Here is a 57,671-nt window from a genome sequence, read left to right on the forward strand (position 1 = left end):
ACGAGGAGTCGCCCCGGCGGGGCGGGATAGGCGCCTGGGCGCGCAGACTCGCGGGCAACAAGGGCGAGCCGGTCCATGAGGCGACACCCGACGGGACGGGGGAGACCGGGCCGCCGTACCCGTCCGACGGCCCCATGACGCCCCCGGGGTCCGCCGCGTCGAGCAGCTGGCCCGACCCCGCGGCCGTGCTGCTGACCGCGCTCGGCCCCGGCCCCCGGCTCTGGGAGCGCGGCACCGCGCACCCGGAGGCGCTCGTGGTGCGCCTGGGCACGACGGACCGCGCCGAGCTGCCCGCCGTGCCGGTGACCGTGGGGCTGCGGGAGGCCGGTTCCCTCGGGCTCGCCGGGCCGCGTACGCGGCTGGCCGGACTCGCCCGTTCGACGGTGGCGCAGCTCGCCGCGCTGCACTCCCCCGCCGACCTGGAGATCGTGCTGATCAGCACGGACCGCGCGCGCGGCACGGACGAGCGCAGGCGCGAGTGGGCCTGGCTCGGCTGGCTGCCCCATCTGCGGCCGATGCACGGCCAGGACTGCCGACTGCTCCTCGCGTACGACCGCGAGCAGGCCGTCGCCCGTACGACGGAGCTGGTGCGCCGGCTTGACGAGGGGCCGCTCGGGCCCGGCTGGGCGAGTCTGGACCGGAGCACGGTCGCCGAGGCCGCCGAGCGGTACACCGGTTCCTACACCGTGGTGATCGTCGACGGCGACCCCGGTTCGGCGGCGCTGCGCGAGACCACCGCCCGGCTGGCCGCCGCGGGCTCGGCCGCCGGAATCCATCTGATCTGTCTGGCGGAGACCCCGGCCGCCACGCCCACCTCACCGGTCGCGGCGACGTACGAGGCCGCCTGCCACGCCTCGATCGCGTTCCGCGAATGCGGGGCGGTGGCGATGCTGAGCGGCGATGTGGCGACGGCCCTGCGACTGCTGCGCACCGCGGACGGCCGGGCCGCGGGCCGTGGCACCGTCGCCGCGGTGGACGCGGTGTCGGCGCACTGGGCCGATCGGTTCGGCCGGGCGCTGGCCCCGCTGCGCACGGAGGGTTCGGCCACGGCCCACGGCCGGCCCGCGTCGGTCGCGCTCCCGCCGACCGCCCGGCTGCTGGACGAGCTCGGCCTGGCGCGCGCCACCCCGGCCTCTCTGATGGCCCGCTGGGCCTCCACCGCGGACGACCAGCCCGGCGCCACGGTCCGTGGCTCGGGCCGCTGGACGGGCGGGCCGGGAGGTGCGGCCGGCGGCGGTACGGACGCGGACGCCCGCGGTTCGGGCCGTACGGAACACCCGCGCGGCGCGACCCCCCGCGTGGGCGCCCAGCGCTCGGCACCGGACGGCGTGGGCGGATACGTCCCCGGTTCGGGCCGCACCCTGTATCCCGGCAGCGAGACCGCCACGCACGTCGGCACCCCGGTCCACGGCCTCGCGCGCGACGACGCCCACGACACCCGTGGCTCCGGGCGCACCCCGTACCCCGGCGCCGCCGCCCCCCGGGTCGGCGGGCACTACGGCGGCTCGCCCGGAGACACCCCGGGCTCCCGCACCGTTCCCGGGTCGGAGTTCCGGGGCGGTGGCGATGTCCAGGGGGCCGACGGTCTCCCTTCCGCCGGGTCCGGGCGCACCCCGAACCGGGTGAGCGGACCGCGCGGCGGCGACACGCCCCGGATCGCGGCGCGGAGCGCCGAGGGCGCGGCGGCGACCGGACGTGCCGCCGTGGCCGCGGACACCGGCACGGGCACGCCCGCCGCCGCCCCCGCCGAGGGCACCGCCGCCGTGGCCGCCGGGCGACCTGTCGTGGTGCTCGGGGCCGGGCCCCGGGGCCCGGTCAGTGTGGACCTGGCGGAGGAGGGCCCCCATCTCCTCATCGAGGGGCCGCCCGGCAGCGGACGTACGGAGCTGTTGCGGGCCGTCGCCGCCTCACTGGCCGCGGCCGCCCGACCCGACCTGCTGGGCATACTGCTGGTCGACGGCGCCGGGGGCGAGCGCGGCGAGAGCCTCGGCCCGTGCGCCGAACTCCCGCACGCGTTCGCGCACCTCGTGGCGTCCGATCCGGTGCGGATGCGCGAGTTCGCGCAGGCGCTGGCCGGTGAGCTGAAGCGGCGGGCCGAACTGCTCGGCTCGTCCGACTTCACCGAGTGGCACCACCGCAACGAGGGGGCGCAGCGGATGGCCGGTCAGCGTCCGCCGACGGCCGCGGAGCAGCGGGGCGACGTGGACTCGCCGATGAGCGGGACGCTCCGGCTGCGGCCCGCGGCGGCGCGGTCCGTGGGCCCCGGGCCTTCCCCGCTGCCCCGGCTCGTCGTCCTGGTCGACGACTTCGACGCGCTGGTCGCCCCGGCGCTCGGCAGCCCCGGCCGGCCGGCCGCCGGTTCGATCGTGCGGGCCCTGGAGGCCGTGGCCCGGGAGGGCGGCCGGCTCGGCGTCCACCTGGTCGCGACATCCGCCCGCCCGGACCGTACGGAGGACACGGACCTGGCCCACGGGGCCCGGCTGCGCATCGTGCTGGACACGCCGGTCGTCCCGCCCTCGCCGGAGGACCCGGCGCCCGGCCGTGGCCGGCTCGGCCATCCGGACGGGCGGGTGACGCCGTTCCAGGGCGGCAGGGTGACGGGACGCATTCCGCGTACGGCGACGCTGCGCCCCACCGTCGTGCCGCTGGAGTGGGAACGGATGGGCGATCCGCCCACCCGGCGTCCGGTCCGGGAGCTGGGCAACGGCCCGACGGACCTGGCACTGCTCGCCAGTGCGCTGGAGCGGGCGGCCCGGTCCGTCGAAGCGGAGCCGATAGCCCCGTTCGGGCCCGTCCGCTCCTGAGGTATGCCTGGTCCGTACATGCACTGACATCACGTCACGAGCCCATTACGATCAAGGAGTTGACGCAGGAAACGGTATTGCGGCGCCCGTGCACCGGGCGTAGGACTGTGCGCACACGACGATGTGAGAGACGGGGAAGCTATGCGCACAACCCTTCGGATCAGCAGGGCGGCCGTGGTGTTCAGCGCCATCGGCGCATTGGCCCTCACCGGTTGCAGTGACGACGGCGGCAGTGGAAAGGGCAAGCCGGAAAAGAGCTCCGGGAACGGCAAGGGGAGCCCGTCGGGCGTCGCCCTGCCGAAGCTGGACGGCGAGAAGCTCTCGGTCGCGGCGGTCTGGACCGGAGCCGAACAGGCCAACTTCGTCAAGGTCCTCAAGGAGTTCGAGAAGCGCACGGGGGCGACGGTCACCTTCGTCCCGGCGCAGGACCCGATCGTCAACTTCCTCGGTACGAAGATCGCGGGAGGTCAGCCGCCGGACGTCGCGATGATCCCGCAGGTCGGCGCGATCCAGCAGGCCGCGCAGAAGAAGTGGGCCAAGCCGGTCGGCCCCGAGGCCAAGGCCCAGCTGACCAAGAACTACTCGCAGGTCTGGCAGGACCTCGGCGCGGTGGACGGCACCCAGTACGGCGTCTACTTCAAGGCCGCCAACAAGTCCCTGATCTGGTACAACGCCAAGGCGTTCGAGAACGCGGGCGCGTCCGAGCCGAAGACCTGGAAGGACTTCCTGGCGACGGCGGAGACGGTCTCCGCCTCGGGTGTCACCCCGGTCTCGGTCGGCGGTGCGGACGGCTGGACCCTCACCGACTGGTTCGAGAACATCTATCTCTCCCAGGCGGGCCCGGAGAAGTACGACCAGCTGGCCCAGCACAAGATCAAGTGGACGGACCCGTCCGTCAAGGACGCGCTGACCACGCTCGCGCAGCTCTTCGGCAAGCCGTCACTGATCGCGGGCGGCGCCGACGGCGCGCTGCAGACGGAGTTCCCGGCATCGGTCACCCAGACCTTCACCGGCGGTGACCAGCCCAAGGCCGCGATGGTCTACGAGGGAGACTTCGTGGCCGTCAACATCGCACAGACGAAGGCGAAGATCGGGACGGACGCCAAGGTGTTCCCGTTCCCGGCGGTCGGCGCCGAGTCCCCCGTCGTGACGGGCGGCGACGCGGCGGTGGCCCTGAAGGACGGCAAGGGCGCGCAGGCCCTGCTGACCTGGCTGGCCTCGACCGACGCCGCGAAGATCATGGCCGAGCAGGGCGGCTTCATCTCGCCCAACAAGGCCCTGGACGATGCCGCGTACCCGAACGAGGTGCAGCGCACCATGGCGAAGGCACTGGTGGCGGCGGGTGACGCGGTCCGGTTCGACATGTCCGACCAGGCTCCGCAGTCGTTCGGCGGAACGCCCGGGAAGGGCGAGTGGAAGACCCTCCAGGACTTCCTGAAGAACCCGAAGGACATCGCCGGGACTCAAGCGAAGCTGGAGTCCGACGCGGCCAAGGCGTACAAGAGCTGACGGGATGACGACAGCCGCAGCGGGGGGCGCCGACGCGGTGCCCCCCGCCGACACGCATCCGTCCGGACAGCCGTCGGTACCCGCGCCCAGGAAGCCGTCCGATGCCCCGGCCGGTGGCCCGGGGCGCGGACTCAGGAGTGTGACCGGCACCCGCCGGATCATCGCCGCGCTCTTCCTGGCGCCCGCGCTGGTGCTGCTCGGCGCGCTCGTGGTCTATCCGATCGTGTACTCCGTGTACCGGTCGTTCTTCGACCAGGCCGGTACGGGCTTCGCCGGACTCGACAACTACAAGGCGCTGTTCACGGACGACACCATCCGCACGGCGATCAAGAACAACGCGATCTGGGTCGTGTTCGCCCCGACGGTCTCCACCGCCCTCGGGCTGATCTTCGCGGTGCTGACGGAACGGATCCGCTGGGGTACGGCGTTCAAACTGATCGTCTTCATGCCGATGGCGATCTCCATGCTCGCCGCCGGCATCATCTTCCGGCTGGTGTACGACCAGGCCCCGGAGCGCGGGGTCGCCAACGCCGTATGGGTGGGTGTGCACGACACCTTCACCGAGTCGGCGAGCTATCCGAAGGCGCATCCGCTGCCCGTCCATCCGCTCAAGGCGGGCGGCGGCGGCTCGTTCGTCACCAAGGCGCCGGTGCGGGCCGGACAGCCGGTCCAACTGCCGCTGGTCGGTGTGGCGCCGGCGAAGATGCCGACGGACGCGAAGCCGGCGAAGGCCGCCGCGGCGGCGTCCGGGAAGATCACCGGTACCGCGTGGCTGGACTTCACCAAGGGCGGCGGCGGCAGGCCGAATGTCATCGATGCCAAGGAACTGGGGCTCAAGGGCATCAAGGTCGAGGCGGTCAAGGACGGCAAGGTGGTCGCCTCGGCGACCGCGGGCGCGGACGGTACGTTCACCCTGCCCGCCTCGGCCGACGGTGCCGAACTCCGGCTCCCCGCATCGAACTTCGCGGAGCCGTACAACGGGGTCGAGTGGCTCGGCCCGACGCTGGTCACACCGGCGATCATCGGCTCCTACGTCTGGATGTGGGCCGGGTTCGCGATGGTGCTGATCGCCGCGGGCCTGGCCGGTCTGCCGCGTGAACTCCTCGAAGCGGCCCGGGTGGACGGTGCGAACGAGTGGCAGGTGTTCCGCCGGATCACGGTGCCGATGCTCGCGCCCGTTCTCTCGGTGGTGCTGGTCACGCTGATGATCAACGTCCTGAAGGTCTTCGACCTGGTCTTCATCATCTCGCCCGGCTCCTCGCTGGCCGACGCGAACGTGCTGGCGCTCCAGCTCTACCGCTCCTCGTTCGGCACGGACGCCGACCTCGGGATCGGCAGCGCCATCGCCGTACTCCTGCTGCTACTGGTACTCCCGGTGATGTACGTCAACATCCGCCGGATCCGGAAGGAGGGGCGCCGATGACGACAGCCTCGCCCACGACCGCGAGCACGACGGCCGGTACCGCACCGGTGAAGGCCGAGCGGTCCCTCGGAGCACGCATCGCCGCCCGCGCCGGCGGCGGCGTGATGCGGGTCTTCCTCATCCTGGTGGGCCTGTTCTGGCTGATGCCGACCGTCGGGCTGCTGCTCTCCTCGCTGCGCGGCGCGGACGACATCGCGTCGAGCGGCTGGTGGAAGATCTTCACAGCCCCCTCCCAGCTCTCCTTCGACAACTACTCCCGGCTGCTGGACAATTCGACCATCACCCACTCCCTGCTCAGCACGGTCGTGATCACCGTCCCGGCGACCGTCCTGGTCGTCGTGATCGGTTCACTGGCCGGATACGCCTTCGCCTGGATGGACTTCCCCGGCCGCGACTGGTGGTTCCTGCTGGTCGTGGGGCTGTTGGTGGTGCCGGTCCAGGTGGCTCTGGTCCCGGTGTCCAAGCTCTTCGGCGCCATCGGGATCTTCGAGACGACCTTCGGCGTGGTCATCTTCCACACGGCCTTCGGTCTGCCCTTCGCGATCTTCCTGCTACGGAACTTCTTCGCGGAGATCCCGAGGGAACTGCTGGAGGCGGCCCGGCTCGACGGGGCCGGCGAGATCCGGCTCTTCACCCGGGTCGTGATGCCGCTCGGCGGCCCGGCGATCGCCTCGCTGGGCATCTTCCAGTTCCTCTGGGTGTGGAACGACATGCTGGTCGCGCTGATCTTCGCGGACTCCGGCTCCCCGCCGATCACCGTGGCCCTGCAGCAGCAGGTACGGCAGTTCGGCAACAACATCGATGTGCTGGCGCCCGGCGCCTTCGTGTCGATGGTGATTCCGCTGGCGGTCTTCTTCGCCTTCCAGCGCCAGTTCGTCTCCGGCGTGATGGCGGGCGCGGTGAAGTAGTACGCCGCACAGCCGTACGTCAACACGGGGTGGTCCTGTTCACCGCAACAGGGCCACCCCACCTGCTGTTTCACGGGTTTGCCACGTTTTGACGTAACTCCGTCACTCCATCGGCCGTTTGCGGACCGCCCGCCCGCGCTGCGAACGACCCATGGATGTGTTGTGCCCCGGTTCAGTGTCATCGTGCCCGCGTACCGGGTTCAGGCATATCTGCACGAGAGCCTGGACTCGGTGCTGACCCAGTCGTTCGAGGACTTCGAGCTCATCGCGGTGGACGACTGCTCACCCGATGCCTGCGGCGCCGTCATCGACGAGTTCGCCGCCCGCGACGGCCGGGTGCGGGCCCTGCATCTGCCGGAGAACGTGGGCCTGGGCCGGGCCCGGAACGCCGGGATGGCGCAGGCCACCGGCGACTACCTGATCTTTCTGGACAGCGACGACACCCTCGCCCCCGGCGCCCTGCGGGCCGTTGCCGACCGGATCGAGGAGACCGCGGAACCCGACGTGCTGGTCTACGACTACGCCCGTACGTACTGGACGGGCGAGAGCGTGCGCAACACCTTCGCCGAGCACCTCGCCCAGACCGGCCCCGCCACCTTCACGCTCGCCGACCGGCCGGGGCTGCTGAAGGTCCTGATGGTCGTCTGGAACAAGGCGTACCGCCGCGAGTTCGTCGAGGCCGAGGAGTTCGCCTTCCCGTCCGGTTACTACGAGGACACGCCCTGGACCTACCCGGTGCTGATGGCCGCCCGCTCGATCGCGGTGCTCGACCGGGTGTGCGTCGGCTACCGGCAGCGGCGCCAGGGCAACATCCTGGCCACCACCAGCCGCAAGCACTTCGACATCTTCGAACAGTACGACCGGGTCTTCGCGTTCATCGACTCCCGACCCCGGTTCGCGCCCTGGCGGCCGGTGATCCACCGCAGGATGCTCGACCACTTCTGCACGCTGTTCACCACCCGGGGCAGGCTGCCGCGCGGCAGCCACGCCGAATTCTTCCGCCGCGCCCGCGCCCACTGCGCCCGCTACCGCACCCCCGGCGCCCCCGCCACGCGCCGCGCCCGGCTGCGCCACGGCCTGATCCGGCTGGGCGCGCGCCGTACCTACCGCGCGCTGTGGGCCGCGCAGCTGCTGTACAGACGGCTGCGAAGGGCCACCGCGGCCGTCCGCCGGGTCCTGCGGGCCGCCGCCCTCCAGGCCTACTACCGCGTCCAGTTGCGGCTGCCCGTCCAGACGGACCGGGCGGTGTTCGCCGCGTACTGGCACCGCGGCTACGCCTGCAGCCCGGCGGCGATCGAGGCGAAGGCCCGCGAACTGGTCCCCGGGCTGCGGACCGCCTGGATCTGCCGCCCCGAGCACACGCACACCGTGCCCACCGAGACGCACGGCATCACCCCCGGGACGTACGGCTACTGGCGGGCACTGGCCCGCTCCGGCTATCTGGTGAACAACGTCAACTTCGACCGACGGCTGGTCAAGCGGCGCGGCCAGGTGCTGCTCCAGACCCACCACGGCACTCCGCTCAAGACCATGGGCCTGGACCTTCAGGACCGGCCGGCGGCGGCCCGCGGGACGGATTTCGGGCAGCTGCTCGCCAACGTCGACAAGTGGGACTACTCCCTGTCCGCGAACCGGCACTCCACCCTCGTCTGGGAGAAGGCCTATCCGTCGGCCTCCGCGAGCTGCGCGACACTGGAGTACGGCTCTCCGCGCAATGACATCTACCAGCGGGCCACCGCCGACGACGTGGCGCGGCTGCGCGAGTCGGTCGGCGTCCCCGAGGGCGCCCTGGCCCTGCTGTACGCGCCCACGCACCGCGACTACCGGCGCGACCAGCACTCCGTGCTCGACCTGGCACGCGTGGCGCGGGACCTCGGTCCGGGCTTCGTGATCCTGGCCCGCGCCCACTACTCGTACGGGGGCCAGCCGGTCCGCGAGCCGCATCCGCGGGTCGTCGACGTCAGTGGCCACCCGTCCGTCGAGGCCCTCGCGCTCGCCTCCGACGCGCTGATCACGGACTACTCGTCGCTGATGTTCGACTACGCAAATCTGGACCGGCCCGTCGTCATCCACTGCGGCGACCGCGAGGCGTACGAAGCGGCCCGCGGCACCTACTTCGACCTGCACTCCTGCCCGCCCGGCGCGATCGCGTACAGCGAGGCCGAGCTGCTGGACATCTTCGCGACCGGTCACTGGTGCGGCGCCCGCTCCGCCCGGCAGCGCGAGGCGTTCCGGGAGCGCTTCTGTCCGTACGACGACGGGCACGCGGCGGAGCGGGTGGTGCGCCGGGTCTTCCTGGGCGAGACGGCCGTACGTCCGCCGGTGATCCCTCCGGCGCTGCGGCGGCCCGCACCGGCGGCGGGCGACCCGGCACGGGTCGCGGTCCCCGCCCCCGCCGCGCTCCCCGGGGACCGGCAGGCTTCCACGGATCTCGGTCTCGCCGGGGCGGGCCCCACCAACCTCCCCTGACCGCGCCTTCCCCGTGCCCCCGACCGCCCCCGAGAACCGAGTCCGAGGAAGAGCCCGTATGACCCGGCTGAGTGTCATCATCCCCGTCCGCCGCGCCCGAGGGCAGCTGCGCGAGTGCCTGGAGTCGGTGCTCACCCAGTCGTTCACGGACATCGAGGTGATCGGGGTCGACGACGGAGCGCCGGACGGATCGGGGCTGCTGTTCGACGAGTTCGCCGTACGGGACCGCCGGGTGCAGGCCGTCCATCTGCCACCGGGGGCCGGCCAGGACGGCCGGCGCAACGCCGGGGCCGAGCGGGCCGTCGGCGACTATCTCCTCTTCCTGGAGGGCAACTTCGTCCTGCTGCCGGGCGCGCTGCGGGCCGTCGCCGACCGGCTGGAGGCCTGTGGTGACCCCGAACTCCTGCTGTTCGGCCATCACCGGCGGCCGTTCCGGGGCCGCCCCCGGCCGACCCGGTCACTGGAGCTGCTCCGCGCGCTGCCCGAGGACCGGCTCACCCTCGCCGGGCATCCCGTACTCCTGGATATCGCACCGGTCTCCTGGAACCGCGCCGTGCGCCGCTCCCTTCACGAGGGCGAGAAGCTGGTGTTCGGACCCGGACAGCACGGGGAGCGGATGTACGCGCTCCAGACCCTCGCCGCGGCCGGATCCGTCGCCGTGCTCCCCACCGCGTGCGTCGAGCACCGCGGCGGGCGCGGTCTGCCCGTCGAGGCCGACGGGCCCGAACCGGCGGACGGCTCCGCACCCCACCGGCTCGTCGACGCGTACGCCGGACTGATGGAGTTCGTCCGGGACCGGCCGCCCCTGCGTCCCGTACGGGCACCGCTCTTCTGCCGGGCGGCCTGGGAACTCCTCGCCGGGTACCCGGCGGTGACCCGGCGACGCAGGCGCTACGTACGGTCCGTGGCGGCCTTCCACCGGGCGCACCGGCCCGAGGAACACCGCTTCCCGACCGGCGCCAAGGGGCTGCGGCCGAGACTGATGAGCGACGGCCGGTACGTCGCGCTCGCGGCCCTCGACACGGTCCTGGCCCTGCGCCGGAACCTGCGGGCGGCGCCCGGCGCGGTCCGGGCGCGGGCCGGACGCGCCCTGTCCACGCGTTACTACTGGTGGCAGCGGAGGCTTCCGCTGGACCCCGGGCTCGCCGTCTACGCCGCGTACTGGAACCGCGGGGTGAGCTGCAATCCGGAGGCCGTCTTCCGCAAGGCCCGGGAGCTGGCCCCGCAGGTGCGCGGGGTATGGGTGGTGGCGAGGAACCAGGCGGACACGGTGCCCGAGGGCATCGACCACGTGGTGCCGGGAACCCGCCGCTACTGGCAGGTGCTGGCCCGTGCCACGTACTTCTTCAACAACGTCAACTTCCCCGATCACCTGGTCAAGCGGCCCGGCCAGATCCATGTGATGACCCATCACGGCACTCCGCTGAAGATCATGGGGCTCGATCAGCAGGACTATCCGGCGGCGGCCCAGGGGCTGAGCTTCGACCGGCTGCTCCAGCGCGTCGACCGGTGGGACTGGAGCGTCTCGGCCAATCCGCACTCCACCGAGGTGTGGGCCCGCGCCTACCCGGGCGCCGCGCGCTCCCTCGAAGCGGGCTATCCGCGCAATGACGTCTTCGCGACGGCGACGGACGAGCGGATCGCGGAGATCCGCGCGGGGCTCGGCATCCGTCCCGGTCAGCGGGCCGTGCTGTACGCCCCGACGCACCGCGACTACGAGGCGGCGTTCACCAGCCGGCTGGATCTGGTCCGGCTCTGCGAGGCGCTCGGCCCGGACACCGTGGTGATGGTCCGCGCCCACTACTTCTACGAGGGTGCCGGACTGCCGGCGCACCCCTCGCTCCTCGATGTCTGCGACCATCCGCGGATCGAGGAGCTGTGCCTGGCGGCGGACGCGCTGGTGACGGACTACTCGTCGGTCATGTTCGACTACGCCCATCTGGACCGTCCGATCGTGGTGCACGCCCCCGACTGGGAGACGTACCGCACGGTCCGGGGGGTCTGCTTCGATCTGCTGTCCGGAAAGCCCGGCGACACCCCGGGGGCGGTCTCCACCGGCACGGAGGAGCTGGCCCGGATCCTCCTCGACGGCAGCTGGCGGAGCCCGGCGAACGAGGCGCTGCGGGCCGCGTTCCGGGCCCGGTTCTGCCCGTACGACGACGGGCGCGCCGCGGAACGGGTGGTGCGGCAGGTGCTGCTGGGGGAGGCGGCGCCGGTCGGCGGACGGGCCTGAGGACGAGGTCCGTCCGCCGACGCGGTCTCAGCGTTGCTGGCCCGCCATCACCGTGACGAGCCCGACGACCACGAGCAGCGAGCCGCCCCAGGTCCACATCGAGGTCCGCTCGTGCAGCACGGTCGCGCCGGCCAGCACGATCAGCAGATACCCGAGAGCGTTGAACGGGTAGGCGATGGACAGCGGCACCTTGGCCAGGGTGGTCATCCAGGCGAGGGCCGACACCGCGAAGACCACCAGGCCGAGGACGACCCAGGGGCTGGTCGCGGCGCGCAGGGCGATGGATCCACCGCCCTGTGCGGCGGCGGCCGCGGCACCCTTCATCCCGTGCTTGAGCATGATCTGGCCGCCCGCCGACGAGAACACGGCGAACAGCAGCAGCATCAGACTGGGAAGGGTCAAGGCCTTGCTCCTGACTGCGACGACCGGGGCTGCGGACAACAGTGCGGGGGTGGAACGGGGGACGGCGGCCTCAGACGCCGACCCGGTCGGCAGAGGCGTGCTGTCGGTTGAGGATGTCCTGTACATCGACGTGCTCTCCAGCGATGATCGTCTCGGCCGCGTGCGGGGTGAGCAGCGCGACGTGCTGATAGCCGAACAGCGTCGGCCGGATCCGGGTGAACAGTTTCGACACTCCGCCGAGGACCGCGGGAAGCGGCCCACCGCCGAGCAGCGCCCAGAACGGGGCCCCGGTGGAGGCGATGTGGAGGACGTCGTATCCGGCGTCCCTGACCGTGCGGCGCAGGCTGGCCCGGGTGAAGAAGCGCAGATGCGTTTCGTCGAGGATGCCGCGCCGGTCGTAGTCGAAGACCCCGAGCGCGACCCGCAGCCTTGAGTACCAGTGGCTGAAGTTCGGTACGGAGAGCAGCACATGGCCGCCGGGCCGCAGCACGCCGGCGACCTCGGCGAGCACCCGCTCGGGGCGGGAGAGGTGCTCGATGACGTCGCCGGCGACCACGTAGTCGAAGCCGGCGCCGATCCCCGCGGGCAGGCCCTCCTCCAGATCGGCGAGGTGGAAGTGGGTGCATTTCTCGCGTACGCCGGGGACCTCGACGTAGTCCACACCCGTCACCTCGTGGCCGAGGGCTTCGAGGCGCTGTGCGAACAGGCCGCCGGAGCAGCCGAGATCGAGGACCCTGCCGGGCGGGAGGCTGCGCATCTTCTCCAGGATCACGGCGTGCGAGGAACCGTCACCCTCCTTGAACGCGTACTCGACGGGCTTGGGGATCCAGGCGCAGGTGCCGAATCCCTTGACGGCGAGCCGGTATTCGAGGACGTCCTTGACGACGTCCTTCGCGTACTTCATACCGTTGACGTAGCAGATCTCGTCGCCGTAGTAGGTGGGGACGGGGATCTCCTTGATCCGCATTCCCTCGTTGAGCAGCTGGACGATGATCTGGGTGTCGAAGTCGAAGGCGTCGGTGTTCCGGTGGATCGGCAGCTTCTTGAGCGCCGCGACGCTGTAGGCGCGATACCCGGAGTGGAATTCGGTGAGCTGCGAGCCGAGGAGGGCGTTCTCCAGGCGGGTGAGAATGCGGTTGCCGAGCCATTTGTACATCGGCATGCCGCCCTTGAGAGCGGATCCGGATTTCATCATCCGGGATCCGAACACGGCTTCGCATTCGCCGCGCTCGATGGGCGCGACCATGTCGGGCAGGAATTCGGGGGCGTACTGCCCGTCGCCGTGCAGCAGCACGATGATGTCGAGCCCGTGTTCGGCAGCCAGCGCGTATCCGGCCTTCTGGTTTCCGCCGTATCCGAGATTCTTGGTGTGCCGCATCACCACGGTCCGCGGCATTCCCTCCGTCTGCGACCAGCGGCAGCCCGCGGTGAAGGTCGCGTCATGGCTCGCGTCGTCGAGGATGAGGACCTCGGCGACCTTGGACCGGAAGTCCTCCGGAATGCGGTCGAGGGTCCTCTCCAGCGTCGTCTCGGCGTTGTACGCGACCACCAGGATGCCGATCCTGGGGCTCGGGCTTTCCTTCACGGGGCGTTCTCCAGTTGTGCTCGGTGCTCGGTGCTCGGGGGTGAGGCAGTCAGTTGACGGTGGAACCGGTGGGCCGTGAGGGGCGGGGCGCCATGACCGAGGCCCGCCCGGCGGTGGGCGGCGCGGGCTGGGCCGGCGGTGCGGCGAGGATCTTGCGGATTCCGCTGACAAGGCCGACGGCGAGGACGAACCAGCCGGCCTCGCCGAAGTGCAGCACCGTTTCGCTCCAGCGCACGGCGGAGCGTCCCTGGTAGCCGAGGACCGCGGTCAGGCCGAGCAGACAGTTGTAGGCGGCGCCCTCCCAGAACCCGACGACGAACAGTCCGGCGGCGGCCCAGGTCAGGTACTGCAGGGCCGAGGCGGTGGAGAGCAGCAGCAGGAGGCCCATCGTGACGCCGACGACCACGGGCAGTTGCGCGGGACGCAGTCGGGCGAGCCACACCCCGGCCGCCACACAGACCAGCACGAAGAGGAAGTGGCCCTCGCCCTGGACGAAGGTGATGAACGACTGGGGCAGTCCGAGCACGTCGGCGAACCGGACGAGGCCCCAGAGGCGGTAGCTGCCGCCCGCGTACTCCAGGACGTTCTCCTTGAGGTTCTCCGGCACGGTCAGCAGGACCGGCCCCCAGACCAGGGCGATCAGGGCGGTGAACCCGGCGGTGAAACGGATGAGCGCCGGCCGGCCGGCCCGCAGCGCGACGACGAACAGCGCCGGGATCACCACCACCGGGACGAACTTCACGCTGATCGAGAGCGCGGCGCACACCCCGGCGGCCAGCGGGGACTTCCGGTCCACGAGCAGATGGGCGGCGGTCAGGGCGAAGGTGATGGCCACCGCGTCGGTGTTGCCGTGATAGCCGGAGGTGGCGATCAGTACAGGGCTGAGGGCGACGCCCACCCCGCAGGCGACCGCCAGGCCGACGGAGCCACGGCGGCGCGTGATTTCGAACACGACGAGCGCGCAGAAGAAATCGGCGATCGAGGCAGGTGATCTGATCAGCGTTCCGAACGGGATTCCGAGTTCGGAGAGGTCGTTCAGGCCGAGAAGCATCCAGCCGGCCAGTGGCGGATGATTGTAGACGGGCAGTCCCGGCAGCGGCTGTTCATAAATCCGAATGGGGCCGTACCGCACGACGGCCTTGGCGAAACCGTGAAAGATTCGCACGTCGGCCGGGCCCGGCATGTTCGCCGCGATCAGCATTCGGGTGAGGAGACCGACGGCGGCGGCGATGAGCACCACCGCTCTTGCCCGCCGCACGTCCCAGGTTTCGCACCGCATTCGGATACCCATGAAAGCAGAACGTAGCAACCCGAAGGCGCTGGACAGTGCACCGATAACCACACTTATATGGAACACGACTTCAATCCCCTGCGTATCTGCACAAACGTCCGAATTCCTGAATCACTCGAACGGTTCAGGCGAGGCGTGGTGGCGTCGGCCGGCCGCTGCCGGAACGGCCGGTCCGCGCGGACCGGGGCCCGGCGGACCGGGGGCCCGGCGGACCGGCCGGACCAGGGCCGGATCAAGGCTGGATCAGGGCCGGACCGGGTCCTGGAACATCCGGTCGACCACCCCCGCCGCCGCGTGTCCGTCGTCCAGGTCGCAGAAGTCGCGGCGAAACGCCTCGTACGCCTGCGCGTGTCCCCTGGTGGCCCGCTCCGGGTCGCGCAGCGCCTCGACGAGTCCGGCGGAGCCGGGGATCAGGGGGCCGGGGGCGCGGGTCTCGAAGTCGAAGCAGAAGCCCCGCAGGGTGTCGCGGTAGTGCGCCAGGTCGTAGGTGTGGAAGAGCATCGGGCGGCCGGTCTGGGCGAAGTCGAACATCAACGAGGAGTAGTCGGTGACCAGTGCGTCGCTGATCAGCATCAGCTCGCCGACGTCCCCGTAGCGCGAGACGTCGCGGACGAAGCCGCTGCCGCTGTCCGGCAGACGGTCGGTCACCAGATAGTGCCGACGCACCAACAGCACGGTGTCCGCGCCGAGTTCGCGCTCGGCCACGGACAGGTCGAGCCGCAGGTCGAGGGCGTACCGGCCACCGCCCTGCGGCCGGTCCTCGCGCCAGGTCGGCGCGTAGAGCACGACCCGCCTGCCCCCGGGGATGCCGAGCCTCTCGCGCACCGCCGAGGCGACCTTGGTCCGGTCCGTGGCATGGAACAGGTCGTTGCGGGGGTAGCCGCACTCCAGGACCTCGCCCCGGTAGCCGAACGAGCGCCGCAGGACGGGGGTGGAGAAGCGGTTCGGGGAGACCAGGACGCTCCACTGGCGGGCGCGCTGCTCGATGGTGGCGAGGTAGGCGGCGTTGGCCCGCTCGGTACCCGCGAGGTCGAGACCGATGCGCTTGAGGGGGGTGCCGTGCCAGGTCTGGACGACGCACTGGCCCTCACGCCGCTCGAACCACTCCGGCAGCTGGGTGTTGGTGACGATGTGACGGCTGCTCGCCAGCGCCTCGTGCCAGGCGGCGGAGCCGTGCTCGACGGCCGCGGCACCCTCCGGGATGCGGGCCTGCTGGTCGCGCACCACCCACAGCTGCTCCAGCCCGCCGCCCCGCCGGGCCACTTCCTCATGGATCGCGCGCGGCGAGTCGGAGTACTGGCGGCCGTCGAAACTGCTGTACAGCACGGTGTCGCGCAACGGTGCGGACCGCCGGCCCCGGTACGCCTCGCGCAGCAGCCGCTTGCCGCGCGGACCGCGTTCCGCGGCGGTGAGGACCGATGCGCAGTCGATCAGCAACTGGTCGTGGAAGCGCCGTTCGATGATGTACTTCCGGCCCGCGAGGATGCGGGCCGCGGGCAGGGTGCGGTGGGCGGCGGCCGGGATGCGCAGCGGGGTGTCGCCGGTGCCGTCCCGCGCGCCCTTCGCGCGGAGGAAGAGGTACCAGTGGCCCTCGCCCAGCGGCAGCTCCCCGCCGGGCATCTCGACGGCGTCCGGCCGGAGCACCGCCCCGAACCGGCGTGATCCGGCGGCACCGGAGAGGGCCAGGGGGAAGACGGCCTCCTCGCCGTGCCCGCTGTGCCGGGCCACCAGTTCGACGGGCCGGTCCGGGTCGCCGGGGAACGTGCCCTCCAGGAGGAGCTGTCCGTTCTCCGTCCAGGTCGCCAGGTCGACGGCCGGCTGTACGGTGCGGTCGCTGATCAGCAGGTTGCCCCGGGAGCCGGCGGTGAGGCCGAGTTCGCGCCGCTCGTCGCCGTGCCCGCCCAGCGGGTAGCGGCCCGGCAGTACGGGCCCCGGCACATCGATCGGTGTCCGGCGGCCGTCCGGGCCGACGAGATGCAGGCTGTACGGGACCTGCGCGGGCACCGCCCCCTCTCCCGTTCCCGGCCGGGCGTCGGCGAAGGCGTCGAGCGGGACGTCCGCGGTGAAGCGCCGCCAGCCCGCCGCCGAGGGCACGGCCCCCTCGTGCACGGTCACCGGACGGTCGAAGGAGGTTCCGGAGGCCCGGTGGGTGAACGCGAGGCGCAGCGGCCCCGCGCCGAGGCGGTCGCGGATCATCCCGTCGATCACCACGGTGGCATCGCCCTCGCCCGTGTCGCCCGCGCGGTGCGTCTCGAAGCGGGCGTCGATCCGCTCGGCGTGCAGCACCAGCCTGCCGCCGTCGAAGGCGGGCACGATCCGGTGGTCGCCGTCGGGCCGGTGAACGGGCGGTGGCGCGGCCGCCTCGTTCGTCGAGAGGCCGGAGCGGCGCAGCATGCCGTGCCCGGCGATGCCGATCTCCAGGCGCCAGGTGAGCCGTTCGAGGCTGCCGCCCGCGTCGATGCGGAGCCTGGCCGGGTCGATGACGGTCTCGAAGCCGGACCGGTCGTAGTCGTGCAGGCTCTGCCGGGACCGGGCGGTGGCCTCGGGATCGACGACCGTGCGCAGCCGGAGCGGTACCACGTGCCGCCGTCCCGCCCGCAGCCACCCGGCCCGGAACTCGCTGCCGCGCGAGGTGGCCGGCAGGTTGCGGATGTACGCGTACCCCTTGAGGTGCAGCCTGCCGTCCCGCCAGTGGGCGTCCCGCAGCCGGGCGGTGAGCGGCAGGTCCCGGTCGGTGACCCGCAGCACCGGGCGCGGCACCGGCCGGGTGAGGGCCGGGAAGGAGGCGCTGCGACGCCGCGCGCCCCGTACCGCGAACGCCCCCGGCTCGGCCTTGTCGAAGGCGAGCAGCGCCAGCAGTTCGTCGGTCCGGCGCTCGCGCACGAGGTGCCACATGAGCCGCAGCCGCAGCGGGAGCGCCTCCAGGACGGCCGGGTCGACCTGGTCGGTGAACTCGTTGGCGTAGGTGAGAAAGGCGCGCCGGTACTCCTCGTCGCCGTCGGGCAGCGCCTCCATGAAGTACCAGAGGTCATGGGCGAGGACGTGCGCCTCGTACTGCCGTTTGTCGGCGGCGCCGCGGTGCTCGTCGAGGAAGGTGGAGACGCCCAGTACGTGCGAGGCCCTGTCCTGGACGCCTCGGACGACGGCGCGACGGGTGGTGATCGAGCCCGCCCGGTCGCGCCAGTGGTAGACGGCGTCCTTCAGCACGTCCACGGAGCGGGCCAGGAAGTGGGCGGGCAGGACGACCGGGATGTCCTCGTACAGGGCGCCGACCGGGAAGGCGAAGGCGTGTTCGTCCCAGAAGGACCGGCGGAACACCTTGTTGCAGGCGATCCGGTCGGCCGCGAGGTCCCAGTCGCGCGAGATGTGGGTGCGCAGCCGGGTCGTCGCCATCGGCTTGCGGAAGTTGGGCGACTGCTGGAGCTTGCCGGAGGCCCGCAGCCGCAGCACGTTGCCGGACGCGAAGTCCGAGCCCGTCTCGTCCAGGGCGCCGACGAGAAGTTCGTACGCGCGGGGCGGGAGCACGTCGTCGCTGTCGACGAAGGCGAGGTGAAGGGCGCCCGGATCGCAGTTGCGGACCCCGGTGTTGCGGGCGTGCCCGAGTCCGCCGTTCTCCTGGCTCACCAGCCGGAACCGGCCGTCCTGCGCGGCGAACGCGGCGGCCAGGGCCGCGCTGTTGTCGGTGGACCCGTCGTCGACCATCACCACTTCGAGATCGGCCATGGTCTGCTCCGCGAGGGACTTCAGGCAGTCCGTCAGATAGAGCTCGACGTTGTGGACGGGTACGACGACACTGAGCCGTGGCGGCATGTTGGGCACGTCCGTTCATCGGGGCCTGGTTGTCCGTACGGCTCAACCCCGGGGACGGCCGGGGGTCACCGGTTGCGGTCTCTCCCGAACGGGTGACATCGGTCGCGCCGCGTTGCCGGTCGGGTCTACCTCGCGCCGCTCAGGAACAGCCGCCGCACCACACGCTCGGCCGCGTGCCCGTCGTCGTACGGGCAGAAGCGCCGGCGGAACGCGGCCCGCAGTTCCGCCGTCCGCGCCGAGCACCACTCGCCCGTTGTGAACAGGTCCAGGAGTTCGTCCTCGGTGGTGGAGACCGCGCCCGGGGTGTCGCCGGGGCGTCCCGAGAGCAGATCGAAGTAGGTGCCGCGCGAGGCCCGGTAGGCGGCCCAGTCCGGGGCGTGGCTGATGATCGGGCGGTCCAGGCAGGCGTAGTCGAACATCAGCGACGAGTAGTCGGTGATCAACGCGTCGGAGACCAGGCAGAGTTCCTCGACGGACGGATGTCCGGTCACGTCCACCACCCGGGCGCTCTCCAGCCGCGCCGAGCGGCCGTAGAAGTAGTGCGCGCGGACCAGCACCACGTACTGCGGCCCGAGTTCGCGGGCCAGCCGGTCCAGGTCGAGGTGGGGGACGAAGCCCTTGCGGTAGTCGCGGTGGGTGGGCGCGTAGAGCAGCACGATCCGGTCCGGAGGGAGGCCGAGGCGCCGGCGGATCGCGGCGGTCTGCTCCGCGGTGGCGGTGAAGAAGATGTCGTTGCGCGGGTAGCCGAGGTTCAGGTGCTCGTAGCCGGACGGGTAGACCCGGTCCCAGATCTCGGTGGTGTGCGGATTGGCCGAGAGGGAGAAGTCCCACTGGTCGGCGTGGGCGACGATCTTCTCGAAGCTGATGCCGTGGGTGAGGGCCGGGTAGGGGCGCTGGTCCAGGCCCATGGTCTTCAGCGGGGTGCCGTGGTGGGTCTGGAGGTAGCGCTGACCGGGGCGTTTGGTGAACCCGCCCGGGAAGCTGGAGTTGTTGATCAGATACGTGGCGGTGGCCATGGCCCGCCAGTAGGCGCGGGAACCCTCGATGACGTAGGGCATGCCGGGCGGCACCCGGTCGCGGTGACGGGACGAGACGGCCCAGACGCCCCGGATGTGCGGGACCAGTTCGAGGGCCTTGGCGTGGATCGCGGCCGGGTTGCAGGCGACGCCCCGGTTCCAGTAGGCCCCGTACACCGCGAGGCGGGGGTCCAGGGGACGGTGCAGGTCGGTGCGGTAGGCGACGCGCATGACGCGGGCCCGGAGCGTCTTCTTGCGGCGGCGCAGCACGGCCCGGGTGCGGGTGCGGCCGGTGCGGGCGGCCTCCCGGGCACGGTCGACGGCGTAGCTGCCGGGGAGGCCGGCGGCGCGGTGGAAGGCGGCGCGGTCCTCGGGGGCGATCCGGCCGGGGTCGGCGAGGACGGCACGCAGATGACGGGTGCGGGCCGCCCGGACGCGCGGGTCGTGGCCGGTCTCGGCGAGCAGCCGGCCGTACGCGTCGAGGATCGCGAAGTGGTGGCGCCCCGGAGTGGTGGCGAAGGTGCCGGTGCGGCGGACGCGGTGGCGGACACAGATCCGGTCGAGGGTGGCGAGCGTGCCGGCGTCGGAGGCGAGGAGGGCGGCACGGAGGACGGGGAGGACGTCCTCGTACGGGCCGTCGGTGAAGCGGAGGCCGTGTGCGCTCCAGAAGGCGCGGCGGAAGAGGCGCGGGGTGGCGGTGGAGAAGGCGTCGGGCACGGGCTCCGGGGACGGGACGTCGCCCCACCAGTCGACGCGGTCGTGTCCGAGGAGGAGCACGTCCGGTTCGCTCCCGACCGGGAGGGCGGTGATCGCTTCCAGGGCGCCCGGCCGCAGCAGGTCGTCACCGTCGAGGAAGAGCAGATACCGGCCGCGCGCCTCGGCCGCCCCGGCGTTGCGCGCCGGGCCCGCGCCGCGGTGCCCGGGGAGGGTGAGCACCCTGACCCTCGGGTCGCGCGCCGCGAACTCGGCGGCGATGCGGGCGCTGCCGTCCCGGGACCCGTCGTCGACGACGAGCAGTTCCGGTTCGCCGCCGGTCCGGCCGAGCACGGACTCCAGGGTGGCCCGGAGATATCCCTGAGCGCGGTGGACGGGCACGACGACACTGAGGAGCATGGCAGCCGAGCGTAATCGCGCAGTCACCGCGCGCCGAATCGCGTGTTCACCCGTTCGGGGCAGTGCCGGTGACCGGGGGCGTCCGCCCCGGTTGAGCGGACATGAAGCCGCGCCTCAGTGTCGTCGTCCCCGTCCACAACGTCGAGGACTGTCTGGAGGACTGCCTGCGGTCGGTGGCCGAGCAGTCGGTCACCGACATCGAGGTGGTCCTCGTCGACGACGGTTCGACGGACGGCAGCACCGCCGTCGCCGAGGCCTTCGCCGCCCGCGACCGCCGCTTCCGCTATGTCCGCCGGCCCAACGCGGGGCTGAGCGCGGCCCGTAACACGGGTGTACGGCACACCACGGCGGACGTGCCGTACCTGGCGTTCGTCGACAGCGACGACGTCGTGGTCCACGACGCCTACGAACGGATGCTGGCCTCGCTGGAGTCGACCGGATCCGACCTCGCGACCGGCAATGTGTGGCGGCTGAACGAGCAGGGGCGGCAGCAGGCCTGGCAGTACCGCTGGCTGACCGCCACCCGGACACGCACCCACATCAGCCGTGATCCGCGGCTGCTCGCCGACCGGGTCGCCTGGAACAAGGTGTTCCGGCGCTCCTTCTGGGACCGGCACGCCTTCGCCTTCCCGGAGGGGAAGCTCTACGAGGACACCCCGGTGATGATCCCGGCGCACTTCCTGGCGGGCTCGGTCGACGTGCTGCACGAGCACGTCTACTACTGGCGGGTGCGGGAGGGTTCGATCACCCGGCGGCGTACGGATGTCCGGGGCGTACGGGACCGGATCTCGGCGTGCGAGCAGGTCAGCGCGTTCCTGGCGGGCCGGGGCGGGATGGCCAACGGCGCTGCGCGGCGTCGCTACGACCTCTCGTGCCTGCGCGACGACTTCGTGTACTTCCTGGAGGGGCTCGCGATGGGCGGGCCCGAGTACCGGGACGCGTTCATGGCGGACGCGGGGGCGTTCCTGGACCGGATGGAGCGGATGGACGGGCCGGCCAGATCGGGCCGGGCCGTGGCGCACGAGCTGCCGGCGGAGCTGCGGATCAAGTGGCGGCTGGTGAAGGAGCGCAGGCTCGCGGAGCTGCTGTCCGTGCTCGCCTTCGAACGGGCCAACGGCGCCGGAACGTTCATGGTCGGCGGCGTGCCGGGGCGGCGGCAGGCCGGTTTCCCCGGCGTCCCGGTCAGCACCCGGCCGGCCCGTACCGATCTCCCGGCCGTGGCCCGGCTGCTGGAGGCGCGGTGGGACGACGACGGGAAGCTGCGGCTGCGCGGTTACGCGTACATCCGCAATCTGCCGGCCTCGTCGTCGCGCCAGTCGCTGAAGGTGGGCATGGTCCGCTCGGCCCGCGGCCAGCAGGTGCGGACGGTGCCGGTACGGAACGTCCCCTCGCCCGAGGCGACCGTCAACTCCGGTCAGCAGCTGCACAGTTACGACCACTCCGGCTTCGAGCTCACACTCGACCCGCGCCGGCTGCGGCCCGGCGGCTGGCTGGTGGGCATGATGGTGGCCGCTCATGGCACGGTCCGCCGCGTGGCCGTGCGCGCGGTGGAGGCGGGGGCCGTCCAGCCGCTGGTCCATGACCTGGGCGACGGCCGGCGGGCGGTGCTCGACTACCTGGGCGGTCGGCTCCGGCTGACGTCGGCCCAGCTGCCGGCCCGGTGCGAGGACCGCCGGATCGGCGAGGACCTGGAGCTGACCGGCCGGCTGTACGGGGGCGCCCGGCCGAAGGCGCTGGTGCTGACCTGCGAAGGGGTGAGGGACCAGGAGTTCGGCCATCCGGTCGAGTGCCGGGCGGACGGTCGTTTCACGGTACGGATTCCGCTCGCCGACCTCACCGGGATGGCGGCCGCCTCACCGGCACCGCACCGGGCGCCGCGCGAGGTCGAGCCGGAGCCGGGCGGGCGGTGGCGGGCCCGGCTGGTGCTGGCGGACGGGTCGCGGGTACCGCTGGCCGCGGCCCCGGAGCTGGCGCCGCCGGTCGTGGCCGACGCGGCGGGCGAACTGGTGCTGGACCTGAGCGGGCAGCCGTTCGTGGACGGGGCCTCGTGGACGGCGGAGGGGGCGCTGCGGATGGAGGGGGTGACCGGGGCCGGGGCGGGCGTGCGGCAGGACGACCGACCGGACCGGCTCGTACTGCGGCACGAGGCGCTGCGCGTGACGGTGACGGTCCCCGTCACGCACGAGGAACCGCGCGCGGGGGCGTACGGCACGGCCGCCACCGGGACGTGCGAGGGGGAGTCCGAAGGGGGACCCGAAGGGGCTTGCGAGCGGGCTCACGAGGGGTGCCGCTTCACCGCGTTCCTGGCGCCCTCGGTGGCCGCGGGGCTGCACGAGGGCCGCTGGGACGCGTATCTGGGCGGCCGACCGGTCCGGGTGCTGACCGCACTCGGCACCCGGCTGCCGCTCCACCGCACCGGCACGGACAGGACGGCCCCCGCGCCCCGCCGGGAGTTCGCCCTGGACCGCAGGTTCGGCGACCGGCTGACCGTGCTGGCCGGGCCGGTGCTCGCGGTCTCCGAGCGGGGCGCGTACCGCGGGGCCGCACTGCGCGGCACGTACTATCCGGCCCGGCGCGCGCTGCCGCTGCGGGACGCCGTGCTCTACACGGGCGGCGACTCGCCGCGTGCCGTCCACGCCGAACTCGTGCGCCGGGGAGTGGAGTCGGAGCACCTCTGGGTCACCGACGGGCTGCACGGACCCACCCCGCCCGGCGCGGTCCCGGTCGTCGAGCACAGCGCCGCCTGGTACGAGGCGCTCGCGCGGTCCCGCCGGATCGTCACCGCCGACCAGCTGCCCGAGTGGTTCGAGCGACGGCCCGGCCAGACCGTCGTGCAGACCTGGCACGGCACCCCGCTCGGCCGCTTCGGCACGGACCTGGGCGGCACCCTGTACGCCGACCACCACCAGCTCGCCTCGCTGCCGCACCGGGCGGCCCAGTGGTCCGTCCTGGTCTCCCCCAGCCGCCGCTCCACCCCGCTGCTGCGCCGCGCGCTCGCCTACGCGGGCGAGGTCCTGGAGGCGGGCTCCCCGGCCAACGATCTGCTCTTCTCGACCGATCGGGCCAAGACCGCCGAGCGGGTACGGCGCAGGCTCGGCATCCCGGACGGCCGCCGGGTCGTGCTGTACGCGCCGACCTACCGGGACCAGCTGGCCCACCCGCCCGGCACCGCGGGCGAGCGGCTCCGCTACCGCTGGGACCCGGCGCTCGACCTGGCCGCCCTGGCACGGTCCCTCGGCGACAGCCACACCCTGCTGGTGCGGCGCCATCCGAGGGTGACCGGGAGCGTGCCCGAGGGGCACGGCGTCCGTGACGTGTCGGCGCACCCCGGCACCGCGGAGCTGCTGCTGATCGCCGACGTGCTGGTCACGGACTACGCCGGGCTGATGTTCGACTACGCGCACACGGGCCGCCCGATGCTCTTCCACACCTACGACCTGGAGCACTACCGCGACACGGTGCGCGGATTCTGTCTGGACTTCGAGACGCGGGCACCGGGTCCGCTGCTCCTCGGCACGGACGAGATCGGCGCCTTCCTGCGCGACACCGGCACCCTGACCGCGTCGGCGGCCCGGCACGCGGAGGCGTACGAGAGCTTCCGCCGGGACTTCTGCGACCTGGACGACGGCGGGGCGGCGGCGCGGGTCGCGGACCGGCTGCTCGCCGAGGCGTAGTTCCCGGCCGACCCGGGTTCCTGGCGGGCCCGGGTTCCCGGCCGGCCCGGGTTCCCGACCGATCCCGGTCCCGGCCGGCCTGGGTTCTCAGCCGGTGCGGTTCTCAGCGGGTGCGGTTCTTGAGCGCGGCGACCGCGGATGCCGCCAGGTCGTCGAGGTAGCCCTTGGGCAGCGGGGAACGGACGACGGCGAGCCGCCAGTAGAGCGGGCCGACGATCAGGTCCAGGGCGCGGTCCGGATCGCTGTCCTCGGGCAGTTCGCCGCGCGCCACGGCGTCCCGCACGACGACGGCGGCGATGCCCTGCTGCGGGTCCAGCAGGGCGGCCTTGATCGTGTCGGAGATCTCCGGGCTGCGGGCCGCCTCGACCAGCAGGTCCGGGATGACCTGCGAGGCGACGGGGTGGCGCAGGGCGTAGGCGGCGAGCTCCAGTACGGCGCGGACGTCCCCGTACAGCGAACCGGTGGCCGGGGCCGGCATGCCCTGGACGGCGACGGCGGAGACCAGGTCGAGCACCAGGGCCAGCTTGGACTTCCAGCGACGGTAGACGGCGGTCTTGCCGACGCCCGCGCGCCGGGCGATGCCCTCGATCGACATCCGGGCGAAGCCCACCGCGGCCAGCTCCTCGAAGACGGCGCCGCGAATCGCATCGGTGACGTCCTCGCGCAGCACGGCGGCTCCGGCGGGGACGCGGCGGCGGGTTCCCGGGTCGGTGGTCATGGCCCGAATCATAGTCCGTAACGACGAAACGGTTGCGTTGCAACGCACATGCGTCCTACCCTCGGCGTTGCGACGATACGGTCCCGTCCCGTCGATCGTCGCATTCCCGCCCTCCCGTCGAAAGCGATCGTGGTGAGCCAGACAACAACCCCAGCGGCCCCGGCCGAGACCCCCGCCGGTGCGCTCCTCCCGGTGTACGCGCCGGGCGAGCTCGCCGCGCTCGCCGCCCGGCACGGACTGACCATGAGCGGGGCCCGGCCCTCCCTGGGCGCGTACATCCGGCAGCTCTGGGGACGGCGGCACTTCATCACGGCGTTCGCCACCGCCAAGCTCACCGCCCAGTACAGCCAGGCGAAGCTCGGCCAGATCTGGCAGATCATGACCCCGCTGCTGAACGCGACGGTCTACTACTTCATCTTCGGCGTCCTGATGAACACGAAGCGCAACATCGAGGACTTCATCCCGTTCCTCGTCACAGGCGTGTTCATCTGGACCTTCACCAGCAGCTCGATCACCGCGGGCACCCGCGCGATCAGCGGCAACCTGGGTCTCGTACGGGCCCTGCACTTCCCGCGCGCCTCGCTGCCGATCGCACTCGCCCTCCAGCAGCTCCAGCAGCTGCTGTTCTCGCTGGGCGCGCTGGTGCTGATCCTGGTGGGGTTCGGGCAGTTCCCCAAGCCGTCCTGGCTGCTGGCGGTTCCGGCGCTGTTCCTGCAGGCCGTGTTCAACACCGGCGTCTCCATGGTGGTGGCGCGGCTGGCCGCCCGGACGCCGGACATCGCCCAGCTGATGCCGTTCATCCTGCGCACCTGGATGTACGCCTCCGGCGTCATGTGGAGCGTGGACAGGATGCTCTCGGGAGACCGGGTTCCGCACTATGTGATGGTGATGCTGGAGTGCAATCCGGCCGCCGTCTTCATCGACCTGATGCGGTACGCGCTCATCGACAGTTTCGGCGCGTCCCATCTGCCGCCGCATGTGTGGGCGATCGCCGCGGGCTGGGCGCTCGTGTGCGGGGTGGGCGGATTCGTGTACTTCTGGCAGGCCGAGGAGCGGTACGGACGTGGCTGACGACAACGAGCGGGTACCGACCGTCGTCGTGGACGACGTCCACATCACGTACAAGGTCAACGGCGCCCGTACCGGAAAGGGCAGCGCCACCTCGGCGCTCAGCCGCATCGTCTCGCGGCGGCAGGCCCCGGGGGTCCGCGAGGTGCACGCCGTGAAGGGGGTGAGCTTCGCCGCGTACAAGGGCGAGGCGATCGGTCTGATCGGTTCCAACGGCTCGGGCAAGTCGACGCTGCTGAAGGCGATCGCCGGCCTGCTGCCCGCGACGAAAGGCCGGGTGCACACCCAGGGCCAGCCCTCGCTGCTCGGGGTCAACGCGGCGCTGATGAGCGATCTGACCGGCGAACGCAATGTCGTCCTCGGCGGCCTCGCAATGGGCATGACGCGGGCCGAGATCCGCGAGCGCTACCAGGGCATCGTCGACTTCTCCGGCATCAACGAGAAGGGCGACTTCATCACCCTGCCGATGCGGACGTACTCCTCCGGCATGGGCGCCCGGCTGCGGTTCTCGATCGCGGCCGCCAAGAGCCATGACGTCCTCCTGATCGACGAGGCGCTGTCCACCGGCGACGCCAGGTTCCAGCGACGCAGCAAGGAACGGATCATCGAACTGCGCAAGGAGGCGGGCACGGTCTTCCTGGTCAGCCACAGCAACAAGTCGATCACCGAGACCTGCGACCGGGCGATCTGGCTGGAGGCGGGGACGCTGCGGATGGACGGCCCGGCGGACGAGGTCGTGGCCGCGTACGAGAGGTTCACCGGCAAGAAGTAGCGGCCGGAGCGCACGGGGTGCCGGACCGCGCGGACGGTCGCGGAGAACGGGGACGCGGGCGGCCGGAGAGGACCGCCGGGGCCGCCACCGGGCAGCATCCGTACGGACGCGGCCACGGTCTCGCCGTCGCCGCGTCCGTACGGATGCGCCACGGTCTCGTCGTCGCCGCGCGGATCGCCGGCACACCGACCGTGAACCCCCGAGCCTCGACCACCCGCCGCGCCTCCTCGCCAAAGCGGCCGAACCACCGGACCGGTGTCACGAATTGACGGCCGGACACCTGTCGTAGGCTCTCGTCCGTCCACATTCGGCAGTGAGAGCGGGGGAGGCTCCCATCAGTACCGGCATCGGCGACATGCTCACACCTCTGGGCCCGGACGACCCGCACGAGACCGCCGGATACCGGTTGCTCGCCCGCGTCGGCGAGGGCGGCATGGGCACCGTCTATCTTTCGCACACCCGCGGCGGCCAGGCCATCGCGCTGAAGCTGATCCGCCGCGAGTTCGGCGACGACCCCGAGTTCCGCCTCCGGTTCGAGCAGGAGGTACAGGCGGCCCGGCGGGTGCAGGGCTATCACCTGGTGCCGGTGGTCGACCACGACACATCCGGTCAACAGCCTTGGCTGGCGTCGGTGTTCGTACCCGGCGTGTCGCTCCATTCGGCGCTGGACGCGTACGGACCGCTGCCGCTGCCCACGGTCTTCTGGCTCACCGGCTGTGCGGCCCAGGCGCTCGGCGCCATCCACACGGCCGGGGTGGTCCACCGCGATCTGAAGCCGGGCAACATCCTGCTCGGGGCGAGTGGCCCGTACGTCATCGACTTCGGGATCGCCCGCGCCGCCGACGCCACCCAACTCACCCGCAGCGGCGGACTGATCGGGACCCCGCAGTTCATGTCGCCCGAGCACGCGCTCGGCGAGCAGGTCGGACCGGCCACCGATGTCTTCTCGCTCGGCCTGATCGCGGCCCTCGCGGCAACCGGCCGCCACCCGTACGGAACAGGCGGGGCGATGACCGTCGCCGCCCAGATCGCCAACACCGAACACCGGCCGCCCCGGCTGGACGGCTACCCGCAGGAACTGCGCCCGCTGCTGGAACGCTGCCTGGCCGCCGATCCGCAGGCGCGTATCACCCCCGCCGAACTCGCCGCCCTGTGCGAGCGGTCGGCGGGCCGCCCGCTGCTGGAGTCCGACGGCCGGCTGCCGGAGCCGCTCGCCGCGGAGATCGAGCGCCGTGAACGCGCCGTGCGGCAGCCTCCGCAGCCCACCGGCGCGGCCACGGTGCCTCCGTACCCGCCGCGCACAGGTCCGTCGCCGACCGGCCCCACGCTCCCCTCCGACCCGATTCCCCCGGGCGCTCCGGCCGGACAGGCGACGACTCGGCCGCCGGACGCGCCGACCCAGCCGCCCGTGACCGGGCCGACCGTCCCCCACGGCCCGCCGCCGTACGCCCCGAACCACCCCTCCGCCACCCCGTCCGCGTATCCGCCCCGGCCCCCGGCGCCGGCCAAGCGCCCCCACACCGCGCTGCTCATCGCAGGAGCGGCGGTCGCCGTGGTCGTGGCCGTGGTCGTGACCTGGTCGATCACCTCCCCCGGCGGCTCGAAGGGCGACGACAGGGCGACGGACCAGCCCTCGTCCCCGTCCGCATCCCCGGCGTCCTCGTCCTCACCTTCCGCGCCCTCCTCGCCGAGGACCACGTACACCCCGGTCTTCAAGGACAAGCCGCTCATCATCCGGGCACCGGGTTGGCAGCAGACCACGATGATGGACCTCGACAAGCCGAAGCTGAACCCGCACGGCGGCTCGTACGAGGAGGACAAGAAGGACCAGGAGATCAGGTACTTCAACGGGGTCTCGGTGATGGAGTTCATCACCCCGACGGGCAAGTCGACCGCCCCCACCCCCGAGGCCTGCCGCGACGCCGTGGACACCAATGTCATGCAGGACCTCGACGAGGACCAGCTGGAGGACGGCAAGACCCTCGCCAAGGGCACCCTGTTGTGCACGGTGACGTCCGACAACAACCTGGCCATGTTGAAGATCGTCGACTCGCACCTCGTACCCGGCGACTTCACGGTGCCGGGTTTCGACACCGAGCTGACCCTCTGGAAGATCAACGAGTGATCAGCCGGCGGCCGACCGCGCCCACAGCCGCAGCAGCACCCGCTCCTCCGGCCCCCCGCGCGCCAGCAGCGCCGCCGCCCGGGGCCAGGACGCCGCGGGCAGTCCGTAACCGGTGATCAGCCGGTGAAGTACGGCACAGGGCCCCGGCAGCATCAGCAGTTCGCCGAGCAACCGGGCGTCGGCGGGCGGTGCGTCGGTGGCCAGGACCAGGGCGAGCGCGTCCGAACCGAAGCGCTCGACAAGCGCGAGCCCGTCCTCGCCCGCCGCCAGCAGCCACGGGGTGAGCCGCCCGCTCTGTTCGCCGTGCCGCTCCCGCTGTTCCACCAGCAGTCGCAGCACCCGCTCCCCCGCCGGGCCCGCGAGCAGCGGCAGCCAGCGCGGGCCCCAGGCCGTGAGGGCGTCCGCGGCGCCCGGCAGCCTCTGTTCGACGACCGCCGCGGTGACGGCGACGCGCGGACCGAAGCGGACGCCGACCGTCAGTACGGCCTCCAGCGAGGGCGGGACCAGCACCTCGGTGAGCGGGGCGAGTTCGGCGAGGACGCGGCGCTGTTCGGGGCTGATCCGCAGCCGCTCGGCGAGCTGCTGGGCGATCACCCCGAGCCCCTCGCGCAGCAGGACCCGCAGGGCCTGGACCGGGTCGGGAGCGGCGAGGAGCAGCGGCAGTTCCCGGCGGGCGCGCGGGTCGAGTACGGCCTCGGGCTCGGCGGCGTACAGGTCGAGGAGCGCGGTGCGCTGCCGGTGGCTGCCGAGTCCGGCGAGGAGGGGCAGCAGGGCGGGGGCGGCCAGCAGAGACTCCGGTACGGGTGCGGCGGCGCCGGACCCTCCGCCCGCCGCGGCGGCCGCTTCCGGCGACCCCAGCACCGCCTCGGTGACGCGGCGCGTCAGCCCCCTGCCGTCCACCGCCCAGTCGCGGATCCTGCCGGGGCGCTCCACCACATTGCCGACGATCCAGCCGAGTGCCTTGCCCCGGCCCCGCTGCATACGCGACCACTCGACGGCCGCGGCGGTGGCGAACGGGGCCGCCTGCTCGCTCTCGTAGCCCCGCTCCCGGAAGGCGACGAGCACCTCGTCGAGCGGGCGGCCCAGACCGTCCGCGTAACCGCCGAGCACGCTCATCGCCCGCTGGTCCAGCCCGAGTTCATGGGCGTGCCGCAGACCCTCGGTGCCGAGGGCGGCGAGGGCGGTCTCCGGGTCGGGGAAGGCGGCGACGATCTCGGCGATGTCGAGGTCGCCCTGTTCGGCGAGCCAGCGGGCGGCGAGCAGCGGGTGGGCACAGACGGTGGACCAGTGCTCCGGGCCGGTGCCGAGCAGGGCGCGTACCGCGTCGGGACCGGGGACCTCGGCGTCGGCGGCGATCCGCAGCAGCACGCGCGCGTCGACGGTGCCGTCCGGGTCCTGGACGGCGATCTGCACCCAGCCCAGGCCGAGGGAGCCGAGGTGTTCGGGCTGGCGCAGCCCGTCGAGGAGCATCCGCCACATCTGCGGGGTGTAGCGGGCGAGAAGGTCGAGGTCGTCGCCCTGGAGGTGCGGGCGCAACAGGTCCAGCAGTTCGGGGTCCTCCAGCCGTCCGGCGAGGAACTGCAGGCTGGGCGCCGGGATTTCGGAGAGTACGCCGACGAGGGTGTCGTCCATCGAGGCGACGGCCGCGGCGAGCCGGGCGGGGTCGACCTCGGTGACGGCGGTGCACAGCCTCCCGTAGAGACCGACCCGGCGGATGCCCGGCCGTTCCCGCAGCGCGTCCTCCATGGGCAGCGCACCGGCGCCGACGGCGCGGTCGGGATCGAAGACCGACGCGAGCCGGGTGGCGACGGGGAGCAGCCGGCGGGCGGCCTCGTCATAGAGGTCCTCGGCGGCGGGGCCCAGGAGCGCGGACATCAGACAGTCGCGGAAGACCGAGCCGGGGACGCCGGACAGGGCGGCGACCAGGCGCCGCATCCGGGCCTCGTCGAGGAGCCTGTTCTGCTTGCGCATGCCGGGGGCGTTCTGCCGGGCGCGCACGGCGACGAGCAGTTCGGTGTTGGTGCCGAAGCAGTCGGTCATCTGGTCGAGCAGTTTGCCGCGCTGGCGGGGCGGCAGCTGGTCGGTCCCGCCGAGGGCGAGGGTCCAGCCCGCGGCGAAGGTCCGCCGCCGCATCGCCTGACCGCCGACCCCGCCGAGGAGTTCGGCGGAGTAGGCGTCCATGTCGCGGTCGGTGAGATACGGCAGCTGGTCGGCGGGGCGGCCCGCGATGCGCGGTACGGAGCCCGCGAGGTCGTCCGGGTCGACGCGCTGGGCACGCCCGCCGCGCACCGCCTCGATCCGCCGCAGGTCCTCGCCGCCGATCCGGCCCGCGACGACGAGCCTGGCCCGGGGCGCCGCGCCCGCGGCGCGGCAGACCTGGGCAATGAAGTCCTTCGGGGGCAGCAGCACCCAGCCGGCGCCGGAGAGCAGGGTGGCGGTACGGGTGCCCAGCCGCCGCTGTTCGAACGCGGCCAGCGCGATCACCTTGGGCCCGTGGTCGTGCAGCAGGCCGAGGCGCAGCACCTCGGGGTTGATGGGGAGACGGTCCCCGCCGCCGGAGTTCTGTGCGGCGTCGTCGTACACGAGCAGCGCCTCGGCCTCGGCGAAGTCCCGCAGGGCGCGGGCCTCCTCCTCGTGCCGGGCGGCGCGGGCCAGGGTGTCGGCGAGCTGTCCGGGGCGCAGCGCGGGCACCCGCTGGAAGCCGGCGGCCTCCAGGTAGCCGCCGAGGTCGGCGGGGCCGTGCACCGGACCCCAGGCGGCGGGCGGCAGCCCGCAGGCCATCCAGCCGGCCAGCCGGGTCAGGGCGCGCAGCTGGACCTCCCGCCAGCGCACCGCGGTGTCCCGGCCGGTGGCGGTGGCGGGCGGCAGGTCCTCGCCGAGGAGCAGTGCGCTGGGCAGCGACATGCCCTGGGGTCCGGGCATCCGGCCCTCGGCCGGGACGTAGCCGTGCCGGCCGAGGCCGACGAGCGCAAGGGAGCCGGAGTTGAGAACGAGATGGTCCGGGGAGAGTTCCAGCGGAGTGAATCCGGCGTGCGCCATGTCGTCCAGGGCGCGGCCCAGCGGTACGAGGGTGTGCAGCGCTCCGGCGGGGGTCCAGCGGTGGCCCGCGGCGAGCATCGAGTCGAGGTCGTCGCGTTCGCGCAGCGCGTGCAGCGGTACGGAGGAGGCGCCGGGCGACCACGCGGTGACGAGGGCGGGCGGCAGTCCCGGGTGGTCGACGATGTCCAGGAGGGCGGGGGTGACGGGGCTGCCGGCCGCGAGGAGGGCGGCGGCTCTGCCGCGCTGTTTGCGGTCGGTGAAGACCCGCAGCGCCCCGTACGCGTCGGCGTCCTCGTCCTTCACGAGGCGGGTGGCGCGGATGGTGGCGCCCGAGGAGCGCAGATGACCGGGGCGCAGCTGGACGGTGTGCGGCTCCCAGGCGCGGCCGGAGCGGCCGGGGATGCGCGGGAGTCCGGCGGGCGTGGCGCCCGTTCCGGATCGGCGGGTCATCGGGGCTCTCCCAGCGTGCGGAGTGCGGACTGCAGGGCGGTGGCGCTGCGGGCGCGGGCGAGGTCGGTCCTGACCCGGTCGACGGTGGCCAGCCGGAACTTCCTCGCCGACAGGCAGGTGGTGAGGGCGTTGGTGAGGATGGGGCCGTAGCGCAGATTGGCGATGAAGCGCCGGGCCGGGGCGCTGACGTCGAAGTCCTCCGCATACAGCTCGCGGGCCTGCCGGTCGGTGAGCCGGCGCAGCGCGGCGGCGTGCGCGAGGGTGGCACCGAGCATGTAGATGTCGAACCGCTCGGAGGCCGGGGCGAGTTCGGAGGGTTCGTCGGCGCCTTCGGCGGACGGCGGGGCGTAGGCGCTGGTGGTGGTGCGGATGCGGTCGCCGATCTGCACGGCGGCGTCGTAGTCGATGAGCACGTAGCGGGCGGGCGGCCCGAGGACGAGGATGTTCTCCGGCTTGATGTCGGCGTGGATCCAGCCCTTGGAGTGCTCGTCGCCGTGATGCCGGTCGGCGTGGAGCGCGGCGAGAGTGTTGCACAACTGCTCGGCCAGATCGAGGAGTTGATCGGGCTTGAAGCGGCGGTGGGAGTCGGCCCGCTCGTCGATCTCCTCCTGGAGGGTGCGCGAGACGCCGCCGTGGTGCCCGATGAACTGCTGCACGAGGAAGCTCTCGTACGGTACGTCGGTGGCGGCGGCGCCCTGCCCTCCCCGGTGCGCGCCTCCGCTCGCCAGCAGGGACGGCGACGGCTGGGACTCGACGCTGATGACGACCGGGCACTGCTGGGTGAGCTGCGCGGCCTGTCGGGCGGCCCGCAGTCCCTGGTCGCGCTGTTTGCGCTGCTCGGCCAGCGCACCGTGGACAGTGCGCGGGTCGTCCAGGACGGACTGCGACCACCACATGCCCTTGATCACCACGTCACCGCCGGACCAGCGGTCCTCGGCGAGTACGGCGTATCCCTGCCCGGCACCGGCGAGGAGTCGCCGGGTGCGGAACCGGCCGTCCTCGCCGTAGGTCTCGGGCAGCCAGGCCAGCCGGGGTGAGCCGAGGGCGTCGGGGTGCTCGGCGTGCACCCAGCCGGGCTCGAACGGGGTCATCCGGCGTGCCCGCTTCCGGAGTCGTGGCCCTGCTCGCTGCCGTCGCTGATGCGCAGGCGTACGGTGCCGGGCCCCAGGTGGAGTTCGTCGCCGTCCTCCAGCGCGTACGGCGTCCCGGCGGCCAGCCGGGCGGTGCGGGGCAGCCCGGTGAAGTCCAGTTCCGGATTGAGGAACGAGGCGTTGTTCTCGGGCAGGTGCTCGGCGAGCGGCCTGCCGTCGTCGTCGAGGAAGATCCGCAGATGGGCCCGGCTGATCTCGGCCGCCCGGTCGGCGCCGAGTCCTTCGGTGACGTCGGTGGTGCCGGGGCGGCTGCGGGAGGCCCGCCCGAGCGTCAGTCCCTCGGGCGGTACCGTCACCGTCGTCCGGATCGAGTAGCCGTGCTGCACGGTGACCAGGACGGGCCCCGGGTCCGGCCCCTCGGGCACCGATGGTTCGACGACGACCTCGACCGCCTCGTAGCCGCAGGAGCGGCAGAACCAGCGCTTGCCGTCCTTGTTGACCTGCCGCGGCAGCAGCACCGTGCCGCCGCGCAGGCAGGTGGCCGCCGGGGAGGTGCAGCGGAAGCGCTCCTCGGCGTCCTCGCGCAGCAGCCCCGCCTTGTCGAGCTTGTGCAGCCGGTCGCGCTCGATCTCCTCGTCGGTGGCGACCCCGAGGTGGCGCGGGCTGAACATGACCCGGCCGTGCACCCTGCGCACCGACCAGACCCGGGAGTTGTTGCCCTGCAGCCAGGTGTGCTCGCGGCGGGCGAAGCGGAAGTTGTCGCTGGAGACGATGGCGGCGCCGAACTGTGCGGCGAGCGCCAGGATCCGGTCGTCCGCGTCCCCCTGGTGGACTTCGAGCCACTGCTCGCGTTCGGCCTGCTTCACCAGGTGCTGTTCGTCGAGGAACGGGCGGACGGTGGCGTCGAGCACGGCGATCGCGGTGGTGCCCGGGTGATCACGCAGCCAGGCGTCCCGCACCCCGACGACCCGGGAGAAGGGCCAGGGCCGCTTCTTGGTGGCGGCGACGTTGGAGGCGTCGATGATGACGTCGGGCACGCTCATCGCGGGTCCCGGCCGGGAGGCGGTCCGGTGGGGGCGTCGGGCAAAAGGGTGGGCGGGGCGCCGTACGTACCACTGCCACCGCCGTACGCACCACTGCCGTACGTGCCGCTTCCACCGCCGCTCCCGTACGCACCACTGCCGTAGGTGCTGCTGCCGTACGCGCCGCTGTCCCCGCCGTACGCGCCGTCGTCGTCATCGTCGTCGTCATCGAGACTCGGCCGGCGGCGCCGGGCCCGGATCTCGTCCGGCGTCTCGACCGGGATCTGCTGGAACCATTCCCGCTTGGACTTGGTGGAGCTGCGGCTCGACGCCGCACGGGCCTCGTTCGCCACGTCCTTGGGGTCGAGTCCGTCCCTCAGGCCGCCGCTCGCCCGCTGGTAGGCGGCGGCCAGATCGGGGTCCGGAATGCGCCGGGCGCGCTCGACGCCCTCCTGATAGATCCGCTCCCGCTCGTCCTTCGAGGCCGCTGCCGCGATCCGGCCGCTGATCTCCCGGTCCAGTTCGACGGCGGCGATCTGCCGCTCAAGATCGGGCTGCAGGATCGGCGACATGGGATTGTCGACCGTGCGCAGCGCGATCTGGGCGGGTGCGAGCTGCCGCGCGTCCCGTCCGGCGCCGAGGGAGCCGGTCGCCTTCAGCACGGGCATCGGACCGGCGCTGATCCGTTCCGGCGCGCGCAGTTTCAGCGCGTACAGCGGCTGCCCCTCCTCGCCCGCGCCGATCGCGCCGAGCTTCAGCCGCACCCGGCTGGGCCGCCGTCCGCCGCCGTCCGCGAGCGCGCCGTCGATCCGGCGACGGGTCGGATCGAGCTGGTAGACGCCGAGCACCGGGAAGTTCGGGTTGATCTCCAGGGAGATTTCGCCGCCGCCCGCGACGACGTCCCTGCCGTACGCCGCGAACCTGGCGGTGATCTGCCTCATCGCCTCGGCCGCGCCCGACCGGGAGGCGACGTGCTCCGGCAGTCCGGTCGGCGCGAGGCGTTCGAGCAGCCCGAAGTCGGCGCCCGCGCCGATACCGATGACATCGGTGTGCAGTTCGCGATCGGCCGCGCCATGGGCGAGGGCGGCGAGCCGGGCGGGGTCGGTCTCACCGAAGTTCGGGATGCCGTCGCTGAACAGCACCACGCGGCGCGAGGCGGCCCGCTGCTGGTCGAGCTGCTGGTACGCGCGGTGCAGGGCGCCCTCGATGTTGGTCCAGCGGCGCTCGTCCTCGATATTGCCGTTCCACCGGCCGCGGCGCTGGAGCTCCCCCGCGGTGCCGGAGAACCGCAGCCCGGTGTTCTGCGCGAAGGTCAGCACATCGACGTGGGCGCCGCGCGGCAGTGCGGCGACCAACTCCCGCACCCCGGCCTCGGCGACCTGCTTGCGGCTCGGGTCGTCGGGATGGTTCGGGTCGGCGAACTCGTCGGTGCTCGAATCGGCCCTGATCTCCATGGAGTAGCTGTCGTCGATGGCGATGACATACGCGACGCCCTCGCCGACCCGGTCGCCGCGGCCCAGCTCGCGCGGGGCGATCAGGACGGTGAACTCCTCACCGAGATGCACCTCCTGCCGGTCCGCCGTGATCTTGATGTCCTCGGTCATCAGTCCTTCGCCTCCCCCACCGCGCAGACCAGCGCGGTCGCGTTGTCCCAGCCGCCCAGAGCCTCGGCCCGCTGCACCAGCGCGGCGGCGAGCGCGGGGGCGGTCGGCCTTCCGGACGCGTCGAGCTGCGCGGTCAGTTCCGCGAGCACGGCGCCGAACCACCGGTCCCGTTCCGGTTCGGTCGCCCCGTCCGAGGCGAGCAGCAGCAGATCCCCGGGGGCGACCCGGAACGTCCGGTGGGCCCAGCGGGCCGTACCGCCGCCGAGGAAGGAGACGAGCTGCGACTCCTCGCCCTCGGCGTCGGCGGTGACCCGGAGCCGCTCGGCGAAACCGGTATGAGCGGGCGTCAGCTTCCACGCGGTGTACGGGATCTCACCCGGCGGCACCCGCAATGGCCGGATCAGCCACGCCTCGGCGTCGCCCACCGACACGACGGAGGCGGCGCCGTCCGGCCGCACGGTCGCGAGGACGGCGGCGGCGCTGCCGTCGGCGGTGGCCCGCCCGACGGCGGCGTCCAGCTCGGCGATCAGCTCGCCGGGGCGGGGGACGGGCGGTACGGCACCGGCGTGGGGCGTCCCGGACGCCTCTGCGGCCTCCTCCTCCAGCCGCCACCTCCGCACCGCCTGGTCCAGGGCCGCACGCGCGGCCGTGCCGCCCGAACCGTCGCCGTCACCGGTCACCCCGTCGAAGACCGCGCACCGCAGCACCCCGCTCGATCCGGTCGACGCGCCGGCGGTGTCCTCGTTGTCGGTGGCCGGATCCCCCTTGGCCTTGCGCGAGCCGACCGCGCTCTCCCGGTAGCAGAGCGTGGACACCCCACCCGGCGCACGGCGCTCCAGCGCCTCGTGCAGCGGGGCGAGCCCGGAGGCGATTCCCTGGCGCAGTTCGTGCCCGAGGAGCCTGCGACAGACCGCGTCCAGTCCGGGCGGAAAGGTTCCCGCGAACACGTCGAGCATCTGCAGGGCGTCCCGCAGATCCAGGCAGAGCCGTTCGGCGACGGCTCCCACCAGTGCCCTGACCAGCGTCCGCCGGTCCCTGAGCTGCGGCGCACCGTGCGAGGCTGCGTCCCGGCGCTCGCGCGCGCGGAAGCGCCCGTCGAGGTCGTAGCGGGGCAGTGCCGCCACCTGCCAGCCCTCGTACGCGTCGTGCCGCACGGACTCCGCGACCAGACTTCCGGGCCCCGCCAGATCCAGTGCGGCGTCGACGGCCCGCCACAGTCCGGGCAGGGCCCCGATGAGGTCCTCGCGGTCCAGGGTGTGCGCCTCGACCACACTGTCACGGAGCGTCGGAGCCAGTTCCTGCGGCCATTCCACGGTGATCCGCGGCACCGCGACGGCTCCGAACTCCGGTGCCTCTGTGGGTAGTTCCTCGCTCATGCGCCTTTCGTTCCCCCTTGGTCACGCCCGCCACCGGCGCGACGACGGCGGTCCATTACGTGCCGCAGGACCCCTGCCTGTTCCGCCCTCGCCAGCTCACCGCTCAGCCGGGCGATCTCCGCCTCGGCCCGCTGCGCGCGCTCCTGCCACTGCCACACCGCTCGGGCGACCTCGTCGCGAGCGGTTCCGATCTGCTGCTCGGCGTACTCCTGGGCGCGCTGCGCGGCCTCCTGCGCCCGCTGTTCGCGCTGCTCGGCCCGGCGTTCGGCGGCCTCGGCCCGCTCGCGCAACTCCGTTTTCGCGCGGGCGAGTTCCTGCTCGGCCCGCCGGGCCTGGTCCTCGACGTCCGCGCGTACCCTGGCTCGCTCCTCCGCCTCCGCGCGGTGCAGCAGCCCGTCGAGATCAGGACCCTGCCCGACCGGGAACGGCCCGGCCCGGCCGGGTGCGGGCGCCGTGTACGGCTCGGGGTCCGCGTACAGCTCGGAGACGGGCGTCGCGGTACCGACGGGCGGTTCGGCGAGGGCCAGCGGCACGAGTCGTACGGTGAGGGAGGCCGGATCGACCACGGTCACCGGCCGCCAGCCGCTGAAGCCGTCCGCCGCCTCCCCGTCCCCGCCCGGCACGACGGCCACCCGGCAGCCCGAACCGAGCACCGCCTCCGCGCCGTCGACCCGCGCCCACAGGGTCTCCCCGGCGGTCAGCAACGAGGCGGCGACCTCGGGCGACGGGACAGGAGCCCGGTATGTGCTCGAAGGGGGCTGCGGTGGCACCCGCGCCGCGGGCTGCGGTGTCTCGTCCGCGAAGCTGCCCCAGCCGTCGTCGTCGGCACCCGCCCCGGACGGGGCGTACGCGGGACGCGGCGGCGGAGACTGACCCGACGGCGTCTCGTCGATGAACGAACCCCACTCCGACACGCAAACGCCCCCACGTTCTCGTCCCTGCCGCCCCACCGGCCACCCCGTCCGCGCGCGTCCGTCGGAACCCGGGGGCCGTCGAGGACGTCAATATAGTTGCACCGCACCGAGATTCACATGCCGTCAGTTCCCGTAACGGGACTTCCGGGAAGGCGACCTCCCATGGAAGAGCACCTGACCACGGACTTCAACGCCGCCTGCTTCCTGGTCGATCTGTCCAACGTCGTGCGCAACCGCGGGCTGGGCGAACCCGGTCTGCGTTCCCTGCGCCGGCTGCGGCTCGTCGTGGACGCCGCGAAGGAGCTCGCCCGGGATCCGGACGTCAAGCTCTACCTGGTCGCCGATGCCAGTCTTCGGCTCGGCGGGCGCCGGGAGTTCACCGATCCCGCCGACATCCAGCTGCTCGGCCGCTGGGTGCGCCGTGGCCTGGTCGAGGAACTGCCGGACGCCGACGAGCGCCTGCTCGAACTGTGCGAGTACACCGGCATCCCGGTCATCACCGGCGACCGCTTCCGCGGCAACCGCGAGGAGCGCCCCTGGCTCCAGGGCAATACGGACGACTTCCTGGAGCCGGTCCCGGCCCGGCACGGCGCCGTCCGGCTGGCCCCCGTCGACCTGGGCGTGGCCAGTGCGCTGGACATCTCCAGGAAGCTGGAGGAGGACGCGCTGAAGAAGATGGGCCTGCTGGGCCCCCGGCGCACTCCCCGCTTCGACGTGGTGAGCCGCAACTGGCGCTGCGAGGACCGGCGTTGCACCCTGTACGACACCCACAAGGGCACCGCGGCCCTGCTGCCGCGCGTGATCAGGGGCGTGCCGCACTGTCAGAGCCACGGCAGCCCGCTGCTCGACGACGGCCCACGCACCGCGACCGTCCAGCTGAAGCTGCTGGTGGAGGGCGAGCTGAAGGCCCGGTTCACCCTGGAGGACGGCTCGACGGTGAAGGTGGGCAGGGCACCGGGCGAGGGCGGCATCGCACTGCACGACCTGGTCCCGGAACAACGCACCGCCGGGCTCAGCCGCGTCCATGTCGAGCTGCGGGTGACCGGCGGCATCGTCCACGTACGCGACAGCAGCACCTACGGCACGCAATGGCGGCCGACGGCCGGGAAGTCCGGGCCGGGCGCGTGGCAGAAGCTCGGCGCGACCGAGCGGCAGTACCACGGCGGGGACGAGCTCCAACTGGTCGAGGGCGTGATCCTGGCCCGCAGCGGCCGCCGTTTCCCGACCGAACTGGCCCAGGCATGGCAGCGCCGTCGGCCGCCCTCACCGTCGTCAGCGGCCGAGACCCGCATGTACTGAGAGCGGACCCGCGCCCGCCCGGCACCTCGGGACGGAGCCCGGCCCGCCCGGCACCTTGGGACGAAGCCCCGCCCGCCCCGCGCCTTGAGACGAAGCCCCGCCCGCCCGGCACCTTGGGGCGGAGCCCGGGCCCCACTCACGTCCGTCCGACGACGCAGGACGGGTTCCGGCCCCTGCCGCCCCGGGCGCCGACCCGTTCACATCCGTCCGACGACGAGGGGCGGGGCGGTCACCGGGCACTCCCGGCCACCGCCCCGCCCCGAAACCCGCTACGCGTGCGTGCGCAGCAGCGTCCGCATCGTCCGCATGGCCACCGAGAGGTTCGCCAGGTCGAACGAGTCCGAGCTCCGGATCTCCTCAAGCGTGGAGCGCGACCGCGTGAGGATCGCCGCGTTCTTCTCCTCCCACGCCTGGAACCGCTCCTCCGGCGTGGAGGTCCCGTTGCCCACGGACAGCACGTCCGCGGTGAGCGCGGCGTGCGCGGCGTACAGGTCCTCGCGGATGGAGGCCCGTGCCATGGACTGCCAGCGGTCGGCCCGCGGCAGCTCGATGATCCGGTCCATGAGCTGCGTGATGCCCAGCCGGTCCGCGAGGTCGTAGTACACCTCGGCGACGGCGAGCGGGTCCTTGCCGGTGCGCTCCGCGATCGCCACGACGTCCAGCGCCGGGAAGGCGGAGGAGAATCCGGCGACCCGCTGGGCCAGCTCGCCCGGGACACCCGCCTCGGTGAGCTCCTCCAGGATCGACTGGTACCACTCCAGGTCGGCGCCCATCAGCATCTTGGGCAGCTCGGCCCAGACCTGCTCGACACCGTCCTTGAAGAAGTCGATCGTCCCGGCGATCTCCAGCGGCTGCGGCCGGTTGCCGAGCAGCCAGCGCGACCCGCGCTCGACGAGCCGGCGCGAGTGCAGCCGGATCCGGGTCTGCACATCGGCGGCGACCTTGTTGTCGAGCTCCTCGACGGCGTCCCACACCTGGCCGAGGCCGAAGATCTCACGGGCCGCGAACTGCGCCCGCACGATCTCCTCGATCGAGGCGCCGGTCTCCTCCCGCAGGCGGTGCAGGAACGTCGAACCGCCGCTGTTCACGGTGTCGTTGACCAGGACCGTGGTGATGATCTCGCGACGCAGCGCGTGCCCGTCGACCGCCTCGGGGAACTGCTCGCGCAGTTGCTGCGGGAAGTAGGCGTGCAGCAGCTTCTGCAGGTGCGGGTCGTCCGGCAGGCTGGTCCGGATCAGCTCCCTGGCCGCCGTGATCTTCGTGTACGCGAGCAGCACGGCCAGCTCGGGCTGGCTGAGCCCCTTGCCGGCGTTCAGCAGTTCACGGATCTGCCGGTCGCTGGGCAGGAACTCCAGCCCGCGGTCGAGATCCCCGTCGCGGACCAGCCGGCGCATGAAGCGCTGGTGGGCGTGGAGGAGGGAGGACGACTGGGCCGTGGCGTTGGTGAGCGCCACGTTCTGCGCGTAGTTGTTGCGCAGCACCAGACGGCCGATCTCGTCGGTCATCTCGGCGAGCAGCTTGTTGCGCTGCTTGACGGTCATGTCGCCGTCCCGCACCAGACCGTTGAGCAGGATCTTGATGTTCACCTCGTGGTCGGAGGTGTCCACACCGGCGCTGTTGTCGATCGCGTCGGTGTTGATCCGGCCGCCGTTGCGGGCGAACTCGATCCGGCCGAGCTGGGTGGCGCCGAGGTTGCCGCCCTCGCCGACGACCTTGGCCCGCAGGTCCTGGCCGTTGACCCGGATCGCGTCGTTGGCCTTGTCGCCGACGTCCGCGTTCGACTCGGCGGAGGACTTGATGTACGTGCCGATGCCGCCGTTCCACAGCAGGGCGACACGGGCCTTGAGGATGGTCTGCATCAGCTCGGCGGGCGTCAGCTTGGTGACCCCCGACTCGATGCCGAGCGCCTTCCGGATGTGCGCGTTGATCGGGATGGACTTGGCGCTGCGCGGGTGGATGCCGCCGCCCGCGGAGAGCAGGTCCTTCTTGTAGTCGGCCCAGGAGCTGCGCGGCAGGTCGAAGAGGCGGCGCCGCTCGGCGTACGAGGTGGCGGCGTCCGGGGTGGGGTCGATGAAGATGTGCCGGTGGTCGAAGGCGGCGACGAGCCGGATGTGCTCGGAGAGCAGCATGCCGTTGCCGAACACGTCACCCGACATGTCACCGACGCCGACGACGGTGAAGTCCTCGGTCTGGGTGTCGTGGCCGAGCTCGCGGAAGTGCCGCTTGACGGACTCCCAGGCGCCGCGGGCGGTGATGCCCATGCCCTTGTGGTCGTAGCCGGCGGAACCTCCGGAGGCGAACGCGTCGCCGAGCCAGAAGCCGTACGAGACGGCGACCTCGTTGGCGATGTCGGAGAACTTCGCGGTGCCCTTGTCGGCGGCGACGACCAGGTAGGTGTCGTCCTCGTCGTGACGGACGACGTCCTGGGGCGGCACGACCTCACCGGCCACCATGTTGTCGGTGATGTCGAGCAGCGCCGAGATGAAGGTGCGGTACGAGGCGATGCCCTCGGCCATCCAGGCGTCACGGTCGACGGCCGGGTCCGGCAGCTGCTTGGCGACGAAGCCGCCCTTGGCGCCGACGGGCACGATGACGGTGTTCTTCACCATCTGCGCCTTGACCAGGCCGAGGATCTCCGTACGGAAGTCCTCGCGCCGGTCCGACCAGCGCAGACCGCCTCGCGCGACCTTGCCGAAGCGCAGGTGCACGCCCTCGACGCGCGGCGAGTAGACCCAGATCTCGAACGCCGGGCGGGGCGCGGGCAGATCCGGGATGGACTGCGGGTCGAACTTCATCGAGACGTACGAATGCGGCTTGCCGTCGTCCGACATCTGGAAGAAGTTGGTGCGCAGGGTGGCCTTGATGACGGTGAGGAAGGAGCGCAGGATCCGGTCCTCGTCGAGGGAGGCGACCTGGTCCAGGGCCCCGTCCAGCTCTTCGAGGAGCCCGTCGGTCAGCTCCGTACCGGCCCGCTGGCGCTCGGGCGACATCCGCGCCTCGAAGAGCGAGACCAGCAGCCGGGTGGTGTGGACGTTGTTGCGGAGAGTGCTCTCCATGTAGTCCTGGCTGAAGGTCGATCCGGCCTGGCGCAGGTACTTCGCGTAGGCGCGCAGCACCATCGACTGCCGCCAGTTCAGACCGGCGCCCAGCACGAGCGAGTTGAAGCCGTCGTTCTCCGCCTCACCGGTCCACACGGCGGCGAAGGCGTCCTGGAACCGGTCGCGGGCGTCGTCGGCGAGGTAGTTGCCGTTGCCGTTGGTCTGCGGCATCCGCAGACCGAAGTCGTAGATCCAGGCGTGGGTACGGTCCGCGCAGCGCAGCTCGTACGGACGCTCGTCGACGACCTCGACGCCGAGCCGCTGGAGGGCCGGCAGGACGGCGGACAGGGAGACCTGCTCGCCGGTCCGGTAGATCTTGAAGCGGCGCTCGCCGGGGCCGGCGCCGACCGGCTCGTAGAGGCTGAGGGCGAAGTCCCTCTCGCCCTTCTTGAGCGCTTCGAGGTGGACCAGGTCGGCGACGGCGGCGCGCGGCGTGTGGTCCGCCTTGTAGCCCTCGGGGAACGAGTGGCCGTACTGACGCAGCAGCTCGGCGGCACGCTCCTCGCCGCACTCGGCGCCGAGCGCCTCCTGGAAACCGTCGGCCCAGGAGCGGGCGGCCTCGACGAGCCGGGCCTCGATGCGGTCGGCCTCGGCGTCGGTGAGGTCGGGCAGCTCGGTACCGGGGGCGACCCGGACGACGAAGTGCAGCCGGGAGAGGATCGACTCGGTGTTCCAGGCGGTGAAGTCGACGCTGGTGCCGCCCAGTTCCTCCTTGAGGATGTCGATCAGGCGCAGCCGCACACCGGTGGTGTAGCGGTCGCGGGGCAGGTAGACGATCGCGGAGTAGTAGCGCCCGTACTCGTCCTGACGCAGGTAGAGCCGCAGCCGGCGGCGCTCCTGGAGGTACAGGACGGACGTGACGATGGAACGCAGCTGGTCGACGGGCGTCTGGAAGAGCTCGTCGCGCGGGTACGTCTCCAGGATCTGGATCAGGTCACGGCCGTCGTGGCTGCTGGGCGAGAAGCCCGCGCCCTCCAGCACCTCGGCGACCTTGCGGCGGATGACGGGGACCCGGCGCACGGACTCGGTGTACGCGGCGGACGAGAACAGTCCGAGGAAGCGGCGCTCACCGATGACGTTGCCGTCGGCGTCGAACTTCTTCACGCCGACGTAGTCGAGGTAACTGGGGCGGTGGACGGTCGACCGGCTGTTGGCCTTGGTGAGGACGAGGAGCTTGCGCTCTCGGGCCTTGGCCCGTGCGTCGGCGGGCAGCCGGTCGAAGGACGGGCTGACGGGGTGCGCCTCGTCGACGCTGTGGTGCGGGTCGGAACGCAGGATGCCGAGGCCGGTGCCGGGGACGGCGGCCAGCGAGTCGGTCTCCTTCAGCTCGTACTCGCGGTAGCCGAGGAAGGTGAAGTGGTCGGCGGCGAGCCAGCGCAGCAGCTCCCCGGCCTCGTTCACCTCTTCGTCGGCGAGATCGTCGAGCGGCTCGCCGGGCAGGCCGTCGGCGATGCGCAGCGCGGCCTCGCGCATCTTCTCCCAGTCCTCGACGGTCTCCCGCACGTCGGACAGCACCCGCAGCAGATCGGCGGCGATCTGCTGGAGGTCGGAGCGGTCGGTCTCACGGTCGATCTCGACGTGGATCCAGGACTCGACGAGCGCGTCGTGCGGCAGCTCGGTCCCGGCGGCCTCGGCACCCTTGGCCTTCGTGCGGCCCTGCGGGCCCGTGGCGTGGCCGTTGCCCTCGGCGAGGACCTCGATGAGCTTGCCGGTGACGTCGCGGCGCACGACGACCTGCGGGTGGATCACGAGATGGATGCCGCGCCCCTGCCGGGACAGCTCATTGGTGACGGAGTCGACGAGGAACGGCATGTCGTCGGTGACGACCTCGACGACGGAGTGGCTGCACGTCCAGCCGTTCTCCTCGACGGTCGGGGTGTGCACCCGGACGTTCGCCGTGCCCTGCGGACGATTCTCGGCCAGCCGGTAGTGGGAGGAGGCCGCACCGAAGACGTCGACGGGGTCGCGGCCCGCGATGTCCTCCGGAGCGGTGTGCAGGTAGTAGCGCTGGAGGTAGGCGAGGAGTACGTCCTGCCCGGGACGTTCCTGCCCGGCCCCGGTGGCCGCGGTACTCACCCGGGGGGTACCGCCCGGGCCACCGACACCACCGCCCGGGCTGTTGTCAGCTACCTTGGCGGCCCGTGCGAGCAGCTCGGCCTTGGCTTCGTCCAGCTTGGTCTGCATGTCCTCTGGCTCCTGTCGCGCGCCGTTGCGTGACGTAGGTGTAAAAGACGACGTACCGCCACGACACGGGGTTTCCGGTCTGAGTCGACGCTATGCCGCTATGAGAGATACCCGGGCCCATATTGGCCATTTTTGACAGTCGGGCCGGGCTGTGAGGATCAGTGATGGCCCGGGTGCTGTGGCACTCCGGGCGCAGGCCGGGGGCTTCGCTGCCCCCGAGGCGTATCGCGCTGATCACGGGGTCCAGGCTATCTCGCCCGCCCCCGTAACCGTCACGACCCGTATGTGTACAAAAGAAGGTCCCGAAGTTTGACACTCTGGACAGCGCGGCGGCCCGTATTGCCGCACTCTGGTACACGGAAAAGGCCGACGAACCCGTGGGAGCCCGCCATGGCACCGAAGATCCTGATCGTCACCGGCGACGCCGCCGAGTCCCTGGAAGTCCTCTATCCGTACCAGCGGCTGCGCGAGGAGGGGTACGACGTCCACATCGCGGCCCCCGCCCGCAAGACGCTCCGCTTCGTGGTCCACGACTTCGAGCCCGGCTTCGACACCTACACCGAGAAGCCCGGCTACACCTGGCCCGCGGATCTGGCCTTCTCCGAGGTCGACGCCGGGGACTACGTGGCGCTGGTCGTCCCGGGCGGCCGGGCCCCCGAGTACCTGCGCAACGACGCCGAGCTGCGCAAGATCCTCAAGGCCTTCTTCGACTCCGACCGTCCGGTGGCCCAGATCTGCCACGGCCCGCTGGTGACGGCGGCCGTCGGCGCGCTGGCCGGCCGGCACGTCACCGCGTACCCCGCCCTGGAGCTCGACATGCAGGCGGCGGGCGCCACCTTCGAGGACCACGAGGCGGTGGTCGACGGCACGCTGATCTCGTCCCGCGCGTGGCCGGACCACTCGGCGTGGATGCGCGAGTTCCTGAAGGTGCTCCGCACGAAGGCCCCGGTCACCGCCTGACGGCGCCTTCCAGGGGCCCAGCCGTCGCCCTTCAGCTGCTATCCGGCCATTTCCCCGGCCAGCTCCGCGGCTTCGGCCAGACTGTCGACCACCGGCACCCCGGCCGCCTCCAGGCTGGCCCTGCTGTGCGATCCGCCGGTGTAGAGGACGGCCCTCGCACCGACATGGGCGGCGGCCACGGCGTCGTCCACCGCGTCGCCGATGACCACCGTGCGCTCCGGGGACACCCCGTCCAGCGCGGCGAGGTGCCGCTCCATGTGGAGCGCCTTGCTGCCGCCGGACGGCCCGGTGCGCCCGTCGACGCGTACGAAGTGCCGCTCGATGCCGTACCCGCGCACCACGGGGACCAGCTGGTCGTGTCCGTACATGCTCAGGAGGGACTGGCTGCCCCCACCCAGCCGCCACCTCGCGAGGAGTTCCTCGGCGCCTTCGGTGAGCCCGCAGGCGGCCCGCTGTTCGGTGTAGTACCGGTGGAATATCCCGTCCATCCGCTCCCACTCGGCCTCCGTGGGCAGCCGCCCCATCAGCCGTTCGTAGAAGCGCGGGATCGGGATGCAGTACATCTCCCGGTACTGCTCCAGCGTGATCGGTTCCAGACCGACCTCGCCGAACGCGGCGTTCGTCGCGCCGACGACCGCGGCGTTGTCGTCGAGCAGTGTGCCGTTCCAGTCCCAGACCAGATGCGTGCGGTGCTTCCCATGCGTCCCCATGCGTCAGAAAGTACCCGCAGGGTCCGACAGTCGATCCGGGAGCCGGCCCGAGCCCGATCCGACCGCCGGCCCCGGGAGCAGCCCGAGCCCGGCCCGCTCCCGCCCCGCTCGCCGGCCCGGGAGCGGCCCGAGCCTGTCCGGGAGCCGGTCGGAGGGCAGCGCCGGCGGCGCGGAAAGGACTCCTCCGCGGCCCGCTCTCAGCCGATCAGGTTCGGAATCTCCTGGATGCCGAACCACAGCAGCTCGTGGTCCTCGGCACCGTCCACGGTGAACTGCGCGTCGTCGTCACCGAGGTCCGCCGCACCCAGCGCCGCCGCGGCGGCCGTGACGTCCTTCTCCGCGTCGTCCGCGTCGACGTGCACCGCGGCGGCCTCGGTCAGCGCGACGGGGGACGTGATCCGCACCTCACCGAGCGACGACGAGTCGAGGCTGTGGTCCGGGTCGGCCACGGCCGAGCCGTCCGGCACGTCGACGGCCACGACGACCCGTCGGCGGACCACGTCGGGGTTCCCGGCGATCAGACGCAGCGAGGCGGAGGCGGCCCGGTTGAGCGCCGCGTACTCCAGCTCCTCGATGTCGTCGGAGACGTACCACTCGCGCAGACCGGGCGTCACCGCGTAGGCGGTCAGCGGACCGGGACCGATCTCGCCCGCCTTGTGCGCCGCTGCGAGGCCGGGGAGCGTCAGGGGGACGTACACGCGCATGGCTGGCCGCTTTCGTAGTCGGGAACGCCCTCAGGATACGTGCGAGGTCCCTCTTTGGGGTTACGTGCACCACCGCCGCCCCGTCCACCCGGCGACCGTCTCTCACCCTCCTCACGCCCGCCTCGCGCCCCGCACGACGCCCGGCGCATCACCCGGATAGGTGATTCCGCCCGATCGCGTCCGCACCCCAGGGGCGCTTGCGGCCGCCTCCGCCGTCGCCGTAGAAGATCCACAGCAGAAGTTACCGCCCGGTATTCGACCGGGCCTCTGAAGCACGGGGGCGATGAGCGATGAGCACGAACAGGACCCGGCCCACCGGACGACACGACCGACGCAGGCCCGAGGCCGTACCACCGCAGCGCACAAGGACCCCCCGGCGCCTCCGCCCCCATCACTGGTTCGCCGAGCGCCTCCTGGCGGTTCTCAGCGGCCAGCGCCCGGTGCACTGGATGCTCGGACACACCATCGGGGAGGCCTACGACCAACTGGCCGAACTAGCTCCGCGCACCCCGCTGAGAGCCCGCGGCGCCCGCCCCGTGATCCGCATGTGCCACGGCGCCCAGCCGGCCCCGGGTGTGGTGGAGGCCTGCGCGAGCATCGCCGCGGGCGAACAGGTGAGGGCCATGGCCTTCCGCCTGGAACAGGGCTCGGACCTCCGCTGGCGCTGCGCCGCGGTGGAGCTGGGTGACGAACACCTGAGAATGGCGACAGCCCGGTAGACGCCCCACCAGGGACCTTCCCGGCCCTCCCGGCACCCAGGGGCCCGCCACCCGACGACCGCCGGACATCCGCGCACACGCGGCTCCACTCGGCGGCCGACGCCCGCACCACCTCGCAGCCACAGCCCGTCCGCCACCGCAGCTCACGTCGCGGGGGCGGGAAGACGAACCGGGGCCGAGGGAAAAACAGACCGGGGCCGAGCACCCGAACAAGGTGCCCGGCCCCGGTCAGAAGCCGATCGACGCCGACAGCGCCGACGTCACAGCCACCGCTACTTCTTGCGGCGCCGCCCACCGCCACCGTTCTTCTGGGCCTTGCGGCGCTCCGCCCGGGTCAACCCGTCGGACTCGGACCCGGCCCCACCGTCACCGTTGGAGAAGTCGCCCTCGACGACCCCGCCCTCCCCGTCCACCGTGGGAGCGGAGAAGTGCAGCCGGTCAGGACGCTGCGGGGCGTCGAGCCCCTTGGCCCGGATCTCCGGACGCGCCGCCGGTACGAGGTCCTCCTTGGCGAGCGAGGTCTGCTCGGCCTCGTCCTGCACCGGAACCTCCTCGACCTGCTGCTCGACCTGGACCTCCAGGTTGAACAGGTAGCCGACGGACTCCTCCTTGATGCCCTCCATCATGGCGTTGAACATGTCGAAGCCCTCGCGCTGGTACTCGACCAGCGGGTCCTTCTGCGCCATGGCACGCAGGCCGATGCCCTCCTGGAGGTAGTCCATCTCGTAGAGGTGCTCACGCCACTTGCGGTCCAGGACGGACAGCACGACACGCCGCTCCAGCTCACGCATGATGTCCGAGCCGAGCTGCTTCTCGCGCTCGCCGTACTGCTCGTGGATGTCGTCCTTGATGGACTCACCGATGAACTCGGCGGTGATCCCGGCCCGGTCGCCGGCCGCGTCCTCCAGTTCCTCGACGGTGACCTTCACCGGATAGAGCTGCTTGAACGCGCCCCACAGCCGGTCCAGGTCCCACTCCTCGGCGAAGCCCTCGGCGGTCTCCTGGCGGATGTAGTCGTCGATCGTGCCGTCCATGAAGTGGCGGATCTGGTCCTGCAGATCCTCACCCTCCAGGACCCGGCGACGCTCGCCGTAGATGACCTCACGCTGCCGGTTGAGCACCTCGTCGTACTTCAGGACGTTCTTACGCGTCTCAAAGTTCTGCTGCTCGACCTGCGACTGCGCCGAGGCGATCGCCCTCGTCACCATCTTGTTCTCGATCGGCACGTCGTCCGGCACATTGGCCATCGACATGACGCGCTCGACCATCTGCGCCTTGAACAGTCGCATCAGGTCGTCGCCGAGCGACAGATAGAAGCGGGACTCACCGGGGTCGCCCTGACGGCCGGAACGACCGCGCAGCTGGTTGTCGATACGCCGCGACTCGTGCCGCTCGGTACCCAGGACGTAGAGCCCGCCGAGCTCCCTGACCTCTTCGAACTCCGCCTTCACGGCCTGCTCGGCCTTCTCCAGCGCCGCGGGCAGCGCGGCCGCCCACTCCTCGACGTGCTCGACGGGGTCGAGGCCGCGCTGGCGCAGCTCCGCCTCGGCGAGATCGTCGGGGTTGCCGCCGAGCTTGATGTCGGTGCCTCGTCCGGCCATGTTCGTCGCGACCGTGACGGCGCCCTTGCGGCCGGCCTGGGCGACGATCGTCGCCTCGCGGTCGTGCTGCTTGGCGTTGAGGACCTCGTGCTGGACACCGCGCTTGGAGAGCTGCTGCGAGAGGTACTCGGACTTCTCGACCGAGGTGGTGCCGACCAGGATCGGCTGGCCCTTCTCGTGCTTCTCGGCGATGTCGTCGACGACCGCGGCGAACTTCGCGACCTCGGTGCGGTAGATCAGGTCCGACTGGTCGGCACGGACCATCGGCCGGTTCGTCGGGATCGGCACCACACCGAGCTTGTAGATCTGGTGGAACTCGGCGGCCTCGGTCATCGCCGTACCGGTCATGCCGGAGAGCTTGCCGTAGAGGCGGAAGAAGTTCTGCAGGGTGATCGTGGCGAGCGTCTGGTTCTCGTCCTTGATGTCCACCCCTTCCTTCGCCTCGATCGCCTGGTGCATGCCCTCGTTGTAGCGGCGGCCGGCGAGGATACGGCCGGTGTGCTCGTCGACGATCATGACTTCGCCGTCGATGACGACGTAGTCCTTGTCCTTCTTGAAGAGCTCCTTCGCCTTGATGGCGTTGTTGAGGTACCCGACGAGAGGGGTGTTCACGGACTCGTAGAGGTTCTCGATGCCGAGCCAGTCCTCGACCTTCGAGACGCCGGACTCATGGATGGCGACGGTCCGCTTCTTCTCGTCGACCTCGTAGTCGCCGGTCTCCTCGAGGCCCTTGAGCGGGTTGCCCGCCTCGCCCTTGGTCAGGCGCGTGACCAGCTTGGCGAAGTCGCCGTACCACTTGGTGGCCTGGTCGGCCGGGCCGGAGATGATCAGCGGAGTACGGGCCTCGTCGACGAGGATCGAGTCGACCTCGTCGACCACGGCGAAGTTGTGGCCGCGCTGGACGAGCTCGTCCGAGGACCACGCCATGTTGTCGCGGAGGTAGTCGAAGCCGAACTCGTTGTTCGTGCCGTACGTGATGTCGCAGGCGTACTGCTCACGGCGCTGGGCCGGCGTCATGTTGGCGATGATGCAGCCGACGGTCAGGCCGAGGAACTTGTGGACCCGGCCCATCAGCTCGGAGTCGCGCTCGGCGAGGTAGTCGTTGACCGTGATCAGGTGCACGCCCTTGCCGGAGAGCGCGTTGAGATACGCCGGCAGGGTGCCGACCAGGGTCTTGCCCTCGCCGGTCTTCATCTCGGCCACATAGCCGAGGTGCAGGGCTGCGCCGCCCATCATCTGAACGTCGTAGTGGCGCTGTCCGAGGACCCGCTTGGCGGCCTCACGGACGGTCGCGAATGCCTCGGGGAGCAGGTCGTCCAGGCTCTCGCCGTCCGCGTACCGTTCCTTGTACTCGTCGGTGAGCGCCCGCAGCTCGGCGTCGGAGAGGTTGACGAAGTCCTCTTCGATGGAGCTGACCTGGTCCGCGATGCGGTGCAGTTTGCGCAGGATCTTGCCTTCGCCTGCACGCATGAGCTTGTTGAAGACGGACACTGAGGCGGGTCTCCTTGCCGGTCGGGCCTGGCACTGGGTCGTGGTATGGACTCTGGCGCGGGCACGGCAGGTGGGCCCCACCGCAACGGCCATCGTAAGCGAGGACCCCGCCGCGCCGGGAGGGCTGCCGCCGCGTCGGCTCCACCGTGCCCTCCCAGTCAACGGCCGGGGGGCGCCGAAGGTGCCGGGAAGTCCGAAAAGTGTTCGCTTCCCGGCCGCCGCCTCAGCAGAATCCGTACATGGAGCCGATCACCCTCACCACCGAGCGTCTGCTGCTGCGCCCCTTCACCGGTGGCGACGCGGACGAGATCCATGCCGCCTGCCAGGACCCGGACATCCAGCGCTGGACGGTCGTGCCCTCCCCGTACAGCCACGCCGACGCGGAGCTCTTCGCGGAAAAGCTCTCCCCCGGCGGCTGGCATGACGACTCCGCGTACGGCTTCGCGGTGGTCCTGCGCGGGAGCGGAGCGCTGGTGGGCGCGCTCGGCATCACCCGCCGCAATCTGCCGGGCACGTACGAGGTGGGTTTCTGGACCGCCAGGGAGCACCGGAGCCTCGGTTACACGTCGGAGGCGGTCCTGGCCGCCGCCCGCTGGACCTTCACCTCGCTCGGCGGCGACCGGCTGGAGTGGCGGGCCGAGGTCGGCAACGCCCCCTCGCGTGCCGTGGCGCTGAGAACGGGATTCCGGATGGAGGGCGAGCAGCGATCGGGGCTGCTCAACAAGGGTGTACGACGCGACACCTGGATCGGTGCGCTGCTCCCGTCCGATCTCGGCCTGCCGGGCACCGACGCCTATCTGCCCGCAGCCGGCTGACCCCGATCGGTGAACTCCACGCCCGGATGTCAGTGCCTCCCTCTAGGGTGCGGGACATGACGCCTGTGCCGCCCCCCGCCGCCGAACTCTCCGCCGACCAGGCACGCAGGATCGCCCTGCGCGCCCAGGGCTTTCTGGGTGCTCCGGACCGCCGGGCCGGGGTTCCGGGTGTGCTGCGGCATCTCGGTGCCGTGCAGCTCGACACGATCTCGGTGCTCGCGCGCTCGCACGAACTGATTCCGTACGCGCGCCTCGGCGCGATCGGCCGGCGCGCGGTCGAGGAGGCGTACTGGTCGGGCGGCCGCACCTTCGAGTACTGGTCGCACGCGGCGTGCATCCTGCCGGTAGAGGAGTGGCCGCACTTCGCGTTCCGCCGCCGCGCCTACCGCTCGCGCCCCCACTGGCACCACGACCTGCCGGACGGCGCCTACGAAACGGTGATCAAGCAGCTGCGCGCCGAGGGCCCGCTGACGGCGACGGAACTGGGCGGCGCGAAGAACGGCGGGGAGTGGTGGGACTGGTCGGAGTCGAAGGTCGCCGTCGAGCGCGCCCTGATGTACGGGGAGGTGGTGTGCACCGAGCGGCGCAGCTGGAAGCGGGTGTACGACCTCGCCGAGCGGGCCCTGCCCGACGCCGTGCTGCACGACGATCTGGACGACGCGGAGTGCCTGCGCCGGTTGGTCGCGCTCGCGGGACAGTCCCTGGGCGTCGGCACCCGTGCGGACATCGCGGACTACCACCGGCTCAAGGGAGAGCAGTTCGACGCCGTCGTGGCCGACTCCGGTCTGGTGCCGGTGACGGTGCGGGGCTGGGCGAAGCCCGCCTGGGCGGACCCGGCGGCGCTGGCCTCGGAGCCGCGCGGGCGGCATCGCACGACCCTGTTGTCGCCGTTCGACTCCCTGATCTGGGAGCGGGCACGCACCGAGCGGATCTTCGGTTTCACGCACCGCCTGGAGGCCTATGTCCCCAAGCCCGAGCGGATACACGGCTACTTCGCGATGCCGCTGCTGGCGGGCGGAAAGCTGCAGGGCCGCGTCGACCCGGCGCGCGAGGGCAGCACGCTGGTGGCCCGTCAGGTGTCCCTGGAGAGCGGGAAGGCCGTGGCGCCGATGGCCGAGGCTCTGGTGGAGGCCGCGTCCTGGGTCGGCTGCTCGGACGTCAGGCTGGAGCGCGTCGACGCACCGGAACTGCGCGGGCCGCTCGCTCAGGAAATCGCCCGCGCTCTGGCGTGAGCGCGCATTCCCTTGCCTTTACCCGGCGCCGACCTGTTCGATCCGTTCGGTCCCGTCGTCGCAGCGGTCACCTGATCTCCAGGATCTTCTCCCGCATGGCATAGACCACGGCTTCCATCCTGGAGTGCAGCTGCAGCTTCTCCAGAATGTTGCGGACGTGGTTCTTCACGGTGTTCTCGGAAATGAACAGCTCCTTCGCGATATCGCGATTGTTCATGCCCGTTGCAACGAGTTTCAGGACTTCGAGCTCACGGTCGGTGAGCCGCGGCGCGGGCACCAGTCGGCGCTCGTCGGTCCGCTGGATCATCGACTTGAACTCGGTGAGCAGCTTGGACGCCATGGAGGGGCTGATCTGGGACTGCCCGTCGGCGACCGCGCGAATCGCCGTCGCCACCTCGTCCGTCGAAATCTCCTTGAGGAGATAGCCGGTGGCGCCCGCCTTGATCGCGTCGTAGAGGTCGGCCTCCTCATCGCTGATCGTCAGCATGATGATCTTCGCGCTGGGAGCCACCTCCTTGATCGACGTACAGGCCTCGATGCCCCCGCGCCTGGGCATCCGTACATCCATCAGCACGATGTCGGGCAGCAGATCGGCCGCCTTGTCGACCGCCTCCGCACCGTCACCCGCCTCGCCGACGACCTGGATGTCCTCCTCCTGGGCGAGGACGATCTCCAGCCCTCTGCGGAAGAGAGCGTGGTCGTCCACCACGAGGACCCGGATCGGCTCCTTGCGGGAACCACTTTCCGCGTCGGCACCGGTTCCGGCAGCGCCGCCGGCGTCATTCGCATCGCGCACGGGCCCGAAGGTGTCCGCCATCGTTCCTCCCCCTGAAGGCCATGGCCTGAAGTTCGCAAACTGTCCGCCAACGGCAGTTCACAGAGCGCCGGTTGGCTTGGAACGACATGATTTCATGCCTGGACGCCGGAGCGGCGATCCCGTGGCCGCACACGGGTGCCCCTGGGGGCGCACAGACGCTCCAGGGGCACCGTGGAAGCGTGGCGTCAGCCGCCGAGCGCACCGCCCGCGCCGCCCGCCTCATCGGCGGCCAGCGGATCGGTCCTCAGGTGAATGACACCGTAGTCATAGGCATGCCGCCGGTAGACGACACTGGGTTCCTTCGTCTCGGAGTCGACGAACAGATAGAAGTCGTGCCCGACCAGCTCCATCTCGTAGAGCGCCTGATCGAGCGACATCGGTGCGGCGACGTGCGTCTTCTCGCGCATCACCAGCGGACCCTCGCCCTGCACCTCCAGCGAGCCGAACCTGGTGGTGGGCACGGTCTGGCCCGTCTCACTCCCCACCAGATCGCCCTCGCCGTTGAACGAGGCCGCGCCCGGCACGGTCTCGGCGACTTCGGCAGCGGGAATCCGGCCGTTGCCACGGCGGCTGTAGCGCTTGTCGTGCTGCCTGCGCAGGCGCGCCTCCAACTTGCCGGTGGCCAGGTCCAGCGCTGCGTACGGGTCGCCTGCGGCCGCTTCCGCCCGGATGACCGGCCCACGCGAACGGAGCGTGATCTCCACCCGGTCGGAACGATCGGCCTGACGGGGATTCGGCTCCTTGGACACCTCGACGTCGAGGCTGATCACCTTGCCGTCGAACTTCTGGATCTTGTCCAGCTTCAGCTTCTCGGCCACGTGCTTGCGGAACCGCTCCGGCACCTCGGTCTTGCGGCCCTTGACGACGATGTCCACGCAGAACTCCGTTCCCGGATCACTCCGCTCAGCGGCGGAGCATCTCCCTTTTGCACCAGGCCCCGGTGATGGCCGGAGCCGCGGACTCGGTGACTTCCACCTCCTCCTCCCCCATCGGCAGGGTCTCCACCCCACCGAATTCCCTGCTTCCGGACTACTGGTGAGTTCCCTGCCCGAAACCTGGCGGTGCATTCGTCGAGGTCCGGCATTCACCATTCCTCACAACCGAACATAGCCTGCCCGGCCTGATGTCGGCACCCGCTACTCGCACGTACCTCCGTTCAGGTCGTTTTACTCACTCACTACCTGCAACGATGCAAGTTCATTGACAGTTCCGGTTTATTTCGAAGGCCGACGGAGACACTGCGACGACGGCCGCCTGCCCGCTGCCGTGGGCGACGCCCTCGCGCCCGCCCGCTGCCGCGATGGCCCGAGCCGCCTCGGCCAGCGAGGCACCCGTCGTCAGAAGGTCGTCCACCAGCACCACCCGTCCGGCCGCAAGCAGCCGTTCACCCCCGGCCACGACCTCCAGGGCCCCCGCGAGATTCGCCTGCCGCTGCCGGGCCCCGAGCCCCGCCTGATCGGCCACCGGACGCCGCTGCCGGAGCACCGCGACCACCCGGGCCCGCGTACCGCAGCGCCGTAGCTCACCTGCGGCGGCCAGAGCGATCCGCCGCATCGGATCGTGCCCCCGCGCCGCCACGGCCCGCCGCGTCGACGGCACAGGGACGAGCAGCAGCCGACCGACGCCCGCATGCCCCGCCCCGGCCCGTACGGCCCCCGCCAGGGCCCTGCCGAGCGGCCCGGCAAGGCCCAGAGCGCCCCGCTCCTTATGGGCCAGGAGCACCGCCCGTACCGCGTTCTCGTAGCCGGCCGCCGCATGCACCACCGGCAGACCCCTGGGCTCCGGCACCGGCCTCACCCGGCGCGGCGCCTGGCCGTACAGGTCCGCTCGGCACTCCTCGCACAGCTCCGCACGCGGCCTGCCGCAGCCGCCACAGCACACCGGCAGAACCAGTCCGGAGATCTCCCGCCACCACCCCCGCATGACTCCACTGTGCGCTCCTCGAAGGCACCCGGCCACCCCTGTGGAAAACGCGGCGAAGGACTCGCGGGTCTCGGCCCGGAATCTCGGGGTCTCAGCCCGGATAGACCAGCGACCAGCCTTTCTTGACCACCGTCTGCCAGTTGTCACCCGGCGACAGCTTCACTATCCCGTCACTCAACGTGGCCGCCATCAGCGGCAACTGCTCGTCGTCCGCCGCCGCGACCGACGACACCTGGTTCACGCCGGGCAGAACGCCCGACGCGGGCGTCGAGCCGTCCGCCTGCACATAGCGCACCTGCTGGACGCCGCCCTGCTCCTTGCCGACCACCACGAGACGGCTCCGGCCCGACCACGACATCGCGGTCACATCCGTCAGCTGAGGTGCGGCCTGGCGCAACTCGACCACCGAGACCCGCTGATCCGTCTCCGGACCGCGCCGCTCGATCCGGCCGATCTTCAACGTGGTGTGGTTGTCCTGAGTCACCAGGAGCGCGATCCGCACCCCGTCCGCGGACATCCGCAGCGCCTCGATCCGACCGTCCAGGCCCGGCACGGCGACTTTCTGCGGCTTGCCGTTCCCACCGGCCAGCCGCAGCAGCCTGCGGTTGCCGGGGTCCCGGTCCGCCACCCACAGGTCGCCCCGACCGTCCCAGCTCGGCACCGACAGACGGTCGTTCTGGTCCGCGGCCTCGCTGGTCACCAGGGCTGCCGGAAGCTCGCCGTCCGAGACGATGGACGACACATAGAGGGCCCTCTTGTCCCGCGAGACCGCCGCCGCCGACTGCTCGTCCCTGGCCACACCGACCGTGCCCATCGGCATCGTTCCATTGCCGAACGGGCCGGCCACCGCCTCCGGAGTGCCACTGCCCTTGGTGCTGCCGGGAATGCGCTCCACATGCCCCTTGCCATCGACGAAGTACTGGCTGTCCGGACCGCTCGACGAGCCGTCAGGGGCGAACTCCTCCGCCTGATCCGTCCCGAGAACACACAGCGGGGAGCCGTCGGAGCGTTGCAGCTCGACCTGCTCGACCCGTGCGGACGTCAGGTCCCGCAAGGTGTAGAGGATCTGAGAGGCCATCATGCGACAGGAGCGCTGTCCGACGCCGTCCGCCTTCTTGCTGAGCGGGACCTTCAGAACATTGCGATCGTCGGGGGTCAGGGAGGTGACGCCCTTCTTCAGCGTCGTACCCGCGGGAAAGCTGGAGCGGACCACCGGGCGCAGCCAACTGGTCGGCCCCGCCAGCAGGCTTCGGACGGCCTGTGTCACGGTGTCCATCTTGGTGGCAGGGTCCGTCCGGCTGCGGAGGTAGACGGGGTCGGCGACCAGGGTCGACTGCGCCTCCGTCCGCCCCGCGGCGAAGTAGTACTTGTCGACGGAACGGTAGAGGCGTCTGAAGTCCGACTGCCCGAGCAGAAGGCCGTCCGGCACGGCATTGATGCGCCACTCCTTGCCGTCCGGCCCGTTCTCTCTCACCAGGCGCAGGGTCTGGTCGTAGCCCGTGGGCGCAAGCGGCTGATAGGCGCTCTGGGCGTCGACCGTTGCCACCTTCTCACCGGTCAGGGTGTAGGTGACGTCCGTGATGCCGGGGTCGCTGTCGCGGAACGGGCGGTCGCTCCGGTTCGGCGCCTTCGTGAGCACGGTCGTGAACGCGCTCGGCCGCCACTTGCTCGCCGCCTTCTTCGTCAGGTACATGCGGGTCGT

The 57,671-nt window shown here is 71.8% G+C and carries 35 protein-coding genes (2 of these 35 cut by a window edge); 15 read left to right on the forward strand and 20 right to left on the reverse strand.

Features of this window, described 5'->3' with window-relative positions; translation table 11 throughout:
* From ACZ68L_RS30275 to ACZ68L_RS30300, 6 genes are all read left to right on the forward strand, one after another.
* Positions 1 to 2,804, forward strand: the 3' portion of a protein-coding gene (locus ACZ68L_RS30275) for an FtsK/SpoIIIE domain-containing protein (RefSeq protein WP_469582975.1). Its footprint begins 829 nt before the window's first position; only the last 2,804 of its 3,633 coding nucleotides appear in the window; its start codon lies beyond the left edge, outside the window; the stop codon is at positions 2,802 to 2,804.
* 141 nt (positions 2,805 to 2,945) lie between these two features.
* Positions 2,946 to 4,313, forward strand: coding sequence for an ABC transporter substrate-binding protein (locus tag ACZ68L_RS30280; protein ID WP_469582977.1), 1,368 nt, complete (start codon positions 2,946 to 2,948; stop codon positions 4,311 to 4,313).
* Positions 4,314 to 4,317: 4 nt separating this feature from the next.
* Complete coding sequence (locus ACZ68L_RS30285; RefSeq protein WP_469582979.1) at positions 4,318 to 5,736, forward strand: carbohydrate ABC transporter permease; 1,419 nt, start codon at positions 4,318 to 4,320, stop codon at positions 5,734 to 5,736.
* A complete protein-coding gene (locus ACZ68L_RS30290; RefSeq protein WP_469582982.1) occupies positions 5,733 to 6,644 on the forward strand; it encodes a carbohydrate ABC transporter permease in 912 nt (303 codons plus the stop codon). The genes ACZ68L_RS30285 and ACZ68L_RS30290 overlap by 4 nt, the downstream gene beginning before the upstream one ends.
* A gap of 162 nt (positions 6,645 to 6,806) precedes the next feature.
* Positions 6,807 to 9,113, forward strand: a complete 2,307-nt coding sequence (locus ACZ68L_RS30295; RefSeq protein ID WP_469582985.1) for a bifunctional glycosyltransferase/CDP-glycerol:glycerophosphate glycerophosphotransferase — start codon at positions 6,807 to 6,809, stop codon at positions 9,111 to 9,113.
* 58 nt (positions 9,114 to 9,171) lie between these two features.
* Positions 9,172 to 11,346, forward strand: coding sequence for a bifunctional glycosyltransferase/CDP-glycerol:glycerophosphate glycerophosphotransferase (locus tag ACZ68L_RS30300; protein WP_469582987.1), 2,175 nt, complete (start codon positions 9,172 to 9,174; stop codon positions 11,344 to 11,346).
* 27 nt (positions 11,347 to 11,373) lie between these two features.
* On the opposite strand, the gene ACZ68L_RS30305 is transcribed toward ACZ68L_RS30300, so the two are convergent.
* The 5 genes from ACZ68L_RS30305 to ACZ68L_RS30325 form a co-directional block, all read right to left on the reverse strand.
* The gene (locus tag ACZ68L_RS30305) at positions 11,374 to 11,748 is read right to left on the reverse strand and encodes a DMT family transporter (protein WP_469582990.1); all 375 of its coding nucleotides are present in this window, start codon (positions 11,746 to 11,748) and stop codon (positions 11,374 to 11,376) included.
* 70 nt (positions 11,749 to 11,818) lie between these two features.
* The gene (locus tag ACZ68L_RS30310) at positions 11,819 to 13,333 is read right to left on the reverse strand and encodes a methyltransferase domain-containing protein (RefSeq protein ID WP_469582995.1); all 1,515 of its coding nucleotides are present in this window, start codon (positions 13,331 to 13,333) and stop codon (positions 11,819 to 11,821) included.
* A gap of 49 nt (positions 13,334 to 13,382) precedes the next feature.
* Positions 13,383 to 14,624 carry a glycosyltransferase family 39 protein gene (locus ACZ68L_RS30315; protein WP_469583000.1) on the reverse strand — a complete coding sequence of 414 codons (1,242 nt, stop codon included), beginning with the start codon at positions 14,622 to 14,624 and terminating at the stop codon, positions 13,383 to 13,385.
* Between the two features lie 243 nt (positions 14,625 to 14,867).
* Positions 14,868 to 18,443 carry a bifunctional glycosyltransferase/CDP-glycerol:glycerophosphate glycerophosphotransferase gene (locus tag ACZ68L_RS30320; RefSeq protein WP_469583002.1) on the reverse strand — a complete coding sequence of 1,192 codons (3,576 nt, stop codon included), beginning with the start codon at positions 18,441 to 18,443 and terminating at the stop codon, positions 14,868 to 14,870.
* A gap of 116 nt (positions 18,444 to 18,559) precedes the next feature.
* Positions 18,560 to 20,563 (reverse strand): bifunctional glycosyltransferase/CDP-glycerol:glycerophosphate glycerophosphotransferase, encoded by a 2,004-nt coding sequence (locus ACZ68L_RS30325; RefSeq protein ID WP_469583005.1) that lies wholly within the window; start codon positions 20,561 to 20,563, stop codon positions 18,560 to 18,562.
* Positions 20,564 to 20,664: 101 nt separating this feature from the next.
* Here ACZ68L_RS30325 and ACZ68L_RS30330 point away from each other — a divergent pair, with 101 nt between their 5' ends.
* A complete protein-coding gene (locus ACZ68L_RS30330; RefSeq protein ID WP_469583008.1) occupies positions 20,665 to 24,237 on the forward strand; it encodes a bifunctional glycosyltransferase/CDP-glycerol:glycerophosphate glycerophosphotransferase in 3,573 nt (1,190 codons plus the stop codon).
* A 103-nt stretch (positions 24,238 to 24,340) separates the two neighbouring features.
* On the opposite strand, the gene ACZ68L_RS30335 is transcribed toward ACZ68L_RS30330, so the two are convergent.
* Entirely contained in the window at positions 24,341 to 24,955 is a 615-nt protein-coding gene (locus tag ACZ68L_RS30335; RefSeq protein WP_469583011.1) for a TetR/AcrR family transcriptional regulator, read from the reverse strand.
* 129 nt (positions 24,956 to 25,084) lie between these two features.
* On the opposite strand from ACZ68L_RS30335, the gene ACZ68L_RS30340 reads away from it, so the two are divergent.
* The 3 genes from ACZ68L_RS30340 to ACZ68L_RS30350 all read left to right on the forward strand — a co-directional run bounded on the left by ACZ68L_RS30340 (position 25,085) and on the right by ACZ68L_RS30350 (position 28,920).
* Positions 25,085 to 26,026, forward strand: a complete 942-nt coding sequence (locus tag ACZ68L_RS30340) for an ABC transporter permease (protein ID WP_469583015.1) — start codon at positions 25,085 to 25,087, stop codon at positions 26,024 to 26,026.
* A complete protein-coding gene (locus tag ACZ68L_RS30345; protein ID WP_469583017.1) occupies positions 25,932 to 26,795 on the forward strand; it encodes an ABC transporter ATP-binding protein in 864 nt (287 codons plus the stop codon). The genes ACZ68L_RS30340 and ACZ68L_RS30345 overlap by 95 nt, the downstream gene beginning before the upstream one ends.
* 355 nt (positions 26,796 to 27,150) lie before the next feature.
* Entirely contained in the window at positions 27,151 to 28,920 is a 1,770-nt protein-coding gene (locus ACZ68L_RS30350; protein WP_469583022.1) for a serine/threonine-protein kinase, read from the forward strand.
* On the opposite strand, the gene ACZ68L_RS30355 is transcribed toward ACZ68L_RS30350, so the two are convergent.
* The 6 genes from ACZ68L_RS30355 to ACZ68L_RS30380 are packed head-to-tail and all read right to left on the reverse strand — an operon-like array spanning position 28,921 to position 38,416.
* On the reverse strand, positions 28,921 to 32,409 hold the full coding sequence (locus ACZ68L_RS30355) for a hypothetical protein (RefSeq protein ID WP_469583025.1): 3,489 nt from the start codon (positions 32,407 to 32,409) through the stop codon (positions 28,921 to 28,923).
* A complete protein-coding gene (locus tag ACZ68L_RS30360; protein ID WP_469583027.1) occupies positions 32,406 to 33,500 on the reverse strand; it encodes a protein kinase family protein in 1,095 nt (364 codons plus the stop codon). Before ACZ68L_RS30360 ends, ACZ68L_RS30355 begins: the two co-directional genes overlap by 4 nt.
* Entirely contained in the window at positions 33,497 to 34,543 is a 1,047-nt protein-coding gene (locus tag ACZ68L_RS30365) for an NYN domain-containing protein (RefSeq protein WP_469583030.1), read from the reverse strand. Before ACZ68L_RS30365 ends, ACZ68L_RS30360 begins: the two co-directional genes overlap by 4 nt.
* Positions 34,540 to 36,126 (reverse strand): VWA domain-containing protein, encoded by a 1,587-nt coding sequence (locus tag ACZ68L_RS30370; protein ID WP_469583034.1) that lies wholly within the window; start codon positions 36,124 to 36,126, stop codon positions 34,540 to 34,542. Before ACZ68L_RS30370 ends, ACZ68L_RS30365 begins: the two co-directional genes overlap by 4 nt.
* Complete coding sequence (locus ACZ68L_RS30375; RefSeq protein ID WP_469583036.1) at positions 36,126 to 37,502, reverse strand: hypothetical protein; 1,377 nt, start codon at positions 37,500 to 37,502, stop codon at positions 36,126 to 36,128. Before ACZ68L_RS30375 ends, ACZ68L_RS30370 begins: the two co-directional genes overlap by 1 nt.
* Complete coding sequence (locus ACZ68L_RS30380; RefSeq protein ID WP_469583039.1) at positions 37,499 to 38,416, reverse strand: hypothetical protein; 918 nt, start codon at positions 38,414 to 38,416, stop codon at positions 37,499 to 37,501. The genes ACZ68L_RS30375 and ACZ68L_RS30380 overlap by 4 nt, the downstream gene beginning before the upstream one ends.
* Before the next feature lie 162 nt (positions 38,417 to 38,578).
* Between ACZ68L_RS30380 and ACZ68L_RS30385 the strand changes: the two genes are divergently transcribed.
* Positions 38,579 to 39,715 carry an FHA domain-containing protein gene (locus ACZ68L_RS30385; RefSeq protein WP_469583042.1) on the forward strand — a complete coding sequence of 379 codons (1,137 nt, stop codon included), beginning with the start codon at positions 38,579 to 38,581 and terminating at the stop codon, positions 39,713 to 39,715.
* Positions 39,716 to 39,984: 269 nt separating this feature from the next.
* Here the strand turns inward: ACZ68L_RS30385 and ACZ68L_RS30390 are convergent, their stop codons facing one another.
* Positions 39,985 to 44,997 carry an NAD-glutamate dehydrogenase gene (locus ACZ68L_RS30390; RefSeq protein ID WP_469583044.1) on the reverse strand — a complete coding sequence of 1,671 codons (5,013 nt, stop codon included), beginning with the start codon at positions 44,995 to 44,997 and terminating at the stop codon, positions 39,985 to 39,987.
* 390 nt (positions 44,998 to 45,387) lie between these two features.
* Here ACZ68L_RS30390 and ACZ68L_RS30395 point away from each other — a divergent pair, with 390 nt between their 5' ends.
* Positions 45,388 to 45,957: a DJ-1/PfpI family protein gene (locus ACZ68L_RS30395; RefSeq protein ID WP_469583046.1), complete on the forward strand. Its 570-nt coding sequence runs from the start codon at positions 45,388 to 45,390 to the stop codon at positions 45,955 to 45,957.
* 38 nt (positions 45,958 to 45,995) lie between these two features.
* On the opposite strand, the gene ACZ68L_RS30400 is transcribed toward ACZ68L_RS30395, so the two are convergent.
* The gene (locus ACZ68L_RS30400; protein WP_469583049.1) at positions 45,996 to 46,667 is read right to left on the reverse strand and encodes an HAD family hydrolase; all 672 of its coding nucleotides are present in this window, start codon (positions 46,665 to 46,667) and stop codon (positions 45,996 to 45,998) included.
* A gap of 197 nt (positions 46,668 to 46,864) precedes the next feature.
* A complete protein-coding gene (locus ACZ68L_RS30405) occupies positions 46,865 to 47,371 on the reverse strand; it encodes a DUF6912 family protein (protein WP_469583052.1) in 507 nt (168 codons plus the stop codon).
* A gap of 290 nt (positions 47,372 to 47,661) precedes the next feature.
* On the opposite strand from ACZ68L_RS30405, the gene ACZ68L_RS30410 reads away from it, so the two are divergent.
* Entirely contained in the window at positions 47,662 to 48,090 is a 429-nt protein-coding gene (locus tag ACZ68L_RS30410; RefSeq protein ID WP_469583055.1) for an Rv3235 family protein, read from the forward strand.
* Between the two features lie 272 nt (positions 48,091 to 48,362).
* Here ACZ68L_RS30410 and secA read toward each other — a convergent pair whose 3' ends face one another.
* Positions 48,363 to 51,182, reverse strand: a complete 2,820-nt coding sequence (gene secA / locus ACZ68L_RS30415; RefSeq protein ID WP_469583057.1) for a preprotein translocase subunit SecA — start codon at positions 51,180 to 51,182, stop codon at positions 48,363 to 48,365.
* 239 nt (positions 51,183 to 51,421) lie between these two features.
* Here secA and ACZ68L_RS30420 point away from each other — a divergent pair, with 239 nt between their 5' ends.
* The gene (locus tag ACZ68L_RS30420; RefSeq protein WP_469583060.1) at positions 51,422 to 51,997 is read left to right on the forward strand and encodes a GNAT family N-acetyltransferase; all 576 of its coding nucleotides are present in this window, start codon (positions 51,422 to 51,424) and stop codon (positions 51,995 to 51,997) included.
* Between the two features lie 56 nt (positions 51,998 to 52,053).
* A complete protein-coding gene (locus ACZ68L_RS30425; protein ID WP_469583062.1) occupies positions 52,054 to 53,229 on the forward strand; it encodes a winged helix-turn-helix domain-containing protein in 1,176 nt (391 codons plus the stop codon).
* A 67-nt stretch (positions 53,230 to 53,296) separates the two neighbouring features.
* Here ACZ68L_RS30425 and ACZ68L_RS30430 read toward each other — a convergent pair whose 3' ends face one another.
* The 4 genes from ACZ68L_RS30430 to ACZ68L_RS30445 form a co-directional block, all read right to left on the reverse strand.
* Complete coding sequence (locus ACZ68L_RS30430; RefSeq protein ID WP_361457680.1) at positions 53,297 to 54,046, reverse strand: response regulator transcription factor; 750 nt, start codon at positions 54,044 to 54,046, stop codon at positions 53,297 to 53,299.
* Between the two features lie 185 nt (positions 54,047 to 54,231).
* Positions 54,232 to 54,921 carry a ribosome hibernation-promoting factor, HPF/YfiA family gene (gene hpf, locus ACZ68L_RS30435; protein ID WP_469583065.1) on the reverse strand — a complete coding sequence of 230 codons (690 nt, stop codon included), beginning with the start codon at positions 54,919 to 54,921 and terminating at the stop codon, positions 54,232 to 54,234.
* A 322-nt stretch (positions 54,922 to 55,243) separates the two neighbouring features.
* A complete protein-coding gene (locus ACZ68L_RS30440; RefSeq protein WP_469583069.1) occupies positions 55,244 to 55,969 on the reverse strand; it encodes a ComF family protein in 726 nt (241 codons plus the stop codon).
* A gap of 91 nt (positions 55,970 to 56,060) precedes the next feature.
* Positions 56,061 to 57,671: the 3' portion of an LpqB family beta-propeller domain-containing protein gene (locus ACZ68L_RS30445; RefSeq protein WP_469583073.1), read on the reverse strand. 252 nt of this gene lie beyond the right edge of the window; 1,611 of the gene's 1,863 nt are visible here — the last part of the coding sequence; its start codon lies off the right edge, out of view; the stop codon is at positions 56,061 to 56,063.

It is taken from the genome of Streptomyces sp. NPDC104309 (assembly GCF_055584025.1).

Bases quoted from the DNA above. Each gene is read 5' to 3' on its own strand.
- ACZ68L_RS30280 (WP_469582977.1), top strand. From the start codon at position 2,946: ATGCGCACAACCCTTCGGATCAGCAGGGCGGCCGTGGTGTTCAGCGCC.
- ACZ68L_RS30285 (WP_469582979.1), top strand. From the start codon at position 4,318: ATGACGACAGCCGCAGCGGGGGGCGCCGACGCGGTGCCCCCCGCCGAC.
- ACZ68L_RS30290 (WP_469582982.1), top strand. From the start codon at position 5,733: ATGACGACAGCCTCGCCCACGACCGCGAGCACGACGGCCGGTACCGCA.
- ACZ68L_RS30300 (WP_469582987.1), top strand. From the start codon at position 9,172: ATGACCCGGCTGAGTGTCATCATCCCCGTCCGCCGCGCCCGAGGGCAG.
- ACZ68L_RS30315 (WP_469583000.1), bottom strand. From the start codon at position 14,624: ATGGGTATCCGAATGCGGTGCGAAACCTGGGACGTGCGGCGGGCAAGA.
- ACZ68L_RS30325 (WP_469583005.1), bottom strand. From the start codon at position 20,563: ATGCTCCTCAGTGTCGTCGTGCCCGTCCACCGCGCTCAGGGATATCTC.
- ACZ68L_RS30330 (WP_469583008.1), top strand. From the start codon at position 20,665: ATGAAGCCGCGCCTCAGTGTCGTCGTCCCCGTCCACAACGTCGAGGAC.
- ACZ68L_RS30335 (WP_469583011.1), bottom strand. From the start codon at position 24,955: ATGACCACCGACCCGGGAACCCGCCGCCGCGTCCCCGCCGGAGCCGCC.
- ACZ68L_RS30345 (WP_469583017.1), top strand. From the start codon at position 25,932: ATGTGTGGGCGATCGCCGCGGGCTGGGCGCTCGTGTGCGGGGTGGGCG.
- ACZ68L_RS30350 (WP_469583022.1), top strand. From the start codon at position 27,151: ATGCTCACACCTCTGGGCCCGGACGACCCGCACGAGACCGCCGGATAC.
- ACZ68L_RS30355 (WP_469583025.1), bottom strand. From the start codon at position 32,409: ATGACCCGCCGATCCGGAACGGGCGCCACGCCCGCCGGACTCCCGCGC.
- ACZ68L_RS30360 (WP_469583027.1), bottom strand. From the start codon at position 33,500: ATGACCCCGTTCGAGCCCGGCTGGGTGCACGCCGAGCACCCCGACGCC.
- ACZ68L_RS30365 (WP_469583030.1), bottom strand. From the start codon at position 34,543: ATGAGCGTGCCCGACGTCATCATCGACGCCTCCAACGTCGCCGCCACC.
- ACZ68L_RS30370 (WP_469583034.1), bottom strand. From the start codon at position 36,126: ATGACCGAGGACATCAAGATCACGGCGGACCGGCAGGAGGTGCATCTC.
- ACZ68L_RS30375 (WP_469583036.1), bottom strand. From the start codon at position 37,502: ATGAGCGAGGAACTACCCACAGAGGCACCGGAGTTCGGAGCCGTCGCG.
- ACZ68L_RS30385 (WP_469583042.1), top strand. From the start codon at position 38,579: ATGGAAGAGCACCTGACCACGGACTTCAACGCCGCCTGCTTCCTGGTC.
- ACZ68L_RS30390 (WP_469583044.1), bottom strand. From the start codon at position 44,997: ATGCAGACCAAGCTGGACGAAGCCAAGGCCGAGCTGCTCGCACGGGCC.
- ACZ68L_RS30395 (WP_469583046.1), top strand. From the start codon at position 45,388: ATGGCACCGAAGATCCTGATCGTCACCGGCGACGCCGCCGAGTCCCTG.
- ACZ68L_RS30400 (WP_469583049.1), bottom strand. From the start codon at position 46,667: ATGGGGACGCATGGGAAGCACCGCACGCATCTGGTCTGGGACTGGAAC.
- ACZ68L_RS30405 (WP_469583052.1), bottom strand. From the start codon at position 47,371: ATGCGCGTGTACGTCCCCCTGACGCTCCCCGGCCTCGCAGCGGCGCAC.
- ACZ68L_RS30410 (WP_469583055.1), top strand. From the start codon at position 47,662: ATGAGCACGAACAGGACCCGGCCCACCGGACGACACGACCGACGCAGG.
- ACZ68L_RS30420 (WP_469583060.1), top strand. From the start codon at position 51,422: ATGGAGCCGATCACCCTCACCACCGAGCGTCTGCTGCTGCGCCCCTTC.
- ACZ68L_RS30425 (WP_469583062.1), top strand. From the start codon at position 52,054: ATGACGCCTGTGCCGCCCCCCGCCGCCGAACTCTCCGCCGACCAGGCA.
- ACZ68L_RS30430 (WP_361457680.1), bottom strand. From the start codon at position 54,046: ATGGCGGACACCTTCGGGCCCGTGCGCGATGCGAATGACGCCGGCGGC.
- ACZ68L_RS30440 (WP_469583069.1), bottom strand. From the start codon at position 55,969: ATGCGGGGGTGGTGGCGGGAGATCTCCGGACTGGTTCTGCCGGTGTGC.